The sequence below is a fragment of the Amycolatopsis sp. cmx-4-54 genome, from assembly GCF_046548895.1.
Classification (GTDB): domain Bacteria; phylum Actinomycetota; class Actinomycetes; order Mycobacteriales; family Pseudonocardiaceae; genus Amycolatopsis.
This window is the reverse complement of the sequence record NZ_JAEBEJ010000006.1, coordinates 279,931-337,601: the sequence shown is the minus strand read 5'-3', so window position 1 is coordinate 337,601 and position 57,671 is coordinate 279,931. Positions and strand designations below refer to the sequence as shown.

The 57,671-nt window shown below is 68.5% G+C and carries 51 protein-coding genes and 2 tRNA genes (1 of these 53 running past the window's edge); 32 read left to right on the top strand and 21 right to left on the bottom strand.

The genetic code is table 11. The features are described from left to right. Positions 1 to 40: 40 nt before the first annotated feature. Positions 41 to 113, bottom strand: a tRNA-Thr gene (locus tag ACLJQ7_RS22155). 79 nt (positions 114 to 192) lie between these two features. After that, entirely contained in the window at positions 193 to 2,808 is a 2,616-nt protein-coding gene (locus ACLJQ7_RS22150; RefSeq protein WP_410650102.1) for a putative bifunctional diguanylate cyclase/phosphodiesterase, read from the bottom strand. Between the two features lie 280 nt (positions 2,809 to 3,088). Here ACLJQ7_RS22150 and ACLJQ7_RS22145 point away from each other — a divergent pair, with 280 nt between their 5' ends. The 6 genes from ACLJQ7_RS22145 to ACLJQ7_RS22120 all read left to right on the top strand — a co-directional run bounded on the left by ACLJQ7_RS22145 (position 3,089) and on the right by ACLJQ7_RS22120 (position 9,489). Continuing rightward, positions 3,089 to 4,027 carry a GNAT family N-acetyltransferase gene (locus tag ACLJQ7_RS22145; RefSeq protein WP_410650101.1) on the top strand — a complete coding sequence of 313 codons (939 nt, stop codon included), beginning with the start codon at positions 3,089 to 3,091 and terminating at the stop codon, positions 4,025 to 4,027. A gap of 18 nt (positions 4,028 to 4,045) precedes the next feature. Beyond that, on the top strand, positions 4,046 to 4,894 hold the full coding sequence (locus ACLJQ7_RS22140; protein ID WP_410650100.1) for an SAM-dependent methyltransferase: 849 nt from the start codon (positions 4,046 to 4,048) through the stop codon (positions 4,892 to 4,894). 166 nt (positions 4,895 to 5,060) lie between these two features. Beyond that, positions 5,061 to 7,463 carry an endopeptidase La gene (gene lon, locus ACLJQ7_RS22135; protein WP_410650099.1) on the top strand — a complete coding sequence of 801 codons (2,403 nt, stop codon included), beginning with the start codon at positions 5,061 to 5,063 and terminating at the stop codon, positions 7,461 to 7,463. Between the two features lie 192 nt (positions 7,464 to 7,655). Then, positions 7,656 to 7,832 (top strand): hypothetical protein, encoded by a 177-nt coding sequence (locus ACLJQ7_RS22130; RefSeq protein ID WP_410650098.1) that lies wholly within the window; start codon positions 7,656 to 7,658, stop codon positions 7,830 to 7,832. Continuing rightward, the gene (locus tag ACLJQ7_RS22125) at positions 7,829 to 8,332 is read left to right on the top strand and encodes a helix-turn-helix domain-containing protein (protein WP_410650097.1); all 504 of its coding nucleotides are present in this window, start codon (positions 7,829 to 7,831) and stop codon (positions 8,330 to 8,332) included. The genes ACLJQ7_RS22130 and ACLJQ7_RS22125 overlap by 4 nt, the downstream gene beginning before the upstream one ends. After that, entirely contained in the window at positions 8,329 to 9,489 is a 1,161-nt protein-coding gene (locus tag ACLJQ7_RS22120; RefSeq protein WP_410650096.1) for an alkaline phosphatase PhoX, read from the top strand. The genes ACLJQ7_RS22125 and ACLJQ7_RS22120 overlap by 4 nt, the downstream gene beginning before the upstream one ends. Positions 9,490 to 9,532: 43 nt before the next feature. Here ACLJQ7_RS22120 and ACLJQ7_RS22115 read toward each other — a convergent pair whose 3' ends face one another. Further along, a complete protein-coding gene (locus ACLJQ7_RS22115; RefSeq protein ID WP_410650095.1) occupies positions 9,533 to 10,183 on the bottom strand; it encodes a DedA family protein in 651 nt (216 codons plus the stop codon). A gap of 135 nt (positions 10,184 to 10,318) precedes the next feature. On the opposite strand from ACLJQ7_RS22115, the gene ACLJQ7_RS22110 reads away from it, so the two are divergent. Genes ACLJQ7_RS22110 through ACLJQ7_RS22095 form a run of 4 tightly spaced genes read left to right on the top strand, consistent with a single transcriptional unit; the run spans position 10,319 to position 12,826 of the window. Further along, positions 10,319 to 11,470, top strand: coding sequence for a sensor histidine kinase (locus ACLJQ7_RS22110; protein WP_410650094.1), 1,152 nt, complete (start codon positions 10,319 to 10,321; stop codon positions 11,468 to 11,470). Next, positions 11,461 to 12,105 (top strand): response regulator, encoded by a 645-nt coding sequence (locus tag ACLJQ7_RS22105; protein ID WP_410650093.1) that lies wholly within the window; start codon positions 11,461 to 11,463, stop codon positions 12,103 to 12,105. Before ACLJQ7_RS22110 ends, ACLJQ7_RS22105 begins: the two co-directional genes overlap by 10 nt. A gap of 44 nt (positions 12,106 to 12,149) precedes the next feature. Further along, on the top strand, positions 12,150 to 12,440 hold the full coding sequence (locus ACLJQ7_RS22100; protein WP_410650092.1) for an ArsR/SmtB family transcription factor: 291 nt from the start codon (positions 12,150 to 12,152) through the stop codon (positions 12,438 to 12,440). Continuing rightward, a complete protein-coding gene (locus ACLJQ7_RS22095) occupies positions 12,437 to 12,826 on the top strand; it encodes a VOC family protein (protein ID WP_410650091.1) in 390 nt (129 codons plus the stop codon). The genes ACLJQ7_RS22100 and ACLJQ7_RS22095 overlap by 4 nt, the downstream gene beginning before the upstream one ends. A 54-nt stretch (positions 12,827 to 12,880) precedes the next feature. Here ACLJQ7_RS22095 and ACLJQ7_RS22090 read toward each other — a convergent pair whose 3' ends face one another. Further along, a complete protein-coding gene (locus ACLJQ7_RS22090; RefSeq protein WP_410650090.1) occupies positions 12,881 to 13,261 on the bottom strand; it encodes a VOC family protein in 381 nt (126 codons plus the stop codon). Between the two features lie 47 nt (positions 13,262 to 13,308). Next, entirely contained in the window at positions 13,309 to 13,452 is a 144-nt protein-coding gene (locus tag ACLJQ7_RS22085; RefSeq protein ID WP_410650089.1) for a hypothetical protein, read from the bottom strand. A gap of 97 nt (positions 13,453 to 13,549) precedes the next feature. Between ACLJQ7_RS22085 and ACLJQ7_RS22080 the strand changes: the two genes are divergently transcribed. The 5 genes from ACLJQ7_RS22080 to ACLJQ7_RS22060 are packed head-to-tail and all read left to right on the top strand — an operon-like array spanning position 13,550 to position 17,279. Further along, positions 13,550 to 14,188, top strand: coding sequence for a TetR/AcrR family transcriptional regulator (locus ACLJQ7_RS22080; RefSeq protein WP_410650088.1), 639 nt, complete (start codon positions 13,550 to 13,552; stop codon positions 14,186 to 14,188). Between the two features lie 39 nt (positions 14,189 to 14,227). Then, a complete protein-coding gene (locus tag ACLJQ7_RS22075; protein WP_410650087.1) occupies positions 14,228 to 15,442 on the top strand; it encodes a DUF4241 domain-containing protein in 1,215 nt (404 codons plus the stop codon). Next, positions 15,439 to 15,861 carry a PPOX class F420-dependent oxidoreductase gene (locus ACLJQ7_RS22070; protein ID WP_410650086.1) on the top strand — a complete coding sequence of 141 codons (423 nt, stop codon included), beginning with the start codon at positions 15,439 to 15,441 and terminating at the stop codon, positions 15,859 to 15,861. The genes ACLJQ7_RS22075 and ACLJQ7_RS22070 overlap by 4 nt, the downstream gene beginning before the upstream one ends. A gap of 40 nt (positions 15,862 to 15,901) precedes the next feature. Next, on the top strand, positions 15,902 to 16,480 hold the full coding sequence (locus ACLJQ7_RS22065; protein ID WP_410650085.1) for a dihydrofolate reductase family protein: 579 nt from the start codon (positions 15,902 to 15,904) through the stop codon (positions 16,478 to 16,480). Positions 16,481 to 16,514: 34 nt separating this feature from the next. Next, complete coding sequence (locus tag ACLJQ7_RS22060) at positions 16,515 to 17,279, top strand: class I SAM-dependent DNA methyltransferase (RefSeq protein WP_410650084.1); 765 nt, start codon at positions 16,515 to 16,517, stop codon at positions 17,277 to 17,279. A gap of 168 nt (positions 17,280 to 17,447) precedes the next feature. Here the strand turns inward: ACLJQ7_RS22060 and ACLJQ7_RS22055 are convergent. Then, positions 17,448 to 17,529: transfer RNA gene (locus ACLJQ7_RS22055), tRNA-Tyr, on the bottom strand. A 119-nt stretch (positions 17,530 to 17,648) separates the two neighbouring features. Between ACLJQ7_RS22055 and ACLJQ7_RS22050 the strand changes: the two genes are divergently transcribed. Beyond that, a complete protein-coding gene (locus tag ACLJQ7_RS22050; RefSeq protein WP_410650083.1) occupies positions 17,649 to 18,140 on the top strand; it encodes a YajQ family cyclic di-GMP-binding protein in 492 nt (163 codons plus the stop codon). 50 nt (positions 18,141 to 18,190) lie between these two features. On the opposite strand, the gene ACLJQ7_RS22045 is transcribed toward ACLJQ7_RS22050, so the two are convergent. Further along, positions 18,191 to 18,844, bottom strand: coding sequence for a hypothetical protein (locus ACLJQ7_RS22045; RefSeq protein ID WP_410650297.1), 654 nt, complete (start codon positions 18,842 to 18,844; stop codon positions 18,191 to 18,193). A 190-nt stretch (positions 18,845 to 19,034) separates the two neighbouring features. Between ACLJQ7_RS22045 and ACLJQ7_RS22040 the strand changes: the two genes are divergently transcribed. Continuing rightward, positions 19,035 to 20,183, top strand: coding sequence for a sialidase family protein (locus tag ACLJQ7_RS22040; protein ID WP_410650082.1), 1,149 nt, complete (start codon positions 19,035 to 19,037; stop codon positions 20,181 to 20,183). A 53-nt stretch (positions 20,184 to 20,236) separates the two neighbouring features. Further along, positions 20,237 to 21,118, top strand: a complete 882-nt coding sequence (gene rfbA / locus ACLJQ7_RS22035) for a glucose-1-phosphate thymidylyltransferase RfbA (protein ID WP_410650081.1) — start codon at positions 20,237 to 20,239, stop codon at positions 21,116 to 21,118. Here rfbA and ACLJQ7_RS22030 read toward each other — a convergent pair. From ACLJQ7_RS22030 to htpX, 3 genes are all read right to left on the bottom strand, one after another. Next, a complete protein-coding gene (locus ACLJQ7_RS22030; RefSeq protein WP_410650080.1) occupies positions 21,108 to 22,424 on the bottom strand; it encodes an NtaA/DmoA family FMN-dependent monooxygenase in 1,317 nt (438 codons plus the stop codon). The two genes, rfbA and ACLJQ7_RS22030, sit on opposite strands and share 11 nt — an antisense overlap. Positions 22,425 to 22,427: 3 nt before the next feature. Then, a complete protein-coding gene (locus ACLJQ7_RS22025; protein WP_410650079.1) occupies positions 22,428 to 23,498 on the bottom strand; it encodes an LLM class flavin-dependent oxidoreductase in 1,071 nt (356 codons plus the stop codon). Positions 23,499 to 23,873: 375 nt separating this feature from the next. Further along, a complete protein-coding gene (gene htpX / locus ACLJQ7_RS22020) occupies positions 23,874 to 24,740 on the bottom strand; it encodes a zinc metalloprotease HtpX (protein WP_410650296.1) in 867 nt (288 codons plus the stop codon). Between the two features lie 134 nt (positions 24,741 to 24,874). Between htpX and ACLJQ7_RS22015 the strand changes: the two genes are divergently transcribed. The 14 genes from ACLJQ7_RS22015 to ACLJQ7_RS21950 all read left to right on the top strand — a co-directional run bounded on the left by ACLJQ7_RS22015 (position 24,875) and on the right by ACLJQ7_RS21950 (position 41,612). Then, entirely contained in the window at positions 24,875 to 25,843 is a 969-nt protein-coding gene (locus ACLJQ7_RS22015) for a YncE family protein (RefSeq protein ID WP_410650078.1), read from the top strand. A gap of 124 nt (positions 25,844 to 25,967) precedes the next feature. Beyond that, entirely contained in the window at positions 25,968 to 27,164 is a 1,197-nt protein-coding gene (locus ACLJQ7_RS22010; RefSeq protein WP_410650077.1) for a BtrH N-terminal domain-containing protein, read from the top strand. 352 nt (positions 27,165 to 27,516) lie between these two features. Continuing rightward, on the top strand, positions 27,517 to 29,442 hold the full coding sequence (locus ACLJQ7_RS22005; RefSeq protein WP_410650076.1) for a S8 family serine peptidase: 1,926 nt from the start codon (positions 27,517 to 27,519) through the stop codon (positions 29,440 to 29,442). A 326-nt stretch (positions 29,443 to 29,768) separates the two neighbouring features. Beyond that, positions 29,769 to 31,004, top strand: a complete 1,236-nt coding sequence (locus tag ACLJQ7_RS22000; protein ID WP_410650075.1) for a class I SAM-dependent methyltransferase — start codon at positions 29,769 to 29,771, stop codon at positions 31,002 to 31,004. Continuing rightward, positions 31,001 to 31,792, top strand: a complete 792-nt coding sequence (locus tag ACLJQ7_RS21995; protein WP_410650074.1) for a sugar phosphate nucleotidyltransferase — start codon at positions 31,001 to 31,003, stop codon at positions 31,790 to 31,792. Before ACLJQ7_RS22000 ends, ACLJQ7_RS21995 begins: the two co-directional genes overlap by 4 nt. Further along, positions 31,789 to 32,442 (top strand): PIG-L deacetylase family protein, encoded by a 654-nt coding sequence (locus ACLJQ7_RS21990; RefSeq protein WP_410650073.1) that lies wholly within the window; start codon positions 31,789 to 31,791, stop codon positions 32,440 to 32,442. The genes ACLJQ7_RS21995 and ACLJQ7_RS21990 overlap by 4 nt, the downstream gene beginning before the upstream one ends. Before the next feature lie 5 nt (positions 32,443 to 32,447). After that, positions 32,448 to 33,470: an NAD-dependent epimerase/dehydratase family protein gene (locus tag ACLJQ7_RS21985; RefSeq protein ID WP_410650072.1), complete on the top strand. Its 1,023-nt coding sequence runs from the start codon at positions 32,448 to 32,450 to the stop codon at positions 33,468 to 33,470. After that, positions 33,470 to 34,750, top strand: a complete 1,281-nt coding sequence (locus tag ACLJQ7_RS21980; protein ID WP_410650071.1) for a DUF4910 domain-containing protein — start codon at positions 33,470 to 33,472, stop codon at positions 34,748 to 34,750. Before ACLJQ7_RS21985 ends, ACLJQ7_RS21980 begins: the two co-directional genes overlap by 1 nt. 56 nt (positions 34,751 to 34,806) lie before the next feature. After that, positions 34,807 to 36,057 carry a hypothetical protein gene (locus ACLJQ7_RS21975; RefSeq protein ID WP_410650295.1) on the top strand — a complete coding sequence of 417 codons (1,251 nt, stop codon included), beginning with the start codon at positions 34,807 to 34,809 and terminating at the stop codon, positions 36,055 to 36,057. Beyond that, positions 36,054 to 36,995 (top strand): glycosyltransferase family 2 protein, encoded by a 942-nt coding sequence (locus ACLJQ7_RS21970; RefSeq protein WP_410650070.1) that lies wholly within the window; start codon positions 36,054 to 36,056, stop codon positions 36,993 to 36,995. Before ACLJQ7_RS21975 ends, ACLJQ7_RS21970 begins: the two co-directional genes overlap by 4 nt. Further along, entirely contained in the window at positions 36,992 to 38,227 is a 1,236-nt protein-coding gene (locus ACLJQ7_RS21965) for a polysaccharide pyruvyl transferase family protein (RefSeq protein ID WP_410650069.1), read from the top strand. The genes ACLJQ7_RS21970 and ACLJQ7_RS21965 overlap by 4 nt, the downstream gene beginning before the upstream one ends. After that, a complete protein-coding gene (locus tag ACLJQ7_RS21960; RefSeq protein WP_410650068.1) occupies positions 38,224 to 38,772 on the top strand; it encodes a dTDP-4-dehydrorhamnose 3,5-epimerase family protein in 549 nt (182 codons plus the stop codon). The genes ACLJQ7_RS21965 and ACLJQ7_RS21960 overlap by 4 nt, the downstream gene beginning before the upstream one ends. Positions 38,773 to 38,776: 4 nt before the next feature. Next, on the top strand, positions 38,777 to 40,087 hold the full coding sequence (locus ACLJQ7_RS21955) for a glutamate-1-semialdehyde 2,1-aminomutase (protein WP_410650067.1): 1,311 nt from the start codon (positions 38,777 to 38,779) through the stop codon (positions 40,085 to 40,087). Between the two features lie 55 nt (positions 40,088 to 40,142). After that, entirely contained in the window at positions 40,143 to 41,612 is a 1,470-nt protein-coding gene (locus ACLJQ7_RS21950) for a right-handed parallel beta-helix repeat-containing protein (RefSeq protein WP_410650066.1), read from the top strand. 476 nt (positions 41,613 to 42,088) lie between these two features. On the opposite strand, the gene ACLJQ7_RS21945 is transcribed toward ACLJQ7_RS21950, so the two are convergent. From ACLJQ7_RS21945 to ACLJQ7_RS21895, 11 genes are all read right to left on the bottom strand, one after another. Further along, positions 42,089 to 42,889, bottom strand: coding sequence for a class I SAM-dependent methyltransferase (locus tag ACLJQ7_RS21945; protein ID WP_410650065.1), 801 nt, complete (start codon positions 42,887 to 42,889; stop codon positions 42,089 to 42,091). 43 nt (positions 42,890 to 42,932) lie between these two features. Continuing rightward, the gene (locus ACLJQ7_RS21940) at positions 42,933 to 43,559 is read right to left on the bottom strand and encodes a phosphatase PAP2 family protein (protein ID WP_410650064.1); all 627 of its coding nucleotides are present in this window, start codon (positions 43,557 to 43,559) and stop codon (positions 42,933 to 42,935) included. Further along, positions 43,556 to 44,749 carry a glycosyltransferase gene (locus ACLJQ7_RS21935; RefSeq protein WP_410650063.1) on the bottom strand — a complete coding sequence of 398 codons (1,194 nt, stop codon included), beginning with the start codon at positions 44,747 to 44,749 and terminating at the stop codon, positions 43,556 to 43,558. Before ACLJQ7_RS21935 ends, ACLJQ7_RS21940 begins: the two co-directional genes overlap by 4 nt. After that, entirely contained in the window at positions 44,746 to 45,936 is a 1,191-nt protein-coding gene (locus ACLJQ7_RS21930; RefSeq protein WP_410650294.1) for an O-antigen ligase family protein, read from the bottom strand. Before ACLJQ7_RS21930 ends, ACLJQ7_RS21935 begins: the two co-directional genes overlap by 4 nt. Before the next feature lie 64 nt (positions 45,937 to 46,000). Beyond that, positions 46,001 to 47,521, bottom strand: coding sequence for a right-handed parallel beta-helix repeat-containing protein (locus tag ACLJQ7_RS21925; protein ID WP_410650062.1), 1,521 nt, complete (start codon positions 47,519 to 47,521; stop codon positions 46,001 to 46,003). After that, positions 47,518 to 49,467: an alginate lyase family protein gene (locus ACLJQ7_RS21920; RefSeq protein WP_410650061.1), complete on the bottom strand. Its 1,950-nt coding sequence runs from the start codon at positions 49,465 to 49,467 to the stop codon at positions 47,518 to 47,520. Before ACLJQ7_RS21920 ends, ACLJQ7_RS21925 begins: the two co-directional genes overlap by 4 nt. Continuing rightward, the gene (locus tag ACLJQ7_RS21915; protein WP_410650060.1) at positions 49,467 to 51,635 is read right to left on the bottom strand and encodes a bi-domain-containing oxidoreductase; all 2,169 of its coding nucleotides are present in this window, start codon (positions 51,633 to 51,635) and stop codon (positions 49,467 to 49,469) included. The genes ACLJQ7_RS21920 and ACLJQ7_RS21915 overlap by 1 nt, the downstream gene beginning before the upstream one ends. A 15-nt stretch (positions 51,636 to 51,650) precedes the next feature. Next, entirely contained in the window at positions 51,651 to 53,546 is a 1,896-nt protein-coding gene (gene asnB, locus ACLJQ7_RS21910) for an asparagine synthase (glutamine-hydrolyzing) (protein ID WP_410650059.1), read from the bottom strand. A gap of 15 nt (positions 53,547 to 53,561) precedes the next feature. After that, a complete protein-coding gene (locus ACLJQ7_RS21905) occupies positions 53,562 to 55,244 on the bottom strand; it encodes a Wzz/FepE/Etk N-terminal domain-containing protein (protein WP_410650058.1) in 1,683 nt (560 codons plus the stop codon). Further along, a complete protein-coding gene (locus ACLJQ7_RS21900; RefSeq protein WP_410650293.1) occupies positions 55,241 to 56,542 on the bottom strand; it encodes an exopolysaccharide biosynthesis protein in 1,302 nt (433 codons plus the stop codon). Before ACLJQ7_RS21900 ends, ACLJQ7_RS21905 begins: the two co-directional genes overlap by 4 nt. A gap of 138 nt (positions 56,543 to 56,680) precedes the next feature. Beyond that, positions 56,681 to 57,671 carry the 3' portion of a glycosyltransferase family 4 protein gene (locus ACLJQ7_RS21895; protein ID WP_410650057.1) on the bottom strand. 197 nt of this gene lie beyond the right edge of the window, so only the last 991 of its 1,188 coding nucleotides appear in the window; its start codon lies beyond the right edge, outside the window; the stop codon is at positions 56,681 to 56,683.

The following is a 57,671-nucleotide window of genomic DNA, read 5'->3' as shown; positions in this document are numbered from 1 at the left end:
CCTAACCGCGACACGCTTGCGTGACGCGGTTGAGGTTGCGAGCCCCTTTACGGAATCGAACCGTAGACCTTTTCCTTACCATGGAAACGCTCTACCGACTGAGCTAAAGGGGCCTTGCCCTCTCGCGAGGACTTGGAAAGACTAGCAGGCCGGTTAAGGGGCCTTGACCGGGGGCCCGGTTATCGCGAAACCTCAGGTCAGCAGGGTCAGGACGGTCTCGGAGTGTCGACCCGGCGAGCGTGCCGTACGGGCCTGCAGCCACGCCTCCAGGCGGTCCTCCGGCAGCGGCCGGGAGATGAGGTAGCCCTGCGCCACGTCACACCCCATCGCCTCCAGCTGATCCCGCGCGACGTCCTCCTCGACGCCCTCCGCCACGACCGTTAGGCCGAGCGAGTGGCCCAGCTCGACGATGGAGCGCACGACGGCGAGGTCGCCGAGGTCGGTGCCCATGCCGAGCACGAAGCTCTTGTCGATCTTGACCTGGTCGACCGGGAGCTGCCGCAGGTACGCCAGCGACGAGTAACCGGTGCCGAAGTCGTCGACGGCGAGCACGATGCCCAGCGAGTGCAGCTCCCGCAGGATCGGCAGCGCCTTCTGCGGGTCGGACATCACACCGGACTCGGTCAGCTCGAAGGTGAGCAGCTCGGGCGGGATGCCGAAGCGGTCGAGTTCGCGCGCGACCTTCGTCGGGAAGTCCTCGTCGGCCAGGTTCCGCACCGACAGGTTCACCGCGGCGGAGATGCGCAGGCCCTCGTCGAGCCACTTGCGCACCCGCTTCAACGACTCTTCGAGCACGAACGAAGTCAGGACGCCGATGAGGCCGGCGGCTTCGATCGCCGGGACGAACTCGTCGGGCCCGAGCCTGCCGAACTCCGGATGCACCCAGCGCACGAGCGCCTCGACGCCCTGGATCTGCCGGTTCGGCAAGGTGATCTTCGGCTGGTAGTGGACGCTCAGCTGGCCTTCTTCCAGCGACTGCCGGAACTGCGTGACCATCTGGAACCGGCGCATGAAGATCTGGCCCATGCTGGCCATGTAGCCGCGGACCTCTTCGCCGCCCTTGGTGGCGCGGACGGCGACGTCGGCGCGCTGCAGGAGCCCGTCGACGTCGACCTGGTCGTCGTCTTCCGCCGACGAAGTCGCGTAGCCGATCATCGCGTTGGCTTCGACGGAGAGCCGGTCCACCGGGTACGGGGCGACGAGTTCCGCGCGCAGCAGTTCCGCGGCGGCCTGGGCGCGCTCCGGCGCGCAGCCGACGAGGAGCGCCGCGAAGGACGCGCCTTCGAGCCTGGCGAGCGGGACGTCGGGGCCGAGCGCGTCGCGGATCCGGCGGCCCGCGGCGATGACCATCCGGTCGGCCCACACGTAGCCGAGCGCGTCGCTCACGGTGGAGAAGACGTCGAGGTCGATCCGGAGCACGACCGCGTCGACCTGTTCCCGCAACGGTTCCTTGGCGACCTGGCGGAAGCCCGGCCGGTTGAGCAGGCCGGTCAGCGGGTCGTGGTAGGCGTCGTGGCGCAGGGTCGCGAGGAGGCGCCGGTTGTCCAGCGACGTCGCGAGGTGGCTGGCCATCGTGCCGAGCAGCTGGACGTCGTACTTGCCGAACCCGCGCCAGCGGGACAGCCTGTCGTGCGCTTCGACGACGCCGAGGAGCTGGTTCGCGCTGCGCAACGGGACGACGAGCGCCTCCTGCGCGCCGCGGTCGAGCAACGCGGAGCGGACGTCGGGATTGGCTTCGGTGATCCGGAAGTGCCGGACGTGTGCGCCGGGCAGGCGCAACAGTGGGTCGTCGGCGGCCGGGTCGACGGGCGGCAGTTCGTCGCCCGCGACGACCATCCGCATGGTGTCCTTCGGTTCCAGCCGAAGCCTGAGCACGACGCGGCCGGCGGCGAGCTGGTCCTTGATGCGTTCGGCGATGGTCGCCCATTCGCGGACGTCGACCCCGCCGACGAGTTCGTCGGCTCGCCCGGCGGGCCGCGCGGCGGCCTGTTGACCGGATCGCGCGACCATCAGGCTCACGTCGGACAGCGCTTCCATGTCGCGCTGCTCGCGGAGCAGGTCGGAATACGCCCAGTACAAAGCGGTGAGCCCGAGGAAGACCGCCAGCACGAGCGGCCAGGCCTTCGGCGTCCCGGAAATGACCAAATATCCGGAAAGACCGACCGAAGCGTTGACGAAGCCGACGACGAGGATGCGGCCCGTCAGCCGGATCGCGGTGCTGACCCGCATGCGGCGGCGCAGCACGCGGACGGCGGCGAGCGCGAGCAGCGTGCTGACCAGCGGCGCGGTCAAAGTGCCCGCCAGCGCGGCGATCCAGGTCATGTCGTGGGCGCCGGAGGCCTGTTTCACCAGTCCTGCCACGGCGAACGCGCCGGTGATCTCCAGCAGGAAGGCGCCGGCGTTGTAGAGGACGCGGCCCGCGACCTTGCGGGCCAGCAGGGTCCCGATGCCCGCCGCGAGATGCGCGGCGAGCACGACTTCGAAGGGAGCGACGAAGAATCCGATGACCAGTGGGATCTCGGTGAACGAGATCGTCCACGAGATACCGCTGCGGACGTCGACGTTGATGCCGAGCTGTTCGGCCAGCAGGAACGCGAGCGCGAGGATCGGCCCGATCCACAGCAGGTCGTCCGAAGCCTCGAAGTCCAGCCAGAGGCTGACCGCGGCCGCGGCGGCGATGCCCATGGTGAGTACCGCGAAGGTGTAGACGCGGAATCGTCGCTCGTCGGTACGAGCCTCCGTAACGGCGCCTCCCTTGCCCGTTGCCGCCTGTGCGGCGCTCCCGGGCCTGCCGTTCGTGTCCGGCATCCGACCTTCCTTCCCGGCTGCCCAACCGGTCTTGTCCTACCGCGACCTCGGGGACGAGGGCAATACAGTACCCCGGAGGGCGTACCCAAGTCCCATTCGAGACAGTATGAGATCACCCCAGGGTTAACAATGGGCGCGTCGCGCTGACCTGCGTGGACCAAGGGGTGAAATGGGAGCGTTATTCGCGTTCCTTCCGACTACCGGAAGTCACCTGGCGCCACACTCCGGCCGATCTCGTGAAGTTCCCGACGGACCCGTGAGTAGGGGCTTGAATAGCCCTATGAATAGCCACGCCATCGCCGCCGGGCATGCCGAGCGGCTCGCCACCGTGGACACCCTGCTCCCCGAAATGCCTGCACTGGAGCCTGTCGAGGGCTCCGTGTCACTCTCCGCGACGGCAGGCGACTCGGCCGCCGCCGGATTGTCGGTACGGACTGAAGCGGGTCCCGATTCTGTTGACTCTCCGTGGCGGGCCCTCGTCGAACATCGTCTCGAAGCGCGGCTCACCGGACCGCGGCCGGAAGCGGCCCTTGACGCATTACTCACCCGATGGGATGAACATCTGAAGACCGTGGCCCCACCTGGGGATGTCGAGACGGCGGCGACCGTGGTGCGGCCCAGCCGGGACTCCCCCGGTTCGGCCGAATTGCTGCACCGCGGCTTCGCGCCGGTGCTGGTGATCGCGGTCCGCCCGGCCGACCGGCTCGCCGTCACCGGGCCGCCCGCCACTCCCGGAGTGCACATCCGGCCCGCCGAAGCGGATGATCTCGAAACCGCCGTCGGACTCGAACTGGAATTGCAGCGTTATGACGCGCAGTTCGGTTCTGTCACTTTGCGCGAGGGCGCGGAGGAAACGATCACCACGGATCTGTCGAAACATCTCGGCCGGGAAAATCCCACGTTGTGGATCGCCGAACTGTACGGCCGCCCGCTGGGCATGGTCCGGGTGCAGTTCCCCGGTGAGACGGCGTGGATCGGCGGCCGGGTCGCGGCGGAACGCGTCGGCTACCTGTCGTCGCTCGCGGTGGCCGAGCCGGCGCGCTCGAGCGGGGTGGGGACGGCGCTCGCCGCGCACGCGCACCAGGTCTTCGACGAATGCGGCACCGAAGCCGTGCTGCTGCACCACGCGCTGGCCAACCCACGCTCGACGCCGTTCTGGTACGCGCAGGGCTACCGGCCGCTCTGGACGTACTGGCAGCGGCGACCGGCGGTGCCCTGATCCCGATAGGCTCGTTTCGTGACGAAGGACGAGGATTCGGCCCCGGTGGCGCCGACCGGGGTCGACACCGAAAAGCCGTCCGCGGCGAGGATCTACGACTGGTTCCTCGGCGGGACCCACAACTGGGCGGTCGACCGCGAGTTCGCCCGCACGCTGGAAAAGCAGTGGCGGTGGGTCAAACCGGGCGCGCGGCACAACCGCGAGTTCATGAACCGGGTCGTGCGCGCGGCGCTGAACGCCGGGATCCGGCAGTTCATCGATCTGGGTTCCGGTGTCCCGACAGCCGGGAACGTGCACGAGATCGTCCAAGAGGAACTGGAGCCGGGCGATACGGCGAAGGTCGTGTACGTCGACTACGAGCCGGTGGCGGTGGCGCACGCGGAACTGATCCTCGAACGGCATGAGGCGACCGACTGGGCCGGGATCATCCAGGCCGACATGAGGCGGCCGAAGGACGTCCTGCGGCATCCGGAGACGCTGCGGCTGATCGATTTCGACCAGCCGGTGTGCCTGATGATGATGGCCGTCCTGCATTTCGCCGGGCCGCACGACGATCCGCCCGCGCTGGTCGCGACTTACCGGAACGCGCTGGCGCCGGGCAGCTGGCTGGGGCTGTCGCATATGAGCTTCGGCGGCCAGACGGGCGAGGACGCGGACGGGCTCCACTGGATGGTCGAGCAGTACCGGAAGACGAGCAACCCGGTGTGGATGCGGGACCGCGAAGAGATCGAGCCGCTCTTCGGGGACTGGCCGCTGTTGGAGCCCGGCGTCGTCAACCTGCCCGACTGGCGGCCGGTGCGGGAGCTGCGGCGGGACGAGGAAGGTGCCCGGCCCTTCGCGTGGTGCGGGGTCGCCGTCCACCCCTGACATCCGACCTCTCCCCGCGAGCACCTGCGTTTAGCGGGCTAAACGTCACGCGCGTCGCGCAGAGGTCGGAGGGGTGGGTGATCGCTGACGGCGAACGCGGGAAGGAAACAAACGGGTCGATCGGAGAGTTGAGCTAGTCAGACTCAACTAACCGAGGAGTGCACAGATGACCGACAACCGCCTCCTGCCCGTCCTCCCGCTCGATGACGACGTCGTGCTGCCGGGCATGATCGTCCCGCTCGACCTCGCCGACACGGAGACGCGCGCCGCGGTGGAGTCCGCCCAGGCCACCACGCCTGCCCAGGCTTCCTTCCCGGGGATCCGGTCCAGCGCCACCACGAAGGCCGAAGTGCTGATCGTCCCCCGCGTCCACGGCGAGTACGCCGAACTCGGCACCATCGCGACCGTCGAGCGCATCGGGCGCGTGCCCGGCGGCAAGACCGCGGTGTTGCTGCGCGGCACCCGCCGCGCCGTCGTCGGCCACATCGCCGACGGGCCCGGCGCGGCCCGCTGGGTGCACGCCGAGGTCGCCACGGAGACCACCGACGACGACTCCGCGAAGCTCGCGTCCGAGTACAAGTCCGTCGTCATCGCGATCCTCCAGCAGCGCGGCGGCTGGCAGATGATCGACGCCGTCCAGGAGGTTGAGGAGCCGTCCGCGCTCGCCGACCTGGCAGGCAACTCGTCCTACCTCAAGACCGAGCAGAAGCTCGAACTGCTGACCACACTCGACGTCTCGACACGGCTGCGGAAGGCGCTCGAATGGAGCCGCGAGCAGCTGGCCGAGCTCGAGGTGACCGACACCATCCGCAAGGACGTCCAGGAGGGCATGGAGAAGCAGCAGAAGGAGTTCCTGCTGCGCCGCCAGCTCGAAGCCATCCGCAAGGAACTGGGCGAACTCGACGGCACCGCCAACGACGACGACTACCGCGCCCGCGTCGAGGGCGCCGAACTGCCGGACGCGGTCAAGAAGGCCGCACTGTCCGAAGTGGACAAACTGGAGCGGACCTCCGACCAGTCCCCCGAGGGCGGCTGGATCCGCACGTGGCTGGACACCGTCCTCGAACTGCCGTGGAACGAACGCACCACCGACGTCCACGACATCGCCGCGGCGCGCGACATCCTCGACGCCGACCACGCCGGTCTCGACGACGTGAAGGAACGCATCATCGAGTACCTGGCCGTGCGCAAGCGACGTGCGGAGTCGGGGCTCGGTCCGGTCGGCGGACGGCGTTCGGGCGCCGTGCTGGCGCTCGCCGGCCCTCCCGGGGTCGGCAAGACGTCCCTCGGCGAGTCCGTGGCGAAGGCGATGGGCCGCAAGTTCGTCCGCGTCGCGCTCGGCGGCATCCGCGACGAGGCCGAGATCCGCGGTCACCGCCGCACCTACGTCGGCGCGCTGCCCGGCCGGATCGTCCGCGCCATCAAAGAAGCGGGCTCGATGAACCCGGTCGTGCTGCTCGACGAGATCGACAAGGTCGGCGCCGACTATCGCGGCGACCCCACGGCCGCGCTGCTGGAAGTACTGGACCCGGAGCAGAACCACACCTTCCGCGACCACTACCTCGAGGTCGAGCTGGATCTGTCCGACGTCGTGTTCCTCGCGACGGCGAACGCGCTCGAAACCATCCCCGGCCCGCTGCTGGACCGGATGGAGCTGGTCACCCTCGACGGTTACACCGAGCACGAGAAGGTCACCATCGCCCGCGACCACCTGCTCCCCCGCGAACTGGAGCGCGCCGGCCTCGACAAGGACGACGTCACGCTGACCGACGGCGCGTTCAGCCGGATCGCCGCCGAGTACACGCGGGAAGCCGGGGTGCGCAACGCGAACCGGACCATCGCGAAGGTGCTGCGGAAGGTGGCGACCAAGGTCGCCCTCGACGAGGTCGAGCTGCCGTTGACGATCGACGCCGACGGGCTCGAGACCTACCTCGGCCGCCCGCGGCACCTGCCGGAGTCCTCGCTGCCCGCCTCGACGCAGCGCACGTCGACGCCGGGCGTGGCGACCGGGCTGGCGGTGACCGGCGCCGGCGGTGACGTCCTCTACATCGAGGCGTCGCTGGCGGATCCGGAGTCGGGCTCGACCGGCCTGTCGCTCACCGGTCAGCTGGGTGACGTGATGAAGGAGTCGGTGCAGATCGCATTGTCGTACCTGCGCTCGCACGGCGCCGAGCTGGAACTGCCGGTCGGCGACCTGAAGGACCGCGGCATCCACGTGCACGTCCCCGCGGGCGCGGTGCCCAAGGACGGGCCGAGCGCCGGCATCACGATGACGACCGCGCTGGCGTCCCTGCTTTCGGGCCGGGTCGTGAAGTCGGACGTCGCGATGACCGGTGAGGTGTCGCTGACCGGGCGCGTGCTGCCGATCGGCGGGGTCAAGCAGAAACTGCTGGCCGCGCACCGGGCGGGGATGAAGACGGTGATCATCCCGCAGCGCAACGAGCCCGACCTGGACGATGTCCCGGCCGAAGTGCTGGCGCAGCTGGACGTACACGCCGTGGCGAACGTCCGGGATGTCCTGGACATCGCGCTGGCCTCGGCGACGGCTCCGGTCGCCCAAGCGGCGTAACAGCGCGACAGCCCTAAGCCCCGGATCCTGCCCAGGATCCGGGGCTTTCGGCAGTCCGAGATCCGGACGAACCCGGACATTGACTCACCTTAAACTCCCTATCACGTTTTGATAACGTGTATTGCGTGCCACCCAGCCGGGGTGCGTGATCCTTGAGAGGGCAAGGTCATGAGTCAAGGAATTCTTTCCCCGTTGCGACCGAGACGCCGGTGCGTTTCGGCCGGTCAGATCGTCTGCCTGAGCATTCTCACCGGTTTCACCGCCGCGCTGACCTTCGCCGGCACCAATGCCTCGATCGCCGCGGGCATCGCCATCGCCCTGTTCGGCGCCGTTCTCCGCCACCCCGTGCCCGCCAGGGCACCCCGATGAACACCGAATCGGAGTTCATGGCGCGACTGCGTGAACTTCGCGACCGAAGCGGCCTCAGCATCCGCGCGCTGGCTGCCGCGACCGGCTGGTCCCGCAGCACCTTGGCCGACATGTTGGCCCGGAACACCTTGCCCGGAAACGAAACCCAGATGATCGTCCTGTTGCGCGCACTGCTCCGGGCGGTGCCCGGAGAGCCGGGAATCGACGAGTATCTCGCCGACTGGCGTCACCTGATCGGACGTCGTCACCACCGCAATGGCGGATGCGCGCCGATCGACCGGATACTGCTCGCTTTGGCCGTCGCCGAACAGCGTGGCGGGGCCGACGCGCCGGGGCTCCGCAAAGCGCGGGAAATAGTGCTGAGCGAGGGTTCCCTACGAAAGTTCTCTTCTCGCGGTGAATATGCCGCGAATTCACCTGGAAGTCCCGTTCCGCCCGTACTCTCCGACCCGCTCCTTCCCGCACCACCACATCAGCGGATGTCTCGGAGGCATGAGTGAAGCGACGGAATTTCCTGCGCGCGGCCGTGGTCGGCGCCGGTGTCACGGCGTTCGGAAACAGGCTCTCGGGGGCGGCGCTCGCCGCGCCCGCCCAGAACGGACCCAGCCCGTACGGCGCGCTCCAGGCGGCCGACGCGAACGGGATCCAGCTGCCGGCGGGATTCACCAGCCGCGTCATCGCGAGGTCCGGCCAGAAGGTCGCGAGCACCGGGTACACCTGGCACAGCGCCCCGGACGGCGGCGCGGTGTTCGCCGACGGCAGCGGCTGGATCTACGTGTCGAATTCGGAGATCACCCCGGGCGGCGGCGCGAGCGCGGTCAAATTCGACGCGAGCGGGAACATCACCGGCGCCCATCGCATCCTGGCGAACACGCGCCAGAACTGCGCGGGTGGCAAGACTCCTTGGAACACCTGGCTTTCCTGCGAGGAGATCGACCTCGGGTTCGTCTACGAGTGCCAGCCGAACGGCCCGGCCACGGCCGCCGTCCAGCGGCCCGCGATGGGGAAGTTCAAGCACGAGGCCGCGGCGGCCGACCCGGTGCGCAAGGTCGTCTACCTGACCGAGGACACGTCGGACGGCTGCTTCTATCGTTTCGTCCCGACGACCTGGGGCAACCTCTCCGCCGGAACGCTCCAGGTGCTGAAGGCGGGCACGGCGACATCGGGCAGCTTCACCTGGGCGAACGTGCCCGACCCCGACGGCTCCCCCACGGCCACCCGCAACCAGGTGTCCGGTGCGAAACGGTTCAGCGGCGGCGAAGGGCTGCACTACGCCAACGACACCGCGTGGTTCACCACCAAGGGCGACAACCGCGTCTGGCAGCTCAACCTGACGAACAACACCTACGAGCTGGCCTACGACGACTCGCTGGTCAGCCCAGGCTCGGCACCGCTGACCGGCGTCGACAACGTCACCGGGACCTCTTCGGGTGACCTGTACGTCGCCGAAGACGGCGGCAACATGGAGATCTGCATCATCACGCCGAACGACATCGTGGCGCCGTTCCTGCGGATCAACGGCCAGAGCTCGTCGGAGATCTGCGGCCCCGCGTTCACCCCGGCGGGGAACCGGCTGTACTTCTCGTCGCAACGCGGCACCTCCGGTTCGTCCTCCGGCGGGATCACCTACGAGGTGACCGGCCCCTTCCGTTCCTGACTCCACCGAGTGCGGGGCGCCCTGGCCGGCGCCCCGCACCGGCTCAGACATTGGTGCGGTTCTTCTCGCGCAGCCGGTTCACCACGAAGAGGGTCAGCGCGACCGCGACGGCGGCGATCACGAAGTACTGGAAGAACCCGGCGTACTCCTCGACCAGATGCCAGCTTTCCCCGAGGCCGTAGCCCGCCAGCACGAACACCGTGTTCCAGATCAGGCTGCCCAGCGTGGTCAGGGCAAGGAACCGCCAGAACGGCATGCGCTCGATCCCGGCGGGCAGCGAGATGAGGCTGCGGAAGATCGGCACCATCCTGCCGAAGAACACCGCCTTGGTGCCGTGTTTCTGGAACCAGGCCTCGGTCTTGTCGAAGTCGGACGCCTTGACCAGCGGGATCTTCGCCATCCACCGGCGGGTGCGATCTCGGCCGAGCACGAGGCCGAGGTAGTACACGATGACCGCGCCCGCGACCGAACCGAAGGTCGTCCACACCAGCGCTTCCACCAGGGTGAACGTGCCCTGGCTGGCGGAGAACCCGGCGAGCGGGAGCACCAGTTCGCTGGGGATCGGCGGGAACAGGTTGTCCAGGCCGACGATGATCGCGGCGCCCGGACCGCCCAGCGCGTCCATCAACGACACCGCCCAGCCGGCGAGTCCTCCCATCGGTTCACTGGCGGATTGGGCGAGCAGGAGGTTCATGGCGGCCTTTCGTGGTCGTCTGCGGATATCAACGAACGTACGAATCGCCCGGGTTCCGCACCCTGCGGTGAAGCGGCACAGATCACTGCGGAAAACCGCAATACCGTTCTTCGGGTACCCCGCTAGCCTGGCGTTATGCCCGTCCCGGCAGCGATGCGCCGCTACCTGCGCAAGATGCTCCGCGGCACGCTGGGCCTGGCGATCGGCGCCACGACAGCGGTCGCGGAGTTCTTCTACGTGCTCTTCGGCGGCGTCGCGCTCGCGATCCCCGCGTTGCGGCAGCCGGTCTTCTCGGGCGCCCGCGCACTGTCCGAAATGGAGCGGCAACGGCTGGAGAGGTACTTCGGCCTGGAGAACGCGTCGGATTACACCGAACGCCGCGCGATGGCCTACCTGGTCCCGCGTTGCGTCATCGGGTTGCTCACCGCCGGGGTCTTCGGCCTGATCCTGATGGGCGCCGGATCGGGCGTGATCATCGGATATCAGCTACTGGACGGCAGGTCGCCCGGCGGTGACGCCCCGGCCGACTGGTACGACCCGGTCACCACCGCGCTCTTCGGTGCACTGCTCGTTTTTCTTTCCCTGCAAGGGCTCATCGGAGCCGCGACGCTGGACCAAAAGCTGGCGATGAGCTTTTTCGGCCCCAGCAAGAAGGAACAGTTGCGCCGCCGGGTCTCCGAACTCGCGATCAGCCGGGCCGAGGTGGTCGAGGCGGTCAACGGTGAACGCCGCCGCATCGAACGGGACCTGCACGACGGCGTCCAGCAGCGGCTCGTCGCGCTCGGGATGCTGCTCGGCCGGGCGCGGCGCGCCGGTGATCCGGACCACGCGTCGGAGCTGCTCCGGCAGGCGCACGAGGAATCCCAGCGCGCCCTCGAAGACCTCCGCGAGGTCTCGTGGCGGGTGTATCCGATCGCGCTGGACGCGGACGGGCTGCACCCCGCGCTGGAAGCACTCGCGGAACGCTCGGGGGTACCGGTCCGGCTGCGGGTCGACCTGCCGGAACGGCCACCGGCGGCCATCGAGACCGTCGTCTACTTCGTCGCGTCCGAAGCGGTCACCAATACGATCAAGCACGCCGCGGCGACGCGGATCGACATCGAGGCCGAGCGGGACGGGGACAGGGTGCGGGTGCGGATCACCGATGACGGCACGGGCGGGGCGCGGGAGTCCGGCGGCGGTCTTTCCGGCCTCGCGATGCGCGTCGCGGCCGCGGACGGTCTGTTCACTGTGGACAGTCCGCCTGGCGGACCGACCGTGGTGACGGCGGTGCTGCCGTGCGAGTGATCCTCGCCGAGGATTCGACCCTGCTGCGTGAGGGGCTGGTCCGGCTGCTGGTCGAAGAAGGGCACGAGGTCGTGGCCTCGGTCGGCGACGGCGACGCGCTGCTCTCGACGACGGCCGCCTATCGGCCGGACGTGATCGTCACCGACGTCCGCATGCCGCCGACCCACACCGACGAAGGTCTTCGCGCGGCGCTCGAGATCCGGAACCGCTGGCCGGAGATCGGGGTGCTGGTGCTCTCGCAGTACGTCGAGAAGCGCTACGCCGCCGAGTTGATCACCGGTGACGGTGAGCGCGTCGGCTACCTCCTGAAGGACCGGGTCGCCCAAGTGGGCGAATTCCTGGACGCGCTCGACCGTGTCGCCGCGGGCGGGGCGGCGTTCGATCCGGAGGTCGTCCGGCGGCTGCTCGCCCGGACCACGCATACCGATCCGCTCGCGAAATTGACCGTCCGCGAGCGTGAAGTGCTGGAGAAGATGGCCCAGGGCCATACGAACACCGGGATCGCCGAGTCGCTGTTCGTGTCGCTGAGCGCCGTCGAGAAGCACGTGAACGCCATTTTCGACAAGCTCGGTCTGGCCAGCACCGCCGGGTACAGCCGCCGTGTCCTCGCGATCCTGCGGTATCTCGGTTCCTGAGCCCCGAGTTGACAGGCAAGTGACGACTTGCCTATAACTGAGTCGTGGACGGCGACCTGTTCAAGGCGATCGGCGACGCGACGCGACGCACCATCCTGGACGAGCTGACCGAAAAGGACGGTCAGACCCTGTTCGAGATCTGCGGCAGGCTGACCATGAAACATGGCCTGGCCTCGTCACGGCAGGCCATCTCGCAGCATCTCGCGATGCTCGAACAGGCGGGCCTGGTGCACACCCGGCGGCAGGGCCGCTACAAGTTCCACCACATCGACACGAGCCCGTTGCGGTCGATCGTCGAGCGGTGGCCCACCGACCGAGAGGAACCGAACCCGTGATCCGGATCAACATCACCAGCGTCTTCGTCGACGACCAGGCCAAGGCGCTGGAGTTCTACACCGAAAAGCTGGGGTTCATCAAGAAACACGACGTACCCACCGGCGACGCCCGCTGGCTCACCGTGGTCTCCCCCGCCAACCCCGACGGTGTCGAACTGCTGCTGGAACCGGACGGCCACCCCGCGGCCAAGCCGTTCAAGAAGGCGTTGGCCGACGACGGCATCCCGTTCACCCAGTTCGCCGTCGACGACGTGCACGCCGAGGTCGACCGCCTCAAAGGGCTGGGCGTCGAGTTCACGCAGGACGCCGTCGACCTGGGGCCCGTGGTCACCGCCGTCTTCGACGACACCTGCGGCAACCTGATCCAGCTCGCCACAATGAAGTAGCGGCGAAAAGCGGGGCTTGGTCCACTGTGGACCAAGCCCCGCCTTGAGATTTCCTTACTGCTGTACCCATTCCACGAGTTCCACGGGCACGCCGTTCGGGTCGGTGACCATGAGGAGGCGCTCTCCCCACGGCTCTTCCCGCAGCGGCAACGTGATCTCGACACCTTCTTCGCGCAGGCGCTTCTCCTCGGCTTCGAGGTTCTCGACCGTGAAGGCCACGATCACCCCGGAGGCGCGCTGCTGCCGCAGGTTCTCCGGCAGGACCTCGATCCCCGCCTGAAGCAGGACGATGGCCACCTTCGCGGTCTCGTGCCCGAGGGAGACGAAGCCCTCCGCGGCCATCTGCTCGGTGAAGCCGAAGTGCTCAGTGAAGAAACGGCTGGAAGCGGCGACGTCGTCGACGGTCAGCGAGACGGTGGAGGCAAGGACGTTCATGGGCTATCCCCTTCGGATCGGCGGTGGGTTTCGGAGGAGCAGGCCGGTCAGTACGACCGGCGGCGCGGAACGCCGATCGAGCGGCGCACCGGCATCGAGCGGCCCGGGAACGGCTGCTGGTGGTGGCGGTCGTTCCGGCGGACCTGGGCGCGGTTGGTGCCTTCGTTGCCTTGGGGGATTCGAGCGGTCAAGGAGCCTCTTCTCTCACTGGTCAGTAGTACGGACGTAAGTTTACATCCGACGCACGGTAAGTCAAGGATATTTTTACGATGGTGGTAAACTTCGCTCATGACCAGCACGGATGTGGGTTTGCGGGAGCTCAAGAAGCAGGAGACACGGCAGCTGATCTCCGATCAGGCGACGCTGCTCTTCATCGAGAAGGGCTTCGAGGAGACGACGATCGCCGAGATCGCCGCGGCGGCGAGAGTCGCGAAGAAGACCGTCACGAACTACTTCGCGCGCAAGGAGGACCTGGCGCTCGACCAGCACGAGGAGTTCACGAACGGGCTGGCGAACGCTGTCCGGGACCGGAAGCCGGGTGAGTCGGCGCTGGCCGCGCTACGGCGCACCTTCCTGGACGCCGTCGCCGAGCACTCGCCGGTGATCGGCTTCACCGGGCCGGTCTTCGCGAAAATGGTGCTGGAGAGCCCGACCCTGACCGCACGGCTGCGTGAACTGCACGAACTGCGGGAAGCGGCGCTCGCGGAACTGCTCGCGAGCGAGACCGGAGCCGACGCGGACGACGTCACCCCGATCATGGCGGCCGCCGAACTCAACGCGATCGACCGCGTCCTGTTCCGCGAGGTCCTCCGGCGCTCGCACGCCGGCGAGAGCAACGACGAGATCGCCGAAGCGCTGACGAAGGCGACACAACGGGCTTTCGAGTTGCTGGAACCGGCCTTCGGCGACTACGCGATCCGCGAATAGCCCTGGGTTTTGTCGGTGGTTCCCGCTAGGTTCCGCCTCATGTCTGAGGGGACCTTGCTGGACGTCGTATATTGCGAAGGTTGGGATCCGGCCGCCCGCGCGGTGGCCGGAAGGCTCTCGTCCGGCACCGCGCGCGGGCGTGACACCACCGGAGAGCAGTACGCCGTCGCCCTGGTGCGCCCTGGCACCGAGGTGCCGCTGGTGCTCCTCGAAATCGCGTGGAAGCAGCGCTTCGCGCGCACAGTGCAGTTCGATGACTTGGGGAGGCGCCGGGGTTTCTTCGAGTTCCGGGTGCTGGAGGACGGGGCGCTGTTCCTCATAAAGGTCGAGCAGTGGACCTACCGATTCGACGACCAGGAGGAGTTCGACAAGAAGAGCGCCGGCCATCTGGAGATGTCCTTCGGCCCGGATGGCAAGGGCTGGATGCATCATGCACCGCAGGGTTATGGCGGCGGTTCCAGCAGTGGTCAGGTGAGCAAGCAGGTGTCGGAGCTGGCCATGCCGAAGCCCGCCTTCGGTGACTGGGAACCTCTCGCGAATTCGGGGCCGCTGACTCTTCGGACCTCGGACGCCCCCGACACCGAGCCGCCGATGCCCGTCGATGAACGCCCCTGGCGGCCGTCCGTTCCGTTGCGCCCTTCCGGCATGGACGAGATGTTCACCGCGGGCACGCGCTTCTCGCTGACCGGCGACCACGGCCTCGTCGAGGTCGAACTCCGGGATGCCGGGAAACTCCGCATGCCGAGCGGCAGGCTCGTCGCGGCGGATCCGGCGTTCCTGGACGCGGACGCGGAGCACTTCACGGTCACCGTGCCTCCCGGTGAGTACCCGGTCGAGGTCTCCGTGATCCGGTTCGTCGAGGAACCCGCCCACGAGCGGGTCGCGGCCGCCAAACTCGTCGTCGCCGACGTTCCCGTCGCCACCTGGGAAACCGCGCTCTGGCCCGGGCAGAACGCGCTTTTCCTCGGGGACGGGGAGTTCTACGGCTACGGCGTGGACAGCGGCACAGGCTGCTTCGCCGACGCGAGCGCCCTCCCCGAGGAGATGGACGACGACCTTCTGGAGAAGTTCGAGGAGGTGGATCCGCATATCGACGTCACCCCGGACGGAGCCGACGGCAACATCATCGCGTTCACCACCGGTTGGGGCGACGGCAGCTATCCGACCTGGATCGGCCGGGCGGCCGACGGCACGCCGGTCTGCTTCGTCACCGACATGCTGGTCCTCAATCGAGCCCGGATGATGGCGCGATGACCTTTACAGACGATGAGATCGCATACCTGCGCTCGCAGCCCTTGGCCCGTTTCGCGACCCTGTCGGAGGACGGCGAACAGCCGGACGTCGTCCCGCTGGCGTTCGAGTTCGACGGCACGTATTTCTGGGTCGGCGGAGTGGGCGCGTCGGTCCTCGCGACCCGGAAGTTCCGCAACATCCTTGCGGGGCGACGCAAAGTCGCGCTGCTCGTCGACGACACGGTCTCCTTCGACCCGTTCATCGCCCGCGGTATCCGCGTCTACGGCGAGGCCGACGACCCGATCGAACGGGTGGGAGCGGTCGGCCCGGGCATCTACGCGCGCGTGACGCCAAGGGTGTCGTGGACCTGGAACATGGCGGGCGAACCCGCGGGCGAGACGTGGTACCCGTCGAGGCGCGCGGTTCACGGCGAGGCGTGACGCGCCGTTTTTGTCGGGGGGCGGCGGTACGGTCTGGTCCATGCGGGAGCTGATCGTCACCGAGAACTGCACGGTCGACGGCGTGATCGAACTGGCGGGCGACTGGTTCAGCCCGGGCGACACGGATCCGGACGTGGACCGGTCGGACGTCCTGTCCGTGCTCGAAGAACAACGTGAGAACGCCGACGCGTTACTTCTCGGACGCGTCACCTTCGAAGACATGCGCGGGTACTGGCCGAAGCAAACCGAGGACACCACGGGTATTTCGGCCTACCTCGACTCAGTGGACAAGTACGTGGTCTCGAGCACGCTGACGGAGCCGGAGTGGCAGAACACGACGGTGCTCTCCGGCGAGCTGCGTTCCGAAATCGAGAATCTCAAGGCCGCAGAAGGCAAGGACATCGTGACCACCGGCAGCATCTCGCTGGTGCGGGCGCTCATCGCCGAGAGCCTCGTCGACGAGTACCGGCTGTTCGTCTATCCGGTCGTGGCCGGCGAAGGCCGCCGGCTGTTCGAGGGTGCCACCGGCGTTCCGAATCTTCGGTTGGCGGAGGAGCGGACGTTCGCGTCGGGGACCGTCCTGCTGCGCTATCGCGCTGACCCCCAGAAAACGGGATGAAGACCGCACGGTCGCGGGCGTAACGTCGGCGGCCGTGATCAGTGAGACGGATACGGGAGACGACCCGGCGGACGGCTGGTTCCCCGAAAGTGTGGCCGCAGGCTATGACGCGCCGGGCGGCGCGAACGCGCCCGAAGTGGTGACGCCCGCGGTGGACGTCCTCGAAGACCTGGCCGACGGTCCGGTGCTCGAGTTCGCCGTCGGGACCGGGCGGATCGCGATCCCGCTGGCGGCGCGCGGTGTACCGGTGAGCGGCCTCGAACTGAGCCGGGCGATGGCGGACCGGATCGCGGGCAAGCCGGGCGGCGACGCGGTCGAGGTCACGATCGGCGACATGACGAAAACCCGGGTGGCCGGCGAATTTTCGCTGATTTACCTGGTCTACAACACAATCAGCAACGTGACCACCCAGGACGGTCAGGTCGACGTCTTCCGCAACGCGGCCGCGCACCTGCGGCCGGGCGGACTGTTCCTCGTCGAGGTCGGCCTGCCGGAGCTGCGGCGCTTGCCGCCCGGGCAGGACATCGTCCCGTTCGCGATGGCACCCGGCTATGTGGGATTCGACCAGTACGACGTCGTCAGGCAGGAGTTCACTTCGAACCACGTCACGGTGTCACCGGAGGGAGAGGGACGATTCCGCCGGATCCCCTTCCGGTACGCGTGGCCCGCCGAAATGGACCTCATGGCCCGCCTCGCCGGGATGCGCCTGAAGTACCGCTGGGCGGACTGGGACCGTTCGGAACTCACCGCCGAGAGCACCAAGCACGTGTCCGTGTGGGAACGCGCCGACCAGTGGTGATGATGACCGCGCTGACGGCGGGCAGCACCGCGAAGATGCCGCCGACGGCGAATCGAGCAGGATGAACGGACACCGACGAGGCGGCAGGCCCGGCGAACGGCCCGCAGGGCCGCAGACGAACAAGAGCGGCCTCTGGCCTGGTTTCCCAGGTCAGAGGCCGCTCCGGTGTGGCGAGTGAGGGATTCGAACCCCCGAAGGCTGTGCCGTCTGATTTACAGTCAGATCCCTTTGGCCGCTCGGGCAACTCGCCGTGACCGGGTGTCCCCGGCCGAGACGAAAGAATACCCAATGCCGTGGCGGGCCGGTCAACCGGGTTCCGCAGGGCTAGGGTGGAAGCTCCTGACAAGCGAGTACGAGGTGTGAGAACACGTGGCGGATCCCTCTTTCGACGTGGTGAGCAAGGTCGATCGCCAGGAGGTGGACAACGCCCTGAACCAGGCCAGCAAGGAACTCGGTACACGGTTCGACTTCCGGGGTACCGGGACCAAGATCGACTGGTCCGGCGAGGAGGCGATCGCGATCGAGTCCGAGACCGAGGAACGGGCGCTGGCGGCGGTCGAGGTGTTCAAGGAGAAGCTGATCAAGCGCGGCATCTCCCTGAAGGCCTTCGAGGCGGACGAGCCGGCACTGTCCGGCAAGATCTACAAGATCGGCGGCAAGATCCTGCAGGGGATCGCGTCGGACAAGGCGAAGCAGATCGCCAAGTTCATCCGCGACGAGGGCCCCAAGGGGGTCCAGGCGCAGGTCCAGGGCGACCAGCTGCGGGTGTCCGGCAAGAAGAAGGACCAGCTGCAGGACGTGATCGCCTTGCTGAAGGGCAAGGACTTCGAGATCGCGCTGCAGTTCACGAACTACCGCTGAGCGCGGCGACGACGAAGGCCACCTTCCGCGGAAGGTGGCCTTCGTCCTGTCTACGACGCGGTGACCGTCCAGGTCCCGTCGCCTTCCACCGACACGAAAGCCGGGCCGGTCACGGGCACGCTGCCCTTGTAGTCGCCGAGCTGGTTGACGGGGAGTTCCGGGTAGTCTCCGCTGTGCACCCACACCGCGGTGCGGCCGCTGTTCTTGGTCGTGATGGCGACCGACGTGACGGCGTCGGGCACCGCGAACACCGCTTCGCTCTTCCCCGATAAGGGCTTGCCCGGCTCCAGGACGGGCAAGCCGCTTTCGTCGGTGATGGTCAGCGTCCAGGCGGCGTTGGCCTTGATGGTGAACGTCTTCGCCTGACGGCCGGGCACGTCGTTGATCCACTGGGTGCCCTTGTACGGGCCGCTGTCGTTGACGATCAGCTCGTTCTCGGTGTTGACCGCGACGTGGCCGGAACACTTCGGGCAGTCGAAGGTCACGAAGCCGAGGCGCGCCGGCCAAGCCATGCGGACCGACGCGTTTCCCTTGCCCGAGTGCTTCTCTTCCTGCTGTGGGCCCGGCCTCGGGGTGGTCGTGGGGGTCGGCGAAGGTGCGGCCAGGCTTTCCGGTGCGGCCGCCCGGGGGACGACGCGGCCCAGGTTCGGCGGTGAGCAGGCCACCAGGGCCACGGTCAGCAGCACGGCGGCGCACAAGCGCATGATCACGAATTTCCCCCTGGTCGAACCCGTCAACGGATCTTCGCCGACCGATAGCCCAGCGTTACCGGACCACTCGGCCGAGCGATTCAGGCCACTCGTACGTGGGTTTCCGCCGCGACGCCTTCTCGGCAGTCCGAAAGGGACAAAAGCCCGTGTTGCAATCCGGCGATCGCGTTCGAGGAAGGTCACGATGAAGCGCCGTTTCAGCTCCGCACTCGCCTTCGCGCTGTCACTCACGGTGATCGCGTCCTTGGTCACCTCCGCGCAGGCCGCTGAACGCCGGCAGCTCGTGCCCGGCTACGGCTCGTACCCCCGGCTCATCCGCCTGGAGCATTCCGCGATCGGCCGCGGCCGCATCCTCGCGTCGCTGACCAGCGAGGACGCGAGCGGCAAGTTCACCCCCATCATGGAAAGCACCGACGAGGGGCAGAGCTTCCACAAGATCGGCGAGATCCGCGACCGCGACGGCCGCCGCGGCATGTGCTGCGGCACGCTGTACGAACTGCCGCAACGGGTCGGCAGGCTCCGCGCGGGCACCCTGCTGTGGGCCGCGAGCTACCGGCAGGACGCCGGTCCGCAACGGCGGATCGGTATCAGGATCTGGTCGAGCCGCGACGCCGGCCGCACGTGGGGCTTCCTGTCCGAGGCGGCTCGTTCGCACAACCACGACGGCATCTGGGAGCCGGAGTTCGTCGTCGACGCGGGCGGCACGCTGTGGCTGCACTACGCCGACGAGACCGAGGCGCCGCAGTTCGCGCAGGTGATGAACCGGGTCGCCTCCACCGACGGGGTGAGATGGGGCACGAAGCAGCGCACGATGGCCATCCCGCCCCATCAGGTGCGACCGGGGATGCCGACCATCCGGCGCCTCCCCGACGGCCGGTACTACCTGGCCTACGAGATCTGCAACTACCGCGACCGCTTCTGCGACCCGTACTTCAAGATCTCCTCCGACGGCGCGAACTGGGGCGATCCCCTCGACCCCGGCACCCGTGTCACCACCCCGAACGGCAACTACTTCCAGCACGCCCAGACGATCACGCTGTTCCCCGGCGGCCCGAACGGGGTGCGGCTGGTGATGGTCGGGCAGATCTACACCGACGCCGCCGGGGTCCAGCAGGACAAGAACGGCAAGGTCCTGCTGGCCAACGACAACTTCGGTGCCGGGCATTGGTACGAGTTACCCGCCCCGGTGCACATCTCCGGAATTCACGACAACTTCTGCCCCAACTACAGCTCGACACTGCTGCCGGTCGACGACGGCAAGAACGTGTTGCAGATCTCCACCGAGTACAACCTCGGCTGCAAGGCGTACTTCGCGAAGGGCCCGGCGTTCTGAGCCACCCGGTAGTGTGAGGCTCCGAGCGATCGGCTACGAAGCGGGGGCATCGCATGAAGGGCATCGTGCTGGCGGGGGGCAGTGGGACGCGTCTGCATCCCATCACCCAGGCGATATCGAAACAGCTGCTACCGGTCTACGACAAACCGATGATCTACTACCCGATCTCGGTGCTGATGTTCGCCGGGATCCGCGAGATCCTGATCATCTCGACGCCGGTCGACCTGCCGCATTTCCGGCGACTGCTCGGTGACGGCAGCCAGTTCGGGCTCAGTTTCAGCTACGCCGAGCAAGCCGCGCCGAACGGGCTGGCCGAAGCGTTCGTCATCGGCGCGGACTTCATCGGTGACGATGACGTCGCGCTCGTGCTCGGCGACAACATCTTCTACGGCCAGGGGTTCTCCAGCAGGCTGCAGGCCGCGGCGACCACGCTGGACGGCTGTGTGCTGTTCGGCTACCCGGTCAAGGACCCGCAGCGGTACGGCGTCGGCGAGATCGACGCAGACGGCAAGCTCCTCTCCATCGAGGAGAAACCCGAGAAGCCGAAGTCGAGCAAGGCCATCACCGGCCTGTACTTCTACGACAACCAGGTCGTCGAGATCGCCCGTGACCTCAAGCCCTCCCCGCGCGGGGAACTGGAGATCACGGACGTCAACCTCACCTATCTGCGGCAGGACCGCGCGACCCTGATCGACCTCGGCCGCGGGTTCGCCTGGCTCGACACCGGCACGCACGACTCGCTGCTGGAGGCAGGTCAGTTCGTGCAGGTTCTCGAACACCGGACGGGCGTCCGGATCGCGTGTCTCGAAGAAGTCGCGCTGCGGATGGGCTTCATCGACGCGGAACAGTGCTACGCCCTCGGCGCGAAGCTGGCGAAGTCCGGCTACGGCGAATATCTGATGAACGTCGCGCGCACCCAGGGTGCTACCGGCTGAACAGGTGCTCGCGCAGGGTGTCGCCGGTGTAGTCGGCCCGGAAGACACCCCGTTCCTGCAGCAGCGGGACGACGTCGTCGACGAACGCGTCCAGCCCACCCGGGGTCAGATGCGGCACCAGCACGAATCCGTCGGCGGCGTCGCTCTGGACGTACTCGTCGATCGACTCCGCGACCTGCCGGGCGGTACCGACGAACTGCTGGCGTGCGGTCACCTCGATGACGAGTTCGCGGATGGAGAGCTTCTTCTCCTCCGCGATCGCCCGCCATTTCGCGGCCACGGCGAGGGGATCCTTTTCGTGCCGGACTCTGCCCCAGGTCAGCGGTTGGGCGTCGGGGTCCGGGTCGATCTCGGGCAGCGGGCCGTCGGCGTCATAGGCGGAGAGGTCGCGGCTCCAGACCTGTTCGAGGAACTGGATCGCGGTGGCCGGGCGCACCTGCTGGTAGCGGATCTCGCGGGCGTACTCGTGCGCGTCCTCCTCGGTGTCGCCGAGGACGAACGTCGCCGCGGGCATGATCAGCAGCTCACCGGGCTCGCGGCCGTACGCGGGCAACCGCCGCTTGACGTCGGCGAAGAACTCCTTGCCGCTCTCCAATGAACCGTGGCGGCTGAAAATGACGTCGGCGGTCTTGGCGGCGAATTCCCTGCCCTCGCCGGAATCCCCGGCCTGGATGACGATCGGTTGCCCCTGCGGGGTCCTCGGGACGGTGAACTCGCCGCGGATGTCGAACTGCTGTCCACTGTGGACAAAACGCTCGATGCCGCGGGCGAAGACGCCGTTCTCCTTGTCTCCCACGAGTGCGTCGGGGGCCCAGCTGTCCCAGAGCTCACGCACGGTGGCGAGGAACTCCTCGGCGCGGCGGTAGCGGTCCTCGCGTTTCAGGAAGCCACCGCGGCGGAAGTTCTGGCCCGTCCACGCGTCCGGCGAGGTGACGACGTTCCACGCGGCGCGGCCGCCGGAAAGGTGGTCGATGCTCGCGACCTGCCGTGCGACCTCGTACGGTTCGTTGAACGTCGACGACAGCGTGCCCGCGAGCCCGAGCCGGGTGGTGACCGCCGACAGCGCGGCGAGCACGGTGGTGGTGTTCGGCCGCCCGACGACGTCGGAGTCGAGGATCTTGCCCGCGTGTTCGCGCAGGCGCAGGCCCTCGGCGAGGAAGAGGAAGTCGAACTTGCCCCGCTCGGCCGTGCGCGCGAGATGTTCGAAGGACGAAAAGTCGATTTGGCTACCCGATCGCGGGTCGCTCCACACGGTGGTGTTGTTGACGCCGGGGAAGTGTGCGGCGAGTTTGACCAGCTTGGGCATCTGTCACGCCTCCGCGTACTGGTTGGCGGCGACCCCGAGGCCGAGATGGTCACGCAGGGTGGTGCCGGTGTAGGTCTGCCGGAACGCGCCCGCGGCCTGGAGCGCGGGGACGGTCTCGGCGGCGAAGAGAACCAGGTCGTCGGGCAGGACCGCGGGCCGGATGTGGAAGCCGTCGAGAGCATTGGACGCCGCGAGGCGAGGCAGCTCGGTGGCGAGGTCGGCGGGCGTGCCGGTGAAGCTCAGGCTGGATGCGAAGGGCGCGTAGGTCTCCAGCGCGCGACGGCGGTCGAGGGCCGCTTGCTCCGTCTCGGCGAGCACGATCGACAGACCCGCCAGGAGCTTGGCGTCCGGGAAACGTTCGCGGGCGCCGCGGACCTCGTCGACCAGGACGACGTCCGCGCCGTGTGCGTACGGCGAGTCGCCGTACACCGCGACGACGGGATGTCCCTGCGGCGGGCGCGGCGTGATCGAAGGTCCCTTGATGCTGAAGAAGCGACCCTCGAAGTCGACGTAATGGAGCTTCGCGCGGTCGATGAAGCGGCCGGTCGGTTCGTCGCGGATGATCGCGCCGTCCTCCCAGCTGTCCCAGAGGCGCGCGATGACGTCGACGACTTCGGCGTTCTCCGCTTCGGCGTCCACCTCGGACGGCAGGGTGCGCCTGCCGAAGTGCGCGACCTCGGCTTCGGTGCGCGAAGGCACCGCGAGGACGCCTGCGCGGCCGCGGCTCGCGAAGTCGAGTGAAGCGACGGCCGTCGAGATGTGGAACGGCTCGGTGTGCGTGGTGGTGACCGTCGGGACGAGGCCGATTCCGCTGGTCGCCGGGGCTATCGCGGCGAACGTCAGTAGCGCGTCGAGCCGGCCTCGGACGACCTCTTCGCCCCCGGGCTGGAGCGCGAGGGTGTCGTCGAGGGTGACGAAGTCGAGCGAAGCCGCTTCGGCGAGCTTCGCGTGGGTCAGGTAGTGGGCGGCGGTGAACAAGGCGGCCGGGCGGACGTCGGAGACCCGCCAGGCGGCCGGATGCTGCCCGGCCCCGTCGAGCGCGACCCCGAGGTGCAACTGCTGTGCGGAAGCCATGCCCGGGGAACTCGCGCGGTCCTGCCCCGCTTCCCGCTCCCACGGGATGGGACGCCGGGCCGACCTGCGTTTAGCCCCCTAATCGCGATCCGTGGCCGACCTGCGTTTCGCGGGCTAATCGCGATCCGGCTGGTCAGCGCGGCCCGAAGTGACACTAGGGGCGTTGAGTGTCTCAGTGCCGCAGCGGGGGCAGCGGCCCTCGGGGTCGCCGGGGCAGGGACCGAGCCGGATCGCGTTTCGCGGGCTAATCGCGATCCGGGGGGCGACCTGCGTTCAGCGGGCTAAACGCGATCCCGAGGCCGACCTGCGTTTCGCGGGCTAATCGCGATCCCGGCGGGCGGATCGCGATTAGGGGGCTAAACGCAGGTCGGCTGGTCAGTAGGGGTGGCGCGCCATTTCTTCCAGGCGCCGGATGCGTTCGGTCATGGGCGGGTGGGTCGAGAAGAGCTTCGAGAGGCCTTCGCCCGGCCGGAACGGGTTCGCGATCATCAGGTGCGACTGCGAAACCAGCTTCGGCTCCGGCACGAGCGGCGCCGCGCGCGTCCCCTGGTCGAGCTTCCGCAGCGCCGACGCCAGCCCGAGCGGGTCTCCGGTGAGTTCCGCGCCCGACGCGTCTGCCTGGAATTCGCGTGAGCGGCTCACCCCGAGCTTCACCACGGCGGCCGCGATCGGCCCGATCACGACCAGGAGCAACCCGACCAGCGGGCTGTCGCCGTCCTCGCGGTTGCTGCCACCGAAGATGCTGGTGAACATCGCGATGTTGGCGATCACGCTGATCACGCTCGCCAGCGCGCCCGCGACACACGAGATCAGGATGTCGCGGTTGTAGACGTGGGACAGCTCGTGCCCGAGCACCGCCCGCAGCTCGCGTTCGTCGAGCAGGTCGAGGATGCCGGTGGTGCAGCACACCGCCGCGTGCCGGGGGCTGCGGCCGGTGGCGAAGGCGTTCGGGGCCTGCGTGGGGCTGACGTAGAGCCGCGGCATCGGCTGCCGCGCGGTGGTCGCCAGCTCCCGCACGATCCGGTACATCGCCGGGTGCTCGGCCTCCGAAACGGGGCGGGCGCGCATGGCCCGCAGCGCCAGTTTGCCGGAGTTGAAGTAGGCGTACGCGTTGACCCCGAGCGCCACCACCAGCCCGATGACCAGCGCGCCCCGCCCGAAGAAACCGCTGATCCCGACGATGAGCGCGGACAGCAGGCCGAGCAGGACGACGGTCTTGAGCCCGTTCTGGTGTTTGTGCACGGCGTCCTGCTCCTTCCTTTCTCCGGGGGTGGGGTTACTCATCGGAAACAACGCGATCGGGGGACGCGAAGTTCCTTCGCGTGCCCGGCCTGCGGGTTATCGTCGAACCCCGGAACGATCATCGGGAGGCGCCTGTGCGAGGACCCGAACTGAGCCGCCGAGCCCTGCTCACTCTGGCCGCGGCCGGCGCCTCCGCAGTCGCCTTCGCGCCGGTGGCCAGAGCCGAAAAAGTGCTTGTCGTCGAGGTCGGGGGCACCCCGGAGGCGGTCGCGGTGAATTCCGTCACCGGCTTCGCGTACGTCTCGGACCCGTCCACCGGCACGATCGTCGTCCTCGATTCGCGGTCCGGCACGGTTAGTGACGTGATCCCGGTCGGCGGCGAGCCCGCCGGGCTGGCCGTGGACACGGTGACCGACCGGATCTTCGTCGCGAATCCGCCCGGCGGGACCGTCCTCGTCATCGACGGGCGGGCCAACGACGTCGTCAGCGTGGTGCCTGCCGGTCCTGGAGCGTCCAGTGTCGACATCGACGAGCGGGCGAACCGCATCTACGCGGTCAGCGCCCTCACCGGGACGCTGGCCGTCATCGACGGCGTCGGCTGCCGCCTGCTGGACCTCGTCCCCGGTCCCACGCGGGGGTTGTCGTCGACGGCGGTCGACAGCCGACGCAAGCTCGCGTACTGCACCAGCACGGCCACCGACTCGCTGGAGGTTTTCGACATCGGCACGGGGAAGTTCGCCGGCGGCATCCGGGTCGGCAAGTCACCGACCGGGGTCGCCGTGCACAACGCGTCCGGGACGGTATTCGTCGCGAATTCGGCGATCCATCATCTGTCCGTTGTGGACCCGGGGACGCGCAAGGAGAAGACGACCGTGCTGTTGCGCTCGGAGTCTTCGTCGGTGGCGGTCCACGAGGGATCGAACACCGCGTACTCCAACGGAGGACCGAACGGCATCGCCAGGGTCGACGGGGTGACGAGCCTGCTCACCGGCGACCTGTCACTCGGCGTGAACCCCGGCGCGGTCGCGATCGACCAGCGCAGCCGGACGGTGTACGTGGCGGATCCCTTGCGCGGCAGGCTTTCCTTGATCAGGAACTTCTGACCCGACGTGACTGATCGGACGACACACGTGATCCGATGGACGACACGCGTGATTGGATGGACGACACGCGTGACTGGATGGACGACACGCGAAAGTCTGCGGCCGGAGCGGGCATGATGGTGGGGTGACCGAGTACGAATTGCGCGGCGGGCTGCAACCGGACGTCTCGGCGGTGGCCGCCGTACTGGCGCATCACAGTGTCGAAGGGCCGGACGGGAAGCCTCCCGGCGAGGCGCTGGTCTTCGCCGTCTCCGGCGGAATCGGGGCAGGCTACATCCTGTGGGACTTCGCGCACGAAACGACGTCGACGATCGTGTTCGGTTTCCGTGCGCGCTGGCAGTATCCGCAGGACTGGCTCAAGTCCACAGTGGACCGTCTCGGGCTCGGCCTCGATCTCCACACCACCGGCGGAAAACGCGCCGCCGCCAAACGGCTGACCACCGAACTCGAAGCGGGGCGGCCGGTGATCGTCCTCCCCGACCGCGAGTCGCTCGGTTACTGGCACCTGCCGCCGGAGATGTCCGGCGGTGGCGGCCACTTCGTCGTCGCGTACGGCGAAGAGGACGGCCGGGTGCTCGTCGACGACCGGAACCTCGCGCGGCTGACGGTCGACCGGAAGACGTTCGACGCCGCGCGCGGCCGGGTCGGTTCGTACAAGAACCTGCTCGCGACCATCGAGCCCGGCGAGGTCTCCGACTGGCGGACGGCCGTGCGCGACGGGCTGACGGACTGCGTCCGCAATCTCTCGGCGCCGTCGAAGTCGTTCTCGCTGCCCGCTTGGGAGCGCTGGGCGAAGGCGATGACCGACGAACGTGACCCGAAGGGCTGGCCGCGCGCGTTCGGCGAACGGCGCGGGCTCGTCGGGGCACTGTTCAACGTCTGGGAGAGCGTCACCCCGGCCGGAATGGAGGGCGGGCACCTGCGCGGGCTGTTCGCCGACGCGCTCACCGAAGCCGCCGGCCTGCTCGAACTGCCCGCGCTGGCCGAGCAGGCGCCGACCTGGCGCGGGATCGGCGAACGCTGGGCCGAACTGGCCGAGACGGCCGTCCCTGCGTCGAACGCGGAGTTCGCCTGGGTGCGCGGGCTGGTCAGCGCGGTGTCGGCGGGTGTCCGCGAAGGCGACGCGGGGCAGGACGCCGCCGCGTCGGCCGGTGCGGAAATGTGGAAAATGCGCGCGCACTACAACGACGAAACACCGTTCACCGAGGCCGAAGCCCGCGAACTCTTCGGCACGATGGGCGGCATGATCCGGGACATCCACACAGCCGAGACCGCCGCGATCCGCGAGCTCTCCGAAGTACTGCGAGCCCTGATGGAGTGAACCGGGCCGACGTCCGTTGCGCCGCGCGGCCGTTGAAGACCCACTTCGTGCACGCACATCCGTTGGGGACGACCAGTGCGCGCCATCGCCTGCGTGTCGCCGACCTGGGGCCGGCGTGCCGTCTACGCGCGTTGCCGCACCATCTGGGTGGCGGCTCGACGAAGAGGAACGTGAGCGGCTGACGCGGTTCAGCGGGGCGATCGGCGAGATTTCCTGAATCAGTTTTTAACCGTTTATGCTCCATTTCCCGCAACACCGGAAAACGGCTGGGCCGTTCAGCGGCTGATCATCACGCTTTTCGGCCGGTACCTTCGAAAGACCTCTCCCCTGCAGAGCTCCCCGGAGGTATTTCATGCCACGGCCGAAGTCTGTCCGCTTTCTCGCGCCCTTGATCGGCGCGATGCTACTGACGAGCGGGGCGGCCGCCGCCGCCCCGGCCGCCGAAGACCCCCAGTTCATCCGTCTGGCCAGCAGGACCTTCGACCCGCTGACCCAGCGCACGGCGGCGAGCCAGGACTGGAAGGGCGCGTATCTGCTCCAGGTCCGCAGTGCGCTCACCGACGCGCAGCGCGGGAAATTGCGCTCACTCGGCGTGCGGATCGGGTCCTACATTCCCGATTTCGCCTATGTGGTCCGGGTGAAACCGGAGAACCGCGAATCGGTGGCGGAATTGGCTTTCGTCCGCTGGCTCGGCGAATACCGGCCGGACGACAAGAGGGAGAGGTCGACGGCGGCGACCGGCAGTCACCTGGTGACGCTGGTCGAGCCGGACGCGCGTGACCAGCGCGCCGTGGCCGAGCGGATCCTGCGGCTCGGCGGCGGTATCGAGGCGATCTCGCAGAGCGGGCAGCACATCGTCGCGAACCTCGGTCCCGGGCAAGCCGCCACCGTGGCGCAGGGGGCCGAGGTGCTCGCGGTCGGCGCGATCACCGCTCCCGAAACCGACATGGCCAACGCCAGGGAGAGCGGCGGCGCGAACCACATCGAGAGCGTCGGCGGCTACCGCGGTCAGGGCGTGCGCGGCGAGGTGATGGACGGCGGCCTGCGCGTCACCCACCAGGAGTTCAAGGCGCGGCCGACGGTGCTGCACGGCTCGAACTCCACCAGCACCAGCCACGGGACCTCCACCTACGGCCAGATCTTCGCGTCGGGGGTGAGCGCGCCACAACGGGGGCTGCTGCCCGAGGGGCAGGGGATCTTCGCCACCTACAACAAGCCGGACCGCTACGCCCACACCAAGGAACTGGTCGACCCGGCGGGCAAGTACCGCGCGGTGTTCCAAAGCAACAGCTGGGGCGGCGGGCTGACCACGGCCTACAACTCCGTCTCGGCCGAGCTCGACAAGATCGTCTTCGATCACGACCTGCTGATCTGCCAGTCGCAGAGCAACGCGGGCACCCAGCAGTCGCGGCCGCAGGCCTGGTCGAAGAACGTGCTCTCGGTGGGCGGGCAGTATCACTACAACACGCTGGGCCGCACCGACGACAAGTGGAGCGGCGGCGCCAGCATCGGCCCGGCCGCCGACGGCCGGATCAAACCGGAGCTGTCGAACTACTACGACCGGATCGACACCACGTCGTCGGGCAGTGACACCTCGTACACGACGTCGTTCGGCGGGACAAGCGGCGCGACCCCGATCACCTGCGGGAACGCCGGGTTGCTGTTCCAGATGTGGGCCGACGGCGTGTTCGACGGCGGCCCCGGCAAGGGCCGCGACGTCTTCACGAGCCGCCCGCACGCGGCGACCGCGAAGGCGCTGCTGATCAACGGGGCCGACCAGTTCGCGTTCAGCGGCACGTCGCACGACATGACCAGGACGCATCAGGGCTGGGGCACCGCGAACGTGCGGTACCTGCACGAGCAGGCCAAGGCGAACGGGTGGAAACTGCCGGTACTGGTGAACGAGACCGACCTGCTGGGCACCGGGCAGTCGAAGAAGTACACCGTCGCGGTGAACGGGACCAAGCAGTTCAAGGCGACGCTGGCCTACACCGACCCGGCGGGCTCGCCGAGCGCGTCGGTCACCAGGGTCAACGACCTGACCCTGAAGGTCACCGCGCCGAACGGGACCGTCTACTACGGCAACAACGGGCTGAAGGCGGGCAACTTCTCGACCGCGGGCGGGTCGCCGAACACGGTCGACACGGTGGAGAACGTCATCCTGGAGAAGCCGGCCGCGGGTACGTGGACGGTGGAGGTCGTGGCGACGCAGGTGAACGCCGACGGTCACCCGGAGACATCGGCCACCGACGCCGACTACGCGCTGGTGGTTTCTTGACGTGGTGATTGACTCCGCCTGGCCGCATCGCGTTCAGCGGGCTAAACGCGATGCGGCTGAAGGGCTCGTGAAGGCCCCTTCCCTCGACTGAGCCGAGGGAAGGGGGCCTTCACGCGGGTCTGAGGCTGGGCTCGCGACTCGCGTTTAGCGGGCTGAACGCGATCGGGCGGGGTTGCCCGCGCCCGGATGGCGCAGGGGTCTGCGCCGATGGCCGAGACGGCAGGTTTCGGTTGTGAGACGGAAGCGTGAGACCCCTGGAAGCATGTAACGAGGCGACCCGAGGGGCCGACGTCTGGGATACGTGACGCGAGCCAAGGAGCCTCTCGATGACCACCTGCCGACTCTGCGGCTCGGCCCATCTCGCCAGTGTCGTCGACCTCGGGGCGACGCCGCCGTGCGAACGGTTCCTGACCGCGGCGCAGCTCGCGGAGCCGGAGCCGACGTATCCCCTGCACCTGCAGGTCTGCACCGAGTGCTGGCTCTCCCAGATCCCGCCGCTGATCACCCCGGAAGAGACTTTCACCGAATACGCGTACTTCTCGTCGTATTCCGCCTCCTGGGTCGAACACGCTAAGACGTTCGTCGACGGCGCCGTCGACCGGCTCGGGCTCGACGGGTCGTCGTTCGTCGTCGAGGTCGCCAGCAACGACGGTTATCTGCTCAAACACGTTGTGGCACAGCAGATCCGCTGTCTTGGCGTGGAACCTTCGGTGAACGTGGGCCAAGCCGCGCGTGACGCCGGGGTGCCGACGAAGACCGCTTTCCTCGGCCCCGAAACCGGACAAGAGGTCCGCGACGAACACGGTCCCGCCGACCTCGTCGTGGCGAACAACGTCTACGCGCACATCCCGGACATCATCGGTTTCACGCACGGGCTCCGCGCCCTGGTCGCCGACGACGGCTGGGTCAGCATCGAGGTCCAGCACCTGTTGACGCTGATCCAGGACAACCAGTACGACACGATCTATCACGAGCATTTCCAGTACTACACGGTGGAATCCGCGCGCCGGGCCCTCGCGCTCGGCGGATTGTCCGTTGTGGACGCCGAACTCCTGCCCACCCACGGCGGTTCGATCCGGCTGTGGGCGCGCCCGGACGCCGTCGCCGGTGAGCCGAGCGAGCGGATGACCCAGGTCCTCGACGCCGAGAAGGCCGCCGGGCTGCACGAAATGTCCGGCTACACCGAATTCTCCGAGCGGGTCACCAAGGTCCGGCTCGACCTGAACAAGTTCCTCACCGACGCGGCGCTCGAAGGCAAGACCGTCGTCGGTTACGGCGCCCCCGGCAAGGGGAACACGCTGCTGAACCACTGCGGTATCCGTCCGGACGTGCTGCGGTACACCGTCGATCGGAACCCGTACAAGCACGGCCGGTTCACCCCCGGCACCCGGATCCCGATCCTGCCGCCGGAACGCATCGAGGCGGACGAACCCGATTACGTGCTCGTCCTTCCGTGGAACCTCCGGAAGGAACTGACCGCCCAATTGTCCTTTGTGGACAAATGGGGCGGGAAACTGGTCTTCCCCATCCCGCACCTGGAAATCGTCGAGGTGAAGTCGTGAAGGTAGTCCTCTTCTGCGGCGGTTACGGCATGCGGATGCGCAACGGTGACGCGTCCGACGTGCCCAAGCCGATGGCCATGGTCGGCCCGAGACCGCTGATCTGGCACGTGATGCGGTACTACGCGCATTTCGGCCACACCGAATTCGTCCTCTGCCTCGGTTACGGCGCGCACCACATCAAGGAGTTCTTCCTCAATTACGAAGAGACCACCTCCAACGATTTCGTCCTGCGCAACGGCAAGGCCGAATTGCTTTCGACCGACATCGCGGACTGGTCGATCACCTTCGTGCAGACCGGCCTCGAATCGGCCATCGGCGAGCGCCTGCGCCGCGTACGCCCGTACCTCGAGGGCGACGAGATGTTCCTCGCCAACTACGCCGACGTCCTCACCGACGCCCCGCTGCCGGAGATGATCGAGCGGTTCACCGATTCCGACGCCGGCGCGTCGATGATGGTCGTGCCGCCGCAGTCGTCGTTCCACTGCGTCGAAATGGGCGAGGACGGCCGGATCGGCGCGCTGACCCCGGTCAGCGAGATGCCGCTGTGGGAGAACGGCGGGTATTTCGTGCTGCGCCAGGAGATCTTCGACCACATCCCCGAGGGCGGCGACCTCGTGGCCGACGGCTGCGGAGAACTCGCCAAGCAGGGCAAGCTACTGGCGTACCCGTACCGCGGGTTCTGGAAGCCGACGGACACCGTCAAGGAACGCGTCCAGCTGGACGATTCCTATGCGCACGGCGACCGTCCGTGGGCACGCTGGGAACGCGAACCCGCGAGCACGGCGTGATCGGACTCGGTACCGGCGGGATCGAGCGGATCGTCGCGCTGGGCGCGCATTGTGACGACATCGCCATCGGGGCGGGCGGCAGTTTGTTGACCCTTTGCGGCCAGAATCCCGGTGTGCGGGTGGACGCGCTCGTCCTTTCCGGTGGCGGCACCGAACGCGAGGCTGAGGAACGTGCCGCGCTCGCCGCCTTCTGCCAGGGCGCCGACGTCGAGGTCACCGTGCTCAAACTGCCCGACGGCCGGTTCCCCGCGCACTGGGAAGAGGCCAAGAACAGCCTGGAAGACCTGCGCCGCCGCACCGACCCGGACCTCGTCCTCTCCCCGCGCACAGCGGACGCGCACCAGGACCACCGCGGGCTGGCGACGCTCGTGCCGACGGTGTTCCGCACCCATCTCCAGCTGGAGTACGAGATCGCGAAATGGGACGGCGACCTCGCCAAACCCACCGCGTACGTCCCGCTGTCGGCCGAGCTCGCCGAACAGAAGGTCCGGCTGCTGCAGGAGCACTACGCCTCTCAGCGGCACCGGCCCTGGTACGACCGGGAAGCCTTCCTCGGCCTCGCCCGCATTCGCGGAATCGAATGCGGGCAGCGCTACGCGGAGGCCTTCGACCTCAAGAAACTGACGCTCGACCTCACTCCGAAAGGCTGAAAGCCATGCGTGTGCTGCTGACCGGGCACAAGGGTTACCTGGGCACGGTGATGGCCCCGGTGCTGGCCGCCGAAGGCCACGAGGTCGTCGGCCTCGACTCCGGTCTCTTCGACACCTGCGTGCTGGGCCCGAAGCCCGACGATCCCAAGGGCTACGAAGTCGACCTTCGCGACGTCACGGCCGAGCACGTGACCGGGGTGGACGCGGTGATCCACCTCGCCGCGCTGTCCAACGACCCGCTGGGATCGCTGGCGCCGGAGCTCACCTACGACATCAACCACCACGCTTCGGTCAAGCTCGCGAAGCTGGCGAAGGACGCTGGGGTCAAGCGGTTCCTCTACGCCTCGACGTGCTCGGTCTATGGCGCTTCGGGCGGAGACGGCCTGGTCGACGAGGACGCGCCGCTGCGCCCGGTGACGCCGTACGCCGAGTCGAAGGTGCGGGTCGAGGACGACCTCCACGCACTCGCCGACGACGATTTCACCCCGGTGTACATGCGCAACGCCACCGCGTTCGGCTTCTCGCCGCGGCTGCGGTCGGACATCGTGCTCAACAACCTGACCGCGCACGCCCACGTTTCGGGCGAGATCCTGGTGCTGTCGGACGGCACGCCGTGGCGGCCGCTGGTGCACGCCAAGGACATCGCGCGCGCCTTCGAGGCCGCGCTGGTCGCGCCCAAGGAGGCCGTCCACGACAAGGCCTTCAACATCGGCACCGAACGCAACAACGTGACCGTGGCCGAGATCGCCCAGCAGGTCGTCGAGGCCGTCCCCAGCGCGAAGCTGCGGATCACCGGCGAGTCCGCGGGCGACCCGCGCTCCTACCGCGTCGACTTCTCCCGCTTCCGTGAGGCGATCCCCGGCTTCGAATGCGACTGGTCGGTCAAGGACGGCGCACTCGATCTGATCTACGCCTATCGCACGCACGGCCTGACCGCGCACGACTTCAAGAACCGGTTCACCAGGTTGGCCACGCTCAACGCGCGGACCGCCGCGGGCGAGATCGACGAAACCCTGCGGCGACGGTGATGACGCGCAAGCCACTGGACACGGGCGCCGACCTGCGGGAGCTGGTCGAGCGCCTGTATCCGCTCTGCCGCAGCATCACCGGCGACGGCGTCCGCGCCACGCTGGAGATCCTCGGCGAGCACCTCCCGCTCGACGTCCACGAGGTGCCGACCGGGACCCAGGTGCTCGACTGGACCGTTCCCCAGGAGTGGAACATCCGCGACGCCTGGGTGAAGGACCCGGCCGGGCGGAAGGTCGTCGACTTCCGGGAGTCGAACCTGCACGTCGTCGGCTACAGCGTGCCGGTGGCCGAGACGATGCCGCTGGCGGACCTGCGCGAGCATCTCCACACGCTGCCCGAGCAGCCGTCGCTGGTGCCGTACCGCACGAGCTACTACGCGCCGACGTGGGGTTTCTGCCTGGCACAGGACACCCTCGACGCGTTGCCGGACGGTGACTACGAGGTCCGGATCGAGTCCACTTTGGACGATGGGCAGCTGACCTACGCCGAGCACGTGGTCCCCGGTGAGGTCACCGACGAGGTGCTGGTGTCGTGCCACACCTGCCATCCGTCGCTGGCCAACGACAACCTCGCGGGTATCGCCGTCGCCGCGGCGCTCGCGCAGCGGCTGGCCGCGGCGAAACCGCACCACACATACCGGTTCCTGTTCATGCCGGGCACGATCGGCGCGATCACCTGGCTCGCGCGCAACACCGAACGGCTCGGCAAGGTCAAGGCCGGGATCGTGCTCGCCTGCGCGGGCGACCCCGGATCGCTGACCTACAAGCGAAGCCGTCGCGGGGACGCCGAAATCGACAAGGTGCTCGAATTCGTCCTTGCCGGAAAACCGCACGAGGTCCTCGACTTCTCGCCGTACGGCTACGACGAGCGGCAGTTCTGCTCGCCGGGATTCAACCTCGGCGTCGGCTCGCTGACCAGGACGCCGTACGCCGGCTATCCCGAGTACCACACTTCGGCCGACAACCTGGATTTCGTGTCCACCGAGGCGATGGAGGACACGCTCGCGACCTTGAGCGAGGCGTTCTCCCTGCTGGACCGCGACCGCCGCTACGTCAACCTGAGCCCGTACGGCGAGCCGCAGCTCGGCAAACGCGGGCTCTACGACTCCCTCGGCGGCCGCAGTGACGCCAAGGCGGCCCAGATGGCGATGCTCTGGGTGCTCAACCTCTCGGACGGCGAGCACAGCCTGCTCGACGTCGCCCAGCGATCCGGTCTCCCCTTCGATTCCGTCGTCGCCGCCGCTCACGCGCTGCAGGGCGCCGGATTGCTGAAGGAGTGACGCGGGTGGCAGGCGGGAGACATCGGGCGACACTGGCCTCCGGGGCCGTACGCGCCATGGCCGGCAGGCTCAGCTGGGGCCTCGGCGACCAGGCCGTTTCGAGCCTGACCAACTTCGCGGTCGGGCTGTTCGTCGCGCGCTCGCTGGGCACGTTCGCCTTCGGCATGTTCAGCCTCGCGTGGGTGACCTACGGCGTGGTGCTCAACCTCTCGCGCGGCCTGGCCACCGACCCGATGATGGTGCGTTTCTCCGCGGTGCCGGAGGAAGCCTGGCGCCGGGCGGTGTCGCGGGCGGCGGGGACGGCGATCGGGGTCGGCCTCGCGACCGGCCTGGTCAGCGTGATCGTCGGTTTCCTCGCCGTGCAGCCGCTGGGCGGGGTGTTCGTCGCGCTCGGCGTCGTGCTCCCCGGGCTGATGCTGCAGGACGCCTGGCGGTTCGCGCTGTTCGCCAAGGGCGACGGCAGGAAGGCCTTCGTCAACGACACGGTGTGGGGTGTCGCGCTGATCCCGGCGCTGGCCATCGCCTCGCATTTCGGCACCGTGGTCGCGTTCATCCTGGCCTGGGGACTGGCCGGTGCGGTCGCGGCCGTCTACGGGCTGTTCCAGACCGGCATCGTGCCGAAACTCTCGGAGATGACGGGCTGGGTGAAGGAACAGCGCGACCTCAGCGTGCGGTACCTGATCGAAAACGTCAGCAACGCCGGCTCGTCACAGCTGCGCGCCTACGGGCTCGGGGCGATCGCGGGGATCACGGCGGTCGGCGCGGTCCGCGGTGCCGAGCAGCTGCTCGGGCCGTTCCTCGCCCTGCTGATGGGGCTTTCGCTCACGACAGTGGCCGAAGGCGCTCGCGTCCTACACCGCGCCCCGCACCGGCTGAAGCACTTCTGCGTGGTGCTCGGCGGCGGCCAAGCGGGTGCGGCCCTGCTGTGGGGCCTCGGGTTGCTGCTCCTGGTGCCCTACGACGTCGGGCGCTGGATCATGGGCTCGGTCTGGGACGCGGCCGAGCCGCTGATCCTGCCGGTCACTCTCTCGGTCACCGCCGCCGGTTTCGTCGCGGGCGCGGCCGCCGGCTTGCGTGCCCTCGGCAACGCCAAACGCAGTCTCCGTGCCCAGCTGGTCGCTTCGGTGGGTTACGTGGTCTTCGGGATCATCGGCGCCTACCTCGACGGCGCCGAAGGTGCCGCGTGGGGCTCGATGCTCTCGGTCTGGCTGGGCGCCGCGATGTGGTGGTACCAGCTCCGTGTCGCGTATCGCGAGTACCGGCCGGTCGCGGCACGCACCAACGACGAAGAGGTGGGAATGGTATGACCCGGATTCCACGGCTCAGCATCGGTCTGCCCGTCTACAACGGCGAGGAGTACCTGTCCGAATCGCTCGACGCCCTGCTGGGCCAGAGTCACGAAGACTTCGAGCTGATCATTTCGGACAACGCTTCGACCGACGGTACCGAAGAGATCTGCCGGGACTACGAGGGCCGCGACGCCCGGATCCGGTATCTGCGGCTGCCGAAGAACGTCGGCGCGTCCCCGAACCACAACCGGGTCCTCGACGAAGCCCGCGGCGAGCTGTTCAAATGGGCCTCACATGACGACCTTTACGGCCGTGACCTGATCAAACTCTGTATCGAGGCGCTGGACGAGCGGCCGGAAACGATCGTCGCCCACAGCTGGCAGGCGATCATCGACGATCACGGCGCGGTGACCCACAAACTCGACTACCCGCTGGCGACGGACTCGCCGCACGCGCCGACGCGGTTCCGCAGCCTGCTGTTCGAAACGGGCGGCGACGACTTCTACGGCGTGATACGCACGCACGTGCTCCGCCGGGTCAAACCGCTCGACAGCTACCACCACGCCGACCGCACCTATGTCGCCGAACTGAGCCTCCACGGCCCGTTCCACCAGGTCCCCGAGGTGCAGTACTTCCGCCGCGACCACCCCGGCCGCGCCGAACGGGCGAACCCGAGCATCCGGAAGCGCTGCTCGAACCTCGACCCGCGGCGCGCCGACCCGGTGCGGAACCCGATGCCGCGGCTGATCGGCGAGTACATCGGCGGCTTCGTCGGCGGTATCCGCCGGGCGCCGCTCTCTTCGGCGGACCGGCGGGAGTGCTACCGGCATCTCGCGTCCTGGCTGGCCGACCGGTCCCGCGGCCGGAACGAGGACCGCGCCGAGGACGCGGCACCCGAAATCGACGGAATGAACATCGACGCCGTGGTCCCTGGGCGGCAGAGGAGGACGTCGTGACCTCTCGCTCCGGAGCGAGAAAGCGAAGACATCCCCGGGTCGGCTTCTTCGGTCTGCTGGGGGCAGGGAACATCGGCAATGACGGATCACTCGAAGTCGTACTCGAGTACGTACGACAACGACATCCGGAGGCGGAACTCAGCTGCCTCTGCTCCGGTCCCGAACTGGTCGAGGAGCGCTACGGCGTCAAAGCGGAGTCACTGCTCTGGTACTACTCGCGCAACCGTGACACGACGGGGGTGCTCGCGGCCCTGCTGAAGGTCGTCGGCAAGGTCGCCGACACGCTCAAGATCCTCTCCTGGACCCGGCGGTGCGACGTGGTGATCGTCCCCGGCGCCGGCGTCCTCGAAACAACGCTTCCTTTGCGGCCCTGGGGTTTCCCGTACGCGATGGCGCTGCTGGGGGTGTCGGGCAGGCTGTGGGGGACCAGGGTCGCGCTGCTCAACGTCGGCTCGAACGTCATCCGCCAGCGGACCACGCGGCGCCTCTACCGGATCGCCGCCCGCTCCGCGCACTACCGGTCCTTCCGCGACGAGCTGTCCCGCGACGCCTGGCGCGAGATGGGCCTCGACACCGCGAAGGACGACCTCTACCCGGATCTGGCGTTCGCGATGCCGATCCCCGCCGGGCGGCCGTCGGACGTCGTCGGGGTCGGGGTCATGGAATTCCACGGGGGCAACGACGACCGGCGCCGGGGCGAGGAGATCCGTTCGTCCTATGTGGACGCGATGAAACGGCTCGTGCGCAGACTGGTCGACGACGGACGGGAGATCCGGCTGCTCACCGGCGACGAGATCGACGACCCCGTCGTCGAAGAGATCTTCGCCGACCTGCGCGAACACCGGCCCGGCCTCGACCCGAACCAGGTGACCGCGGCGAAACTGCCCACCCTCGGCGACCTCATCACCGAGATCGCCGCACTCGGCGCCGTCGTCGGGACGCGCTACCACAACGTCCTGTGCTCGCTGAAGCTCGCGAAGCCGACGATCTCGATCAGCTATTCGCAGAAGATGGACAGCATCATGGCGAACATGGGGCTGGCGGAGTACTGCCAGTCCGCGCGCGCGGTCGACGTCGACCTGCTCGTCCGGCAACTCGCCGAACTCGAGGCCAAACCCGAGGAATTCTGGCAGCGCCTCCGGGATCGGAGCGCCGCCAAGGGGAAACTGCTGGAGAAGCAGTACGACGTCCTCGACAGGACGCTGTTCCGCGAGCCCGAGGAGATCCGATGAAGGTCGAAGCGGTTCCCGAAATCGAAGGCGCCTACCTCTTCACGCCGACACCGTTCTCCGACGAGCGCGGTTTCTTCAGCCGCACCTTCGACAGCGAGGTCGTTGCCTCGGTGGGCATCGACCCCGGCGGCTTCGCGCAGGACAGCATTTCGCGGTCCCGCAAGGGAGTCGTGCGCGGAATGCACCTGCGCGGCGGGCGCGGCGAGGCCAAGCTGGTCCGCTGCTCCTCCGGCGCCATCTTCGACGTCATCGTGGACCTGCGGCCGGACTCCCCCACCTTCCGGGCCGTGAAAGGGTTCGAACTGTCCGGGGAGACCCAGGTCTCCCTGTACATCCCGGCGGGGTGCGCGCACGGGTTCCAGGCGCTCACCGACCCCGCCGACATCTCCTACCGCATCGACCGGCCGCACGACCGGTGCGAGGACATCGCGATCTCCTACGCCGATCCCGAACTGGCCATCCCGTGGCCACTCGCGATCAGCGCGGTGTCCGAACGTGACGCCCACGCCCCTCCGCTCGCCGCCGCACTGACGACCACGAGGTGATCCCGTGAACCGCCCTTTGCCGCGCTCCGACCAGGCGAACGAACGACTGCACCGAGCCATCCCCGGTGGCGCGCACACCTACGCCAAGGGCCAGGACCAGTACCCCGATGACTTCTCACCGGTCATCGCGCGCGGCCTCGCCGGCCACGTGTGGGACGTCGACGGGAACGAATACATCGAGTACGGATCGGGGCTTCGCGCGGTCAGCCTCGGCCACGCGCACCCACGGGTCCTGGAAGCCGTCCGGACCGAAATCGAAAAGGGCGGCAACTTCGTCCGGCCGTCCATCATCGAGGCCGAAGCCGCGGAGCGGTTCCTCGCCGCCGTGCCGACCGCGGAGATGGTGAAGTTCGCGAAGAACGGCTCGGACGCGACCACGGCCGCCATCCGGCTGGCGCGGGCGGCGACCGGGCGGACGCTCGTGGCGATCTGCCGCGACCACGCGTTCTTCTCCACCGACGACTGGTTCATCGGGACCACGCCGATGTCCGCCGGGATCCCCGGCGAGACGACGGAACTGACGGTCTCCTTCCCCTACGGTGATCTCGCGGCCACGGAAGAGCTGCTGCGGGAGCACGAGGTCGCCTGCCTCGTCCTGGAGGCCGCGACCCAGAAGGAGCCGCCGCCGGGGTATCTCGCCGGGCTGCGGAACCTGTGCGATCGGTACGGCTGCCTGCTGGTGTTCGACGAGATGATCACCGGGTTCCGCTGGTCGGAGGCCGGGGCGCAGGGGCTGTACGGCGTCACCCCGGATCTCTCGGCGTTCGGCAAGGCGCTGGGGAACGGTTTCGCGGTTTCGGCGCTGGCGGGCAAACGGGAGTACATGGAACTCGGCGGGCTGCGCGACCACCGCGAACGGGTCTTCCTGCTTTCGACGACCCACGGCGCCGAGACGCATTCCCTCGCCGCGGCGATCGCCGTCTTCGACACCTACGCCGAAGAAGGGATCACCGCGCGGCTGCACGCGCTGGGCGACCGGCTCGCGGCGGGTGTCCGCGAGGTCGCCGCGAGCGCCGGAGTCGGCGAACACGTGCTCGTACGCGGCAGGGCGAGCAACCTGGTGTTCGCCACGCTCGACGACAAGGGCGAGCCGTCACAGCCGTATCGGACGCTGTTCCTGCGGGAACTGATCACCGGCGGGGTGATCGGGCCGTCGTTCGTGGTCAGCGCCGGGCTCACCGAGGCCGACATCGACAAGACGATCGACGTCGTCTCGCGGGCCTGCACCACGTACCGGAAAGCCCTCGAAGTCCAGGACCCGACGCAGTGGACGGGCGGCCGTCCGGTGAAACCGGTGTTCCGGAGGTTCGCGTGATGACCACACTTTCGTGTCCATCCGGTGTGCTGCGCGGTGACTTACCTTGAAACCCATGACTTGGGCAAGAACGACGGCGCTCGCGCTGTCGGTGGTCCTGACGGCCGGCTCCTTCACCGCTGTGGCATCGGCGGCCGAGGCGCCGGCCGTCTGCGCGTCGGGACCGGCGAGTTCCCCGAAACCGGAGAACGCCGTCGTCGTCGATCCCGGCGAACACCTCGCGATCGAGACCTCGGCGCATCCGCCGGGAACGGCGTTCTGGCTCAGCACCGGGACGCACATCCTCGCCGACGACCCGTACAGCCAGGTGATCCCGAAGGACGGCAACGTCTACGTCGGCGCACCCGGCGCGGTCCTGGACGGCCGCGGCATCAACCGGGCGGCGTTCACCCAGCAGGCCAAGGACGTCGTGATCCGCGGGCTGACGATCCGCGGTTTCGTCGCACCGCAGGACCAGGGCGTGGTGAACCACGATTCCGGTGAGCACTGGGTGATCGAGGGCAACGTCATCGAGCACAACCGCGGTGCCGCGATGATGGCCGGGCCGCGGCAGGAGGTCCTCGGGAACTGCCTGCGGAAGAACGGGCAGTACGGGATCAACGCCTACCGCGCGGGCGGCGGCATCACCGGGCTTGTGGTGGAGGGCAACGAGATCGCCTGGAACAACACCGACGACTGGGAGAAGAAACAGCCCGGCTGCGGTTGCAGCGGCGGAGCGAAATTCTGGGCCGTCGACGGCGCGGACATCCGAGGGAACTGGGTGCACCACAACCACGGCGCCGGGCTCTGGGCGGATACGAACAACAACGACTTCATCATCGAAGACAACACGATCGAGGACAACGACGCCGAGGCGCTGTTCTACGAGATCAGCTACAACCTGATCATCCGCAGCAACACCTTCCGCCGCAACGCCCTGGTGCTGGGACGCGATTTCGCCGCGCGGGGCAACAACTTCCCGATCGCCGCGGTGTATCTGAGCGAGTCCGGCGGCGAACCGCGGATCTGGGCGCGGACCGACATGATCGAGATCGCGGAGAACGTGTTCGAGGACAACTGGGGCGGCCTGACGCTGTGGGAGAACGCCGACCGGTTCTGCAACAGTCCCTCGAACACCTCGACCGGGACCTGCACCCGCGTCGTCGCCTCGCCGTCGGACTGCGCGCCCGAGACGATCGCGCGGGAACCGGCGTACGACGACTGCCGCTGGAAGACCCAGCGGGTCAACGTGCACGACAACGTTTTCCAGAGCGCGCCCGACTGCACGGGACTGTGCGGGCGCATGGCCGTGCTGTCGAACTACGGTACTTATCCGTCGTGGTCGCCGTATCGGGGCAACGCCGTGTCCGAGGCGGTGACGTTCGCTCAGGACAACGAGTGGTTCTCGAACACCTACGTCGGGCATTGGTCGTTCGTGGCGCATGACGCGTCGCGGTCGCTGGACGTAGTCGCTTGGCGGGCGGCTCCCTACGGGCAGGACCCTTGCAGCACTTTCGACGGTGCCGGCGGTTGCCCGGCCCGGTGACCGAAGGCGCGACTCGCGTGATCAGACGCCGCACTCGCGTGATTGAAGCCGCAACTCACGTGATCAGACGCGTAACTCGCGTGATCAAAACCGTAACTCGCGTGCTTGAGGACGTAACTTGCGTGATCAGACGGACGACGCGTGTGATCCGATGGACGACACGCGTGATTGGAGGGACGACACGCGTGTCCAGGCGGCCGACTCTCGGTGGTCACGGCCGCGTGCGCGTGTCGTCCGCGCAATCACGCGTGTCGTCCGTCTGGACACACGTGTCGTCCGTCTGATCACGCGAGTTACGTCTCTGAGCACGTGAGTTACGCGGCTGAGCACGCGAGTTACGTCCTCATTCACGCGAGGTGCGTTTTCGGTCCCGCAGTTAGTCGGCTAAACGCGGTCCGAGGCGGTGTCGCGAAAGTGGCTTTCGCGACGCCGGGCCCGGCACCAGAGCGACGCAGTCAGTCGGCTGAATGCGGAAGTCAGGGCTTCGTCAGGAAGAAGTACGCGTATCGCTCGTCCAGCTCGTTCTTCGGCACCAACTGGATCGCCTGGGGCGTGAACCCGCACCGCTCCGCCAGCTGCCAGAAGGCGTCGACGCGGTAGGTCGTCATCGCCGCCAGCCCCGAGCGGTACGAACGACGGCGCGGCCGGGTCCGCCAGGTGCCGGGGTCGTACTTGACCTGGATCAGCGCGAGCCCGCCGGGGACGAGCAGTTCCCGCGCGATGCGGAGCAGGCGTTCGCCGTATTCCGGCGTCGGGATCAGCTCGAAAACGTAGAAGCTCACGTAGACGTCGCAGGGTTCCTTCACCATCGAAAGCGCGGCTTCCGGGTTCGCGACGTCGATTTCGACGGCCTGGAACGGGGTGTCACAGACGTTCGCGACCTGCTTCTCGCATTCCGCGAGGGTCTCGGCGGAGATGTCGACGCCGATGAATTCCTGGGCACGCGGGGCGAAATGGATGGCGTTCGCGCCGCCGCCGCAGCCCCATTCGACGACGCGATTCCACGGCCGGTCGAAGTCCGCCAAACGGGCACCGCCCTCGAACATGTCGAGGTGCCGCTTCCCGATTTCGGACCAGAGGTCGTTGCCGTCGAAGGTGCCGGAATCGCGCCAGTGCGAATTGTCCTTCCATCTTTTCTCGCCGGGCGAGTTCCAATAGCCCTGTGCGTCGGCCGAGATGGCGGACTCGGACTGTTTGGCGCCGACCGTCGCCAGTGCGCGCTGGCCGAGGTCCTCCGCCCGTGCGGCGACCTTCTTGGCGGCATCGATGAGGGACATGAGGAGCCGATCCTTTCGCAGTGCGGTGTTCGAGGAATACCGTTCACGGCGTTCGCCGGGTCGCCCCTTTGTCGGTGAGCACTGCGATCGCCGGAACCACCGCGAGCGCCACACCGAAGCCACCCAGCGTGTCAGTCGGGTAGTGCGCGCCCATTGTTACCTCGGCCCAGCCCATCGCGGCCCCGGCGACGACGACCGCGACGACCAGCAGCACCGACGCCGGGCCACGCCGAAGACCACCGAGCACGCCGAGCGCGGCGGTGAAGGTCAACGCGGTGGCGAATCCGGTGTGCCCGCTGGGATAGGCCAGGAATTCGCCGTGGATGTACCGGCCGATGAGCGGTTTCAGCCCGCTCGTCAGCCCGACGGTGACCAACGCGGCAACCACTCCGGTGACGGCGGTGCGCGGCCGCCGCGAATACCAGCACCAGCCGAGGAACACGACCATGGTGACGATCGCGCCGACGGGTTCACCGACGAAATCGATCACCGTCGCGATAGTCCACCAGGGATCGCCGGACCAGGCGAGCGCGTCGACCAGCGTCGCGTCCAGCCCGGTCGGCCCGGAGGTGCCGGCGTAGACCAGGCCCAGCACCAGTGCGCCGAGCCCGCCTGCCACGGCGAGGACGAACGCGGCCGGGCGGAGCACCGGCGGCAGGGCCGGTTTCACTCCGCGGCCACCCGCCCGATCGCGTCCCGGTAACCGCCGATCAGCCGCTCCAGCCCAACTTCCGGCGTGAACTCCTGTTCGTAGACCAGCCGCGCCGCCGTGCCGAGTTCACGGTTCCGCCCGTCGTCGCCGACGATCTCCCGCAGCCGCCGCGCCAGCGACTCTGCGTCGCCGGGTTCGTGCAGCAGCCCGGTCACTCCGTCCTCGACCAGTTCGCGGAACGCGCCGTGCGCGGCCGCGACGGTCGGGACCCCGGCGGCCATCGCCTCGACGACCACCAGCCCGAACGTCTCCAGCCATTCCGACGGCGCCACCGCGACCGCCGCGCGAGTGACCAGTCCGGCGCATTCCGCCTTGCTTCGCAGCCCTTCGTAGCGGACGTCGTCGCGGCCTTCCGCCCAGCGCGCGACCTCGTCCTGCATCGGGCCGGTCCCCGCGATCACCAGCGGCATGCCGAGCCCACCGGTCGCGGCGAGCCGGTCCCAGGCCGCCATGAGCAGGCCGATCCCCTTCTCCGCGGTGATCCGGCCGAGGAACAGCACGTGCTCGCCGGTACCGGAGCGCCGGATGCCGGGATCGGCGACGAAGTTGTACTTCACCGCCAGCCGTTCCGCGGGCATCCCGGCGGCCACCAGCACCTCGCGTTGCGCCCGTGAGATGCAGAAGAACCGGGAGACCCCGGACCACCAGCGACGCCGGTTGAGCATCAGGCTCGCCGCCATCGGCACGGTCGCCAGCGCCGACCCGCGATAACAACCGTGCCGCACCGCGGGCGCCGGTGTCCGGCCGACGCAGTCCGTGCACACGTGACCGTCGCGGTACAGCGTGCCAGGCGGGCAGATCAGGGTGTAGTTGTGCACGGTCGCGACGGCGGGCACACGCGCGTCCGCGCACGCCGCCAGCACCGACGGCGACAGCAGCGGGAAAGTGTTGTGGACGTGGACGACGTCCGGCCGGTCTTCGGTCAGCCGACGGGCGAGATCGGCACGCACGGCCCGGTTCCACGGCACCTGGAGCGGGACGACGGCCTTGCGCGGCAACGACATCGCGGAGATGTCGTCACTGCGCCGTTCGAACAGGCCGACGTCGTGCCCGGCGGCCGCGAGCAGCGCGACCTCCTGGTCGACGACGTTGTTCTCCCCGCTCGGCTGCTCGGACCGATAGCGGTTGTGGACCACGAGGACCTTCACACAGGCTCCTTGGCCGGAACGAACTTCTTCTCGGAGACGGTTTCGGAAGGCACCCGCACCAGCAGCGACGCCGCCAGCGCGAGATGCAGCAGGTACGGCGACGCGTCACCGAGGCCCGCCTCGGTGTAGGACGCCGAAACGCAGTAGGTGATCAGGAAGATCGCGCACGCCCTGGCCAGCGACGGCGGCCGCAGCGCGGCGACCACGATCAGCACGAGCATGAAGGCCGCGACGATCGCGATCCCGACGTAGCCCTGTTCGTGGTAGACCGCGAGCCAGCTGTTGTCGATGGGCAGGCCGATGTAGGACTTGTTCGTCAGCCCGACGCCGAACACGTACTCGCCGAGGGTGCGCGGGTCGGACAGCAGCGCGTCCCACACCTTCGCGCGGCCGGTGAGGCTGGAGAAGTTCTCCGAGCTCTGGCCGCGCAGGAACCAGGCCTGCACCAGCGAACCGAGGACGACCGCGGACACCGCGCCGATCAGCGCGACCCCGGCGAACACCTTCCTGGCCCGCGCGCTGGACATCCAGAGGGAGAGCAGCGCGATCAGCACGCCGGCGACCAGGCCGAGCGTGGCGGTGCGGGTGTGGGTCAGCAGCAGGATGCCGATCGAGGGGACGATGACGATCAGCGCGTTCAGCCGGTCGAGTTCACCGCCGAGCCACAGCAGCAGCGTGAGCCCGATGACCACCGCAGAGTACTGCCCGACCTGCGGCGGGGTCAGCGGCCAGATGGTGCCGGTCAGCCGTCCGCCGTACTCCTCGGCCAGCGCGATCCCCGGTGAAGCGGCCAGCCCGACGACGACCGTCAGCAGCACCACCGAGTACGTCCGGATGTGATGCCGCACGAGCCGGATGCCGCCGTCCCACCACCGGGTCAGCAGCCACAGCGTGCTGACGAACAGGCCGAACCGGAAGCAGCGGAACAGCGCGCCGTACCCGACTTCGAGGTTCAGGCTCGCCAGCAGACTGAGCACCACCAGGATGCTGAGCAGCAGCAGGTACGCGCTCGGCCGGATCCGGAGCCGGGCGTTCAACGCCAGCGCGACGCAGAACGCCAGCACGAGCGAGCCCATGGTGACCAGCTGGATCACCGAACGCGGGATCGGGATGACCGTCGTCGCGCCGGTGGAGCCCAGCGTGTTCAGGATCAGCAGCGCCCATACGAGGGCGACCGCCTTCGGCATGTCCGGCGATTGCGAGGGGCGTTCGCCCCGGGGCAGATGCGGGAAACGGGCTCTCTGCCGCATGTCAGCCTCCCCCTTGACGGCTGTAGGTCGATCCGGCGTCCTGGTTGTACGGGCCGCCCTGCCATTCTCCGATGCTCAGGTTCCGGCTCGGTTCGAAGGCGACGAAGTTCCACGGGCCGACGTAGGTGTTGTCGTGCCACTTGTTGCCCTGGGCGAAGGTGATCGCGTGCTGCACGACCTCACCCTGATACGGCGACCAGTCCGGGTACGTGCCGAAGTTCGCGAGCACGGCCATCCGCGCGCAGGTGTTCTCGCAGCCCGCCACCGCCGGGTCGAGGACGAACCGGTTGTGGTGGATCTCGACGCGCTGGGTCTTCCAGCGGCAGTCGTCGAACAGCGTGCCGGACCCGATCGCCGGCCGGGCGCAGGTCTCGTGGTCCGGCACCAGTTTCGTGCACGATCCGGACGAGGTGTTGGCGGGACTGTTGCAGAACCGGTCCGAGTTCTCCCAGAGCGTGATGCCGTTCCAGTTGTTCTCGAGGACGTTCCCGGCGATCTCCACCTTGTCCGTCCGCGCCTTCACCCTCGGCTCGCCACCGGATTCGGAGAGGTAGATCGCCGCCACCGGGAAGCTGTCGCCGCGGTCGATGAAGGTCTTGCCGTCCACGCGGTTGTTGCGGCGGAGGGTGTTGCCGCGGATGACGGCGTTGTAGCTGGTCTCGTACATGAGCCCGGTGCTGTCGTTGCCCTCGACGAGATTGCCCTCGACCAGGAAGTCGTTGTTGTTCGTGTCGGCCCACAACCCGACCCCGCGGTTGGCGTGCACCCAGTTGCCGCGGACGTCGGCGCCGTCGACGGCCCAGAACTTCACGCCGCCGGTGCAGCCGCAGCCGTCGACCTTCTTCTCCCAGTCACCGGTGTTGTTCCCGGTGATCTCGTTGCCTTCGACGACGAGCCCGGTGATCCCGTTCTGTCCCTCGTAGGCGTTCATCCCGTACTGCCCGTTGTTCCGCAGGCAGTTCGCCCGCACCTGCTGCCGCGCGCCCGCCATCAGGCCCGCGCCTTCGTTGTCCTGCACCGTGTTGTGCTCGATGGTCCAACCGGGGGCGGAGTCGTGGTTGACCACGCCCTCGTCGCGCGGGGCTTGGAATCCCCGCACGGTGAGGTACTGGATCTTGACGTCGGCGGCGCTGCCGGAGAAGGCGTACTGGTTGATCTTCCCGCCGTCGAGAACGGCGTCCGGCGCGCCGAGGTAGACGTTCCCGGCCTTCGGTTGGACCTGGTCGAAACGGTCGTCGCCGAGCCGGTGCGTGCCGGGCGCCAGCCAGAACGTCGTACCCGGACCGCTCGCCCGGGTCTTCGCCACGAGGTCGCCCGCGACGGCCGGATCGACCGTCACCGCTCCCGCCGGTGCCGCCACCGGACCCGGCGGCAGTTTGCCGCACACCTGCGCCACCGCACCGGACGGCGCTCGCCCGGGGTCGGGCGCCGCGCCCGCCTCGTCGGCGGGGTCCGGGGTGCAGGCGGCCAAGGCCGTCGCGGCCAGCAGGATCGGCAGGAAGCGGTGCGGTCGAACCGTCACAACGGAGGCCCCTCGGGGTCGAAAGCGGGCACTGTGAGCACAGTGGTCATCTCGGTCGAGGCGGTCCCGGTGCCGATCAGCGTCCACGCGGGCTCGCGACGGCCGAACCCGGCCGAGTACCAGCCGAGCGGCGGAGTGGTCTCGCCGCGGTGTGCGGACCACTTGAGCTGCGACGGGAGTTCCATCGAAGCGCTCCGTTCCCGGCCGTCGGCCGTCCAGGACAACTTCGCCGTCGCCCCGGTGAGGACGACCTCGACGGCCGGGCCGAAGTGGAACGCGAGACGGCACGGCCGGGCCTCGCCGCGCACCTCGTCGAGAATCCGCAGGTCAGCGCCTTCCAACTCCACCGAACGCCGGTGGATCGACGGCGCGTAGCCGTCGTGTTCCGCGCTCCAGCGCGACGGCGTGCCCGCCGCGATCACGGTGGTCGCGGCGTGTTTCGTCCACAGGAACGGGCCGCCGGACACGGATTGGTCGGTGCGGGCGAGTTCGAGCGTGTTGTGCCCGGCCGTGGACCGGAAGTACGACCGCCACTCCGGTTCGCCGTGGTAGCAGTAGGTTCCGGGGTCGGCGAGGATGTCGACGCCGTCGTGCCGGACCTCCACCGAAAGCGCGTCCGCGTGCGCGTGCGCGGCGATGGACAGGAAACCGTGCGGCCCGCCGTCACAGCGGCACCAGATCGCGCCGTTCCGCAGGATGGTCATCCCGGCGTCGGCGAAGTCGTCCCGCCTTCGCGCCGGACGCCGCGCGCCGACCTGGATGTCCTTGGCCAGCGCGGAAAAGAGCTGGGTGCGGACGTCACCGCCCGGCGTCTCCGGCCACCAGTCCAACCGTCCGAAAAGGACGGACCCGGTGTCGAGCAGCGACGCCCAGCGGCTCGCGCCGTCACCGGCAGCGCCATCAATGATCAGCCCGAAGCCGTCGTCCGCGTCGCCCTGCCTCGGCGGGCGCAGCTTATTGTCCACAATGGACGCCAACGCGTCCGTCATCCTGAGCAGGACGAGCCAGGTCGACTCGGGCACCGCGACCCCGGCGGCCTTCGCCTCCAGCGCCCCGGCGAGCCCCAACTCCAGGACGAGCCCGTGGTACTCGGTGGCGAGTTCCCGGTTGAGCCCGGAGTCGAAGGTGTTGTGCCGCAGCATCTTGTCGAGCGACGCGAGCGCCGTGTCCCGCCATCGGGCGGATTCCGGGAACCAGGCGAACGCGCAGGCAGCGGCGAGCTGCCCCGCGTCCTCGGCGATCACGTGGTTGTTCGCCGAAGAGCCCCGGCTCGGAAACGCCGCGAGCCAGCGCTGGTGGTGCCAGATCTGGCCGAGCGCCACGGGGTTGTCCTCGAACAGTGCCGGTGTCCGCGCCCAGCCGTCCAGCAGGCGCCGGACCCACACCCACGACAGCAGCCGGATGCCGAGTTCGATCCCGCTGACCCAGTGCACCCCGCGCATCGGCGGGTTGGCCGCCCACCACGACTTCAGGTGCGCGGCGACGCGTTCGGCATACCGTTCTTCGCCGGTCAGGGCGTACGCGGCGGCCAGCACGGTGAGGTGCTGGTGCCGCGACGGCTCCCAGATCTGCTTGATGTCGCCGACGGCGTCCTCGCTCCGGTACGGGATGTCGAAGGAGTACACATCGGACGGTGCGCGGCGGCCGGTCTTCGGGTCGTACGACCAGTCCGGGGCGACGAGGTCGTCCCGTTCGACGCCGAAGTACTCGGCGTGCCCGTCCATCAGCCGGTCGGCGGCGACGAGCAGATCCTTGACGGCTTCGCCCGAAACGGCGGCGAGGACGTCTTCACCGGGCGCCTTCACGAACCGGCGTTCCGGCAGCCAGGACGGCTTCTCCCCCGCGACCCCGCGCCACTGGCGTTTGCGCACGACATCGGTGACCCGGCCCGCGATCTCGGCGGGCCCCATCCGCGAAAGCCTTCGCAGGTACCAGGACGGATCCATCAGCCGAGTCCGATCCGGACCGGCATCCCGGTCTCCAGGCTGCGGTTGACCGCGAGAGTGGCCAACGTCGTCGAAACGAGCGACTCGACCGAGACCGGCATCGCGACACCGGTGCTCAGCGCGTCGACGAACGCTTCGAGTTCAGCCGCCTGCCCCTTGTCCCGGCCCTTCGGAATCCGGGAACTGGCCCACTTCTTGCGGCCGAACACCGACGCGCGCGTGAAGTCGTCGAACTTCAGCACCTTGCCGTCGGCGGTGAGATCGATCGTTTCCTTGGGGAACGCCGACGAACCGCTGGTGGTGTACGCGATCGAGGCCGTCGAGCCGTCCGGGTAACGCAGCAGAATCTGGAGGTCCTGGTGCCCGGGCGTCGCGGTGGCGTACACCGAGACCGGGTCGGAGCCCAGCAGCCAGCTGACCGTGTCGATGAAGTGCCCGCCCTCACCGGCGAACCGCGAGCCCTCGCTGTCGGCCTGGTTGTACCAGCTGTTCGCGTCGAGCTGCCCGGCGTTGACCAGGTACCGCACGGAGGCCGGGCCGATCCGCGGGCCGAACTGGCGCACCGACTCGTTCAGCAGCGGGGCGAACCGGCGGTTGAACCCGACCTGCAGCCGGTCGTTGCCGGATTCCTCGATCGCGCCGAGCACGATCTCGAGTTCCTTCTCCGACAGCGCGAGCGGCTTCTCCACGAAGACGGCCTTGCCCGCGAGCAGCGCTCGCCTGGTCAGCTCGGCGTGCGAACTGTGCCTGGTCACGATGAACACGGCGTGGATCGATTCGTCTTCGAGCATCGCGTCGACGTCGGTGGAGGCGCGGGCGAAGCCGAACTTGCGCTTGGCGTTCGCGCCCGAGAGCGCGGACGTGGTGACGACTTCGAAGAGGTCGAGGTACTCCATCTCCACGAGATGCGGGAGGAGCATCGAGGACGCGTAGTTGCCGGCGCCGATGAAGCCGATCCGCAAGCTGTCGAGCTTCGGCACCGCGCGGGAAGTCACCGGTTTCGGAAGGGCGACCGAGGTGACGGGCTCAGTGGTGGTGGCGGCACGCTTCTCGTACTCGAACAGCACCGCGACGGCCTTCAGCTCGCCCTCGTTCAGCTTCCGGTACGTCTCGACGGCGTCGGAGAAGGCCGAGACATGCGAGATCAGCGGCTCGACGTCGAGACGGCCACTGCCCATCAGGTCGACGACGCATTCGAGATTGCGGCGTTCGGTCCAGCGGACCTGGCCGATCGGGTAGTCGCGGCCTTCGAGTTCGTACTCCGGGTCGTAGCGGCCGGGGCCGTACGAACGGGAGAACCGGACGTCGAGTTCCTTTTCGTAGTAGGCGTTCCACGGCAGGTTCAGCGAGCATTTGCCGATGTCGATCACCCGGCCGCGGTCGCGGGCCAGCTTCGCGGCCAGCTCCACCGGCTCGTTCGTGCTGCCACCCGCGGCGAGGTACACCTGGTCGACGCCGTGCCCGGAGCTGATCTCCGCGACCGCGGTGTCGATGACACCGGAGCCGGGATCACCGCATTTCAGCGCACCGAGCCCTTCGGCGAGCGCGCACCGCGCCGGGTCCGGGTCGACGCCGACCACGCGGACCCCGGAAGCGACCAGCAACTGCACGACCAGCTGACCGATCAGGCCGAGCCCGATGACCAGCGCGATGTCGCCGATCTGCGGTTCGCCCTGGCGGACACCCTGCATGGCGATCGAGCCGACCGTGCCGAACGCGGCATGCCGAGGGTCGACGCCGTCGGGCACCTTGGAGTAGAGATTCTTGGGCACCCAGTTCAGTTCCGCGTGCAGCGCGTGCTCGTTCCCCGCGCACGCCACGTAGTCCCCGACGGCGACGTCGTCGATGCCCGCGCCGACCTCCTCGACGACACCGCACAGCGAGTACCCCAGCGGCGTGTACGAGTCGAGTTTGTTCATCGCCTTGCGGTAGGTGGCGCCGAGCCCGTTCGTGGCGACGCTCTGCATCACCTTCGCGACCTGATCCGGCCGGGCCTTCGCCTTGCCCACCAAGGAAAGGCTCGCCTCGGACACCTTCATCATCTCGGTGCCGGTGGAGATCAGCGAATAGGCGGTGCGGACCAGCACACCCCCCGGTTTGCACGCGGGCACTTCGACGTCGAGGAGCGCCAGCTCCCCGCTCTTGTAGTTCTGCACTACCTGCTTCACGTCGCTCCTCAGCGATCAGGTGGTCCGGGCCGAAACGGCGCCGCGGTACCAGTACTCGAGGGTCAAGATGTGCCAGAGATGCTTGGACCGGTCCTGCTGCCCGGACGCGTCTTCGTCGACGAGCTTCTGCAGGGCCTCACGACGGAGGAACCCGGCCTTCACCAATTCACCTTCGTTCGTCACCTCGCGCACCAGCGGAGCGAGGTCGCGGCTCATCCAGGCCCGCAGCGGCGCACTGAACAGGCCCTTCGGCCGGTGCACGATCTCGGCGGGAAGAATCGACAGCGCCGCTTCCTTCAGCGCCATCTTCCCTTGGCGCTTCACGATCTTCCGGTCACCGGGGATCCGGAACGCGGCCTTCACGACCTCGACGTCGACGAACGGCGTCCGCACCTCGGTGGAGGCGGCCATACTGGACCGGTCGGTGTAGGCGAGGTTGAGCCCCGGCAGGAAAAGCCGGGAATCGGCGAGGCACATACGGTTCACGAAGTCCGACAACGTGTTGTCGTGGTAGGTGTCCGCGTGTTCGGTGAGCACGTCGTCCACCGCGCCGGCGAGGTCCGGGTTCAGCAGACCGACGAGCTCGGCCTGGTCGTACATCGTGTAGCTCCGCCGGAACGCGGTCTCCTCGGGCAGCTCCGCGAACGAGAGGAACCGCTTGGCGAACCGGACCGACCGGAACCCGCGTTTCGACGTCGCCACCGGCAGTCTGTCCACAAGGGACTCCACCGGCCGCCGCACGAGACCGGGGACACGCTGGTAGGTGACGGCGAGCTGGTTCGCGAGATGCTTGCGGTACCCGGCGAAGAGCTCGTCGGCACCCATGCCCGAGAGCATCACCTTGACACCCGCCTCGCGGGCCGCGGTACAGATCAGGTAGCTGTTGATCGCCGCCGGGTCGCCGATCGGCTCGTCGAGGTGGTACGTCATCCGCGGCAGCAGATCCAGCACCTGGGGGGCGATCTCGATCTCGTGCAGGTCGACGCCGAACTTCGCGGCGACCTTCTTCGCGTACATCAGGTCGTCCGGCATCGCCTCGAACTTCGCGTCCTCGGCCCGGAAACCGATGGTGTACGCGGAGATCCCCGGCTGTTCACGAGCGGCGAGCGCGGTCAGGTAGCTGGAGTCGAGCCCGCCGGAGAGGAACGTCGCGACCGGCACGTCCGCGATCAGGTGCTTCCGGGTGGAATCCTCGATGACGGCGTTGAGGTCGAACTCGCCCTCGTAGGCGGCGCCTTCCTCGGCGACCTGGCGCAGCGACCAGAAGGTGCCGCGTTCGACGTCGCCGTTCGGCCGGAACCGCGCCCAGCTGCCCGGCGGCAGCTTCTCGGCCTCCTTGAACGCGCAGCGGCCGTCCGGGACCCAGTAGTAGAGCAGGGAAGCGACGAGCGCGGTGTCGTCGACGGTCAGTGAGCCGCCCAGTTCGGCGGCCAGCGCCTTCAGCTCGGACGCGAACGCGACGCCCTTGCCGCGGCGTACCAGGAAGAGCGGCTTGATCCCCAGCTGGTCGCGGACCAGCACCAGCTCGCCGGACCGCTCGTCGAAGACACCGAACGCGAACATGCCGCGCAGCCGGTGCAAGCCCTCGGTGCCCCATGCGCGCCAGGCTTCCAGCAGGACCTCGGTGTCGGATGTGCCCCGGAAGCGCACACCGGTGGCTTCGAGTTCCTTCCGCAGCTCCGGCGCGTTGTACAGCTCGCCGTTGTAGGTCAGCGCCAGCCTGTCCTTGACCATCGGCTGCGAGCCGGTCTCGGTCAGGTCGACGATCGACAGCCGCCGGTGTCCTAAGTGGACTTCCCCGTGATCGTACCTGCCGGAACCGTCCGGCCCCCGGTGGGCGAGGGTCTTGGTGAGCCGATCCCGTAGCGGTCCCCCGTCCGGCCAGAAGTAGGCCCCTGCGATACCGCACATCTGCTTTCGCTCCCCTTACAAGGCTTCGGCGTTGTCCTGCTTGACCGGTGCGAATCGGGTCGTCGGCTGGTCGGCGTCGTTCACTTCGGCCCGCTTGTACGGCGTCGGCGTGCGGCGCGGCGCCGTCTTCGGGGCGGTCTCGGGTGGCGCCACGGCGAGCCGCCGCACGGTGGGCTCGTCGTCCGGGAACATCTCGACCGGTTTCGGCGGCGGCCCGGCGGGCCTCGCGTGCGGGGCGCGATCGAGCTTCGGCTGCGGACGGCGCGCGGGCAGCGGCTCGGGTGTCCGCGCGGGCTCGGCGGCCCGGCCGCGCAGCGCGGTGTGCAGGCCGTCCCACAGGGTGCCGTCGGTGTGGTCGCGCGGATCCGGGTCGACCAGCACGACCCCGATGATCGGGATCCGCCGTTCGGCCAGCTGACGCGCGACGGTGTGCAGCCATTCGGTGTTCGCCTGCCCGGCGCGCACGACGAGGATCGCTTCGCTGCCGAGGTGTTCGAGATCCGTCCACGCGGTCCCGGGCTCGATCGAGCCGACGCCGATACGGCGTTCACCGGGAACCTTCGGCTCGTCGCGGTCCAGAACGCGGATCTTGGATCCGGCGGCCAGCGCGCGCAAGCCCGCCTTCGGCAACTCGTCGACGAGCGCGACCGGCGCCTGCTCCACGAGCTCGTTCGCGATGTCGACGGCCAGCGCGGCCGTCGTGGTGCGCGCGCCGAGGTCGAGCAGCGACACCGTCCCGTCGTCCTCGCGGATCGCGCGGATCAGCGTCTTCGCGACCCGTTCGCGTTCCTCCAGCGCACGGCGTTTCCGGAACCAGCGCGGCGGTTTCGGCAGCTGCGCGATCACCGAGGCACCGAGATGGCGGGAGATCTCGCGGCGCAGAACCGGCCGGTCCTTCACCACGCTGCCGATGGCGGCGAGGACCAGGCCCGCCAGTAGCCCGAGCACCAGGCCGATCCCGGCGGCGGTGCCGGCGGACTTCAGCAGCGACTTCGGCAGGATCCGCGGCGCGTCCACGATCTGCGTCCCCGCGCCGACCTTCGGGGTGCCGAGGCCCGCTTCCTGCGCACGGCCGTCGTAGTCGGAGATCTTGGACGTCAGCTCCGCGCGGCGGGAGTACAGCCGCTCCAGCTGAGCCGGGTTGGGGTTCCGCTTCGCTTCTTCGGCGACGATGTCGTTCTGGGTGGTGCCGAGCTCGGACTGTGCCTGGTTGCGCTGATCGAGCAGTGCCTTCTGCTCGGCCGCCGCACCCGCCTGGTTGCGTGCGACGTACTCGGCGATGAAGGCGTCGGAAAGCGCCTGCGCGCGGGCGATCGCGTCGGCGTTGTCCTTGCCCTTGACCGTCACCTGGAGGACGTTGTTTGTCACGCCGAGCGCGGTGTAGTCCTTGAGGAACTCTTCAGGCGGCTGCGTGCTGTTCAGCTTCTTGAGCGCGTCGCCGGCGATCTTCGTCGTCTGCAGCACGGCGACGTCGGTCTCCATCAGCGTGCCGCTGTCGCTGGGCGAATCGTCCGCGTGGACGACCAGGATCTTCGCCACGGCCGTGGGCGGCGACGGCAGGAACATCGCCACCAGCCCGCCGGCGATCAGCCCGGCGAGGGCGGTGGCCAGCCACAGGCGACGACGCCGCCGGACCGAGACCACCAGCCGCTGGAGATCGATGAGCGGCTCGGATTTCTCTTTTTCGGCGGTCGTCACGGGGTACCTGCCAGTGCTTCTCGATCTTTTCCGGCCTGCTTCCCGGATTTCGCGCCCGGGGCGCGGGTCGGCCGGACGGGGCGGATCAGCACCGCTCCCACCACGGCCGGCCCCGCGTCGACGCACGCCTCGGCGACACCGACCAGTTCCCACGCGGTTCGCGTGCCCAGCCCGAGCACGACGAGCACACCTTCGGCGGCATGGTCGTCCACGACCGGCCGTGCCGGGGCCACCGTGACGACGGTGATCCGGCGGCCGGCGAGTTCGGCGATCCTGGTGGCCGCGGTCCGCGCGGCATGGTCGCCTTCGGCCACCAGCACCAGCAGCCGCCGCTGCGGGAGGCGGGACACGAGGCGGCGGTAGTGGACGTCGCCGTCGATCTCGTCGGGGGTGACGTCGATCCGCCGGATGTTCCACGGCTTGTCGTCGCCCAGCAGTTTCGCCCGCAGGCTGCGCGTCGGCTCACCGGCGGTGTCGGGGATGTCAGGGATATCCACAGTGGCCAGCACCGGGCCGCCGAGCGCCGCGCCGATCTCTTCCTCGTCCCGCAACCGCCGGTCGGTGCGGGCGGCGAACAGGTGGCCGAGCAGGCCGAACACGAAGAACAGCACCGCGCCGCCGAGGGCGAGCTGCGGCAACGTCGGCGTCGCCGCCGAAGTCGGCCGCTCCGCCGCGCCCATCACGACCATGCTGCCGAGTCCGCCGCTCGTGGTGTCGGTGGCGTTGAGGGTCGACATCGCCTGCTCGATCGACGAGCGCAACGCGGCCAGCTCGGTGCGCAGCTGGACGGTCTCCACCGAGGTCGTCCCGTCGGAGACCTTCTCCGTCAGTTCGGAGATCCGCTGGTTCGCCTGCGTGACCTGCTGGCGCAGGGTCTCGCGGCGTTCCTGCGCCACCTTGACCGCGGCGTCGCCGGTGCTGGCGAGGACCTGCGTCGAGTACTTCACGAATTCCTGGGCGACCTGGTCCGCGACCTGCTGCGCGTGCTCGGCGGAGTCGTCGGTCGCGGCGATGGTGATGACGTTGCCCTGCGCGACCGTGGTGCTCACCCGGTCACGCAGGTCGGCGCCGCCGCCGCGGCCGAGGACCGCGGCGGCCCGGTCGAGCACCACCGAACTGGTCGCCACCTCGGCCTGGGTGAGCAGTTCGTCCGCCTCACGCGGGCCCTGCAGCAGCACGTTGGACGTCGTCCGGTAGCCAGGGGAAAGGAACACCGACGATCCCGCACCGACCAGGGCGCCGAGGAGGGCGAGGACCACCAGGGTCCGCCACCTCCCGCGCAGGACCTGCCCGATCATGGACAGGCGCACCGTGTCGTCAGTCAAAGCCGGGATCTCCGTCCGGTGCGTGGGGGTGTGCATGAATCCCGTCGGACCGGCCACCGCGTTGGTTACAGAGTTGCCCGACTCTTGTTCAAAACGCGACCGGGAAGCCGATCATCGGACCGCGGCCGCATAGGCCGCGAGCAGGGCTTTCTGGGAGTTCTCCCACGACAGTGCACCGGCGACGCGCGCCCGTCCCAGCTCACCCATGGCGGTCCGCTGGTCCGGCGAGTCGAGCAGATGCGCGATCAGCTTCGCGAACTCCGGCTCGTCGTTCGCCGGGGCGTAAAGGGCGGCCTCTCCGGCCGAAACCCTGGCCTCCCGCAATTCGAAGGAAACGATGGGGCGGCTCATCGCCATGTACTCCATGATCTTGTTCATGGTCGACACGTCGTTGAGCGGGTTCAAGGGATCCGGCGAAAGGCAGACGTCGGCCGCGGACAGGTAGCGCAGCAGGTCTTCGTCGGAGATCCGGCCGGTGAACTCGACCTGGTCGTCGAGCTTCAGTTCCTTGGACAACGCCACCATGGCGTCGAAAGCGTCGCCGGAGCCGATGAACACGGCGTGCCAGTCGGTGCGGCCGACGGTGTCACGCAGCGAAGCGAGCGCGCGTAAGGCGTAGTCGACGCCGTCCTGCGGGCCCATCACGCCGAGGTACGCCAGCAGATGCGGCTTGCCCTTCTTCAGCTCGGGCTCGACCGGGACCAGGTGGAACCGCTCGACCACGGGCGCGCTGCGCACGACGAAGACGTCGTCCGGCGACTTGCCGCCGCGTTTCACGGCGACGTCCTTGTAACTCTCGTTGGTCGCGATGACGACGTCGGCCGTCTTGTACGTTCGGCGCTCCAGCGCGCAGACCGCGCGGTACAGGAAGTCCTCGCCGCGGTCGAAGCGCGAGAGGTACAGCTCGGGGCAGAGGTCGTGCTGGTCGAAGATGAACTTCGCGCCCTGGCGCTTGAGATACAGCGCGACCAGGAACAGCAGGTCCGGCGGGTTGCAGGCGTGCACGACGTCCACGCGGCCGACCTTGCGGGCGAGCCGGAGCGTGTGCCACAGCGCGGAGCCGTACTCCTGGACGTACCCGGCCGGGCCACCGGTGGCGGCC

Bases quoted from the DNA above. Each gene is read 5' to 3' on its own strand.
- ACLJQ7_RS22150 (WP_410650102.1), bottom strand. From the start codon at position 2,808: ATGCCGGACACGAACGGCAGGCCCGGGAGCGCCGCACAGGCGGCAACG.
- ACLJQ7_RS22145 (WP_410650101.1), top strand. From the start codon at position 3,089: ATGAATAGCCACGCCATCGCCGCCGGGCATGCCGAGCGGCTCGCCACC.
- lon (WP_410650099.1), top strand. From the start codon at position 5,061: ATGACCGACAACCGCCTCCTGCCCGTCCTCCCGCTCGATGACGACGTC.
- ACLJQ7_RS22125 (WP_410650097.1), top strand. From the start codon at position 7,829: ATGAACACCGAATCGGAGTTCATGGCGCGACTGCGTGAACTTCGCGAC.
- ACLJQ7_RS22115 (WP_410650095.1), bottom strand. From the start codon at position 10,183: ATGAACCTCCTGCTCGCCCAATCCGCCAGTGAACCGATGGGAGGACTC.
- ACLJQ7_RS22110 (WP_410650094.1), top strand. From the start codon at position 10,319: ATGCCCGTCCCGGCAGCGATGCGCCGCTACCTGCGCAAGATGCTCCGC.
- ACLJQ7_RS22090 (WP_410650090.1), bottom strand. From the start codon at position 13,261: ATGAACGTCCTTGCCTCCACCGTCTCGCTGACCGTCGACGACGTCGCC.
- ACLJQ7_RS22080 (WP_410650088.1), top strand. From the start codon at position 13,550: ATGACCAGCACGGATGTGGGTTTGCGGGAGCTCAAGAAGCAGGAGACA.
- ACLJQ7_RS22075 (WP_410650087.1), top strand. From the start codon at position 14,228: ATGTCTGAGGGGACCTTGCTGGACGTCGTATATTGCGAAGGTTGGGAT.
- ACLJQ7_RS22070 (WP_410650086.1), top strand. From the start codon at position 15,439: ATGACCTTTACAGACGATGAGATCGCATACCTGCGCTCGCAGCCCTTG.
- ACLJQ7_RS22065 (WP_410650085.1), top strand. From the start codon at position 15,902: ATGCGGGAGCTGATCGTCACCGAGAACTGCACGGTCGACGGCGTGATC.
- ACLJQ7_RS22045 (WP_410650297.1), bottom strand. From the start codon at position 18,844: ATGCGCTTGTGCGCCGCCGTGCTGCTGACCGTGGCCCTGGTGGCCTGC.
- ACLJQ7_RS22040 (WP_410650082.1), top strand. From the start codon at position 19,035: ATGAAGCGCCGTTTCAGCTCCGCACTCGCCTTCGCGCTGTCACTCACG.
- rfbA (WP_410650081.1), top strand. From the start codon at position 20,237: ATGAAGGGCATCGTGCTGGCGGGGGGCAGTGGGACGCGTCTGCATCCC.
- ACLJQ7_RS22030 (WP_410650080.1), bottom strand. From the start codon at position 22,424: ATGCCCAAGCTGGTCAAACTCGCCGCACACTTCCCCGGCGTCAACAAC.
- ACLJQ7_RS22025 (WP_410650079.1), bottom strand. From the start codon at position 23,498: ATGGCTTCCGCACAGCAGTTGCACCTCGGGGTCGCGCTCGACGGGGCC.
- ACLJQ7_RS22005 (WP_410650076.1), top strand. From the start codon at position 27,517: ATGCCACGGCCGAAGTCTGTCCGCTTTCTCGCGCCCTTGATCGGCGCG.
- ACLJQ7_RS22000 (WP_410650075.1), top strand. From the start codon at position 29,769: ATGACCACCTGCCGACTCTGCGGCTCGGCCCATCTCGCCAGTGTCGTC.
- ACLJQ7_RS21985 (WP_410650072.1), top strand. From the start codon at position 32,448: ATGCGTGTGCTGCTGACCGGGCACAAGGGTTACCTGGGCACGGTGATG.
- ACLJQ7_RS21980 (WP_410650071.1), top strand. From the start codon at position 33,470: ATGACGCGCAAGCCACTGGACACGGGCGCCGACCTGCGGGAGCTGGTC.
- ACLJQ7_RS21975 (WP_410650295.1), top strand. From the start codon at position 34,807: ATGGCCGGCAGGCTCAGCTGGGGCCTCGGCGACCAGGCCGTTTCGAGC.
- ACLJQ7_RS21970 (WP_410650070.1), top strand. From the start codon at position 36,054: ATGACCCGGATTCCACGGCTCAGCATCGGTCTGCCCGTCTACAACGGC.
- ACLJQ7_RS21960 (WP_410650068.1), top strand. From the start codon at position 38,224: ATGAAGGTCGAAGCGGTTCCCGAAATCGAAGGCGCCTACCTCTTCACG.
- ACLJQ7_RS21950 (WP_410650066.1), top strand. From the start codon at position 40,143: ATGACTTGGGCAAGAACGACGGCGCTCGCGCTGTCGGTGGTCCTGACG.
- ACLJQ7_RS21945 (WP_410650065.1), bottom strand. From the start codon at position 42,889: ATGTCCCTCATCGATGCCGCCAAGAAGGTCGCCGCACGGGCGGAGGAC.
- ACLJQ7_RS21930 (WP_410650294.1), bottom strand. From the start codon at position 45,936: ATGCCGAAGGCGGTCGCCCTCGTATGGGCGCTGCTGATCCTGAACACG.
- ACLJQ7_RS21920 (WP_410650061.1), bottom strand. From the start codon at position 49,467: ATGGATCCGTCCTGGTACCTGCGAAGGCTTTCGCGGATGGGGCCCGCC.
- asnB (WP_410650059.1), bottom strand. From the start codon at position 53,546: ATGTGCGGTATCGCAGGGGCCTACTTCTGGCCGGACGGGGGACCGCTA.
- ACLJQ7_RS21900 (WP_410650293.1), bottom strand. From the start codon at position 56,542: ATGATCGGGCAGGTCCTGCGCGGGAGGTGGCGGACCCTGGTGGTCCTC.